We start from the raw sequence: 53450 nt of genomic DNA, 5'->3' as shown, positions 1-53450 counted from the left end.
CCTGCGTTTTGTGCAACCCGGCGGTGAAGTTCAAATTGCTGGCGGCCGAGGCGGACAAGCTGGGCTGCCGCTTCATCGCCACCGGCCACTACGCCCGGGTGGAGGATCGGGGCGACGGCGTCTACACCGTCTGCAAAGCGGTGAGCGCCGCCCGGGACCAGAGCTACATGCTCTACCGCCTGGGGCAGGACATCCTCGGCCGCCTGTGCCTGCCGCTGGGCGAGTTTGAAAAGGACGACGTGCGCCGGATGGCCCGGGAGGCCTCTCTCCCCTGCGCCGACGCGCCGGACAGCATGGAGATCTGCTTTGTCCCCGACGGGGACTACGCGGCTTTCATCGAGGGCCGGGGCCTTGCGGGCAGGGAGGGGCATTTCATCGCCCCGGACGGCGCGGACCTGGGCCCCCACAAGGGGGTGCTGCGCTACACCCTGGGCCAGCGCAAGGGGCTGGGCCTTGCTTTGGGCAAGCCCGCTTTCGTGAAAGCCATCCGGGAAAACGGCGACGTGGCGCTGGGCTGGGCCGGGGAGGAGTTCTTCGGCGGCATGCGTCTTTCGGACGTGTGCACCCCCGACGGCGCGCCCCTGCCCGCCGGGCGCTACGAGGTGAAGGTGCGCAGCGCCGCCGCGCCGGCGGGCTGCACCTTCGACGGCGAGACGCTGGTGCGGTTCGACGAGCCCGCCCGCGCCCCCGCGCCCGGTCAGAGCGCCGTGTTCTACGACGGCGACGCGGTGGTGGGCGGCGGCTTCATCGCCGAGGCGCTGGATTGACCCGCAGCACAAAAAAGGCCGGCGGCTTTTCCCCGTTCAGGGAGAAGCCGCCGGTATTTTTTTGCGTTCTCAGGCGTTGGGCAGCGCCCCGGAAGCCGGGGCAAGGCGCTTTTGGATGTCCTCCAGAAGTGCGGGGCAGACGAACTCGGAGATATCGCCGCCGAAGCTGGCCACCTGCCGCACCACCGAACTGGACAGGTACATATACTGGATGTCGGTGGTGAGGAAGAGCGTTTCCAGGCTGGGATAGAGCTTTTTGTTGGTGAGAGCCATCTGGAACTCGTACTCGAAGTCGGTCACCGCCCGCAGGCCCTTCACCAGGGTGCAGGCCCCCTGCTGCCGGGCGTAATCCGCCAGCAGGCCGGCGTAGTAGTCCACCCGCACATTGGGGATGTCGGAGGTGACTCGGCGGGCCATCTCCACCCGCTCGGCGGCGGTGAAGGCGGTGCTGGACTTGGTGTAGTTCACCATGATGAGGACGATCACCTCGTCAAAGAGGGCCGCCGCACGGCGGATGATGTCCAGGTGGCCCTTGGTGATGGGGTCGAAGCTGCCGGGGCAGATGGCGATGCGTTTTTCCATGTGGTTCAGTCCTTTCCCGGGCAAAGGCCCGGCGGGATGGGGCGCTTTTTCAGCGCCCGGCGGCCATGCGGGCGGCCTGCACCGTGTTGCACAGCAGCATGGCCCGGGTCATCAGGCCCACGCCGCCGGGCACCGGCGTGATGAAGGCGGCCTTTTCGGCGGCGGCTTCAAAGTCCACATCGCCGCAGAGCTTGCCGTCCGCGCCGCGGTTGATGCCCACGTCGATCACCGCCGCGCCGGGCTTGACCATGCCGCCGGTGATGAACTTCGCCTTGCCGATGGCGGCCACAAGGATGTCCGCCTCGGCGCAGATCTTCGCAAGGTCTTTGGTGCGGGAGTGGCAGACGGTGACGGTGGCGTTCTCCCGCAAAAGCAGCAGCGCGGCGGGTTTGCCCACGATGTTGCTGCGGCCCACCACCACCGCGCGCCTGCCCTCGATGGGGGCTCCGGCGGCCTTGAGCATCTCGATGCAGCCGGCGGGGGTGCAGGGCAGAAAGCACTGCTGGCCGATGGCCAGCCGCCCCACGTTCACCGGGGTGAAGCCGTCCACGTCCTTTTCGGGGGGGATGGCGGCGATGACCGCCTGCTCGTCGATGTGGGCAGGCAGCGGCAGCTGCACCAGCACCCCGTGCACCGAAGGGTCGCTTGCCAGAAGGCTCAGCTGCTCCAGCACCTCGGCCTGGCTGGCGCTTTCGCCCATGCGCACAAGGCGGCTCTCGATGCCGCACTCATGGCAGTCGTTCTGCTTGCCCCGCACATACACCTCGCTGGCCGGGTCGCTGCCCACCAGCATCACCGCGAGGCAGGGGTTTATCCCCTGCTCTTTGAGCCGGGCCACCTCTTCGGCCGCCCGCCGTTTGATCTGGGCTGCCAGAGCTTTTCCGCTGATGATCTGCGCCGCCATGGCGTTTTCCCCCTTTCGTTCGGGTCGTTATTCTTCCGCTGTCTCCTGCTGCCCGGCCTCCGGGGCGCTTTCTTCCGCCGGGGCATTCTCCTCCGCCAGAGCGGCGGCCCGGGCGGCCCAGTTGGTCTGGGCGATCTGGGCGGTCTGGGCCGCGAAGGCCGCGTGGGAAGCGCCCACCGGCAGCTTGCCGGCAATGGAGGCGATCTGCGCGTCGGTCAGGCCGGCGGCGCGGGCCTGTTTGAGGGCGCCGCCGCTCACCGCCAGCTGCACCTGGAAGGGCACGCCCTTGTGCTTTCTGCCCAGCACGGCCAGCAGCACAAGGCCCGCCACCACGCACACAAGGGCAACCACCTGGCTCACCCGCAGCCCCAAGCCGGGGATGAGCAGGGAGTCGGTGCGCAGGCCCTCGATCCAGAAGCGGCCCGCGCCGTACCACACGGCGTAGAGCAGGGCGATCTGGCCGTTGTAGCGGCGCTTTTTCAGGAAGGCCCACAGGGCGAAAAAGCCCACGAAGCACCAGATGCTCTCATACAGGAAGGTGGGGTGCACCGGCATGGAGGGGTCCACCATGACCCCCTGGGCGGCCAGGTCGTCCTGCCACCAGGTCAGATACTCGTGGGTGGCGCGGCTGTACATGCCGAAAAGGGAGTTGGTGTTGGTGCCGAAGGCCTCCTGATTGAAGAAGTTGCCCCAGCGGCCCATGCCCTGGCCGACGAGAAAGCCCATGGCCACCAGATCGAAGGTGGGCAGGATGGGCACGCCCCGCCACCTGCAGGCGAGGCCGCCGAACACCGCCGCGCCGATCACCGCGCCGTAGATGGCGATACCGCCGTCCCGCAGGTTGATCATGTCCCAGATGGAGTCGTATTGGAAGGGGGCGAAGGCCACGTAGTAGGCCCGGGCGCAGACGATGGCACACACCGTGCCCACCAGCACCACGTCCACCAGACGGTCGGCGTCCACGCCGAAGTCCGCCGCATAGTGGAAGGCAAACGCCAGCGCCAGCAGCAGGCCTGCGGCGATGATGAGGCCGTACCAATAGATGTTCAGGCCGCCCAGGGTAAAGGCCACCCGGTCAATTTCAAGCTCCAGCCCCAGGCGGGGGAACTGGATCAGATTCGTCGTCATAAGCTGTTTCTCCTTTTCTGCCCTCAGGCGGGGTCCACCACCACGGTGGCGCTGCGCGCGGGGTCCAGCATGGTCTGCAGGGCGTCGTCCAGGTCCTGTTTGGTCACGCTGGCAAGGGCTTCCAGTTCCTCGCCCGGCCGGCAGCCCCGCAGAAAGCTGCCCGCCAGAAGCGAGGCCGCGCTCTCGGTGCTCTCCAGGTCCTGCACCATCTCGCCGTAGAGCTGGTTCTTGCACAGGGTGAACAGTTCCCCGTCCACCCCTTCGGCGCGCAGCCGCTCGATCTCGGCCAGCAGCATGTCCCGCACCTTTTCCGGCTGGTCGGTCTCGCCGGTGAACATGAAGCAGCACAGGCCGTCCAGCGCCAGGAACTCGCCGTCAAAGCCGGGGTTCACCAGATTCTGGTCGTAGAGGGTGCGGTACAGGGGGGTCATGCCGCCGCAGATGACCTCCGTGAGCATGTCGCAGACGACCTCGAACTTCACCCCGCGCACCGGGGCCTCCTTGAAGCCCACGCCGAGGCACGGCTTTGCCACCTGCATGGAAAAGCGGGCTTCGGGCCGGGCGATGGCCGGGGGCTCTGCGGCTTCGATGCGCCGCACGCTTTGTGGCCGGGCGGGCAGCTTCGCCCGCCCGCAGGCGGCCAGCACCTGCTCCATGGTCACGTTGCCCGCCACCGCCAGCACCATATTGCCGGGGTTATAGAAGGCGCGGCAGCTGTCGTAGAGCATGTCCGGTGTGATGGAGGCGATGCTCTTCACCGTGCCGGCGATATCGTGGCGGATGGGGTGGTTGTGATACAAACAGCCGAAGATGGCGGTCATCACCCGCCAGTCGGGGCTGTCGTTGTACATCTTTATCTCCTGGCCGATGATGCCCTGCTCCTTGGCGATGGTGGCCTCGGTGAAGTAGGGCTCGTTCACCATGCTCAAGAGGATGTCCAGGTTTTCGTCCACCTTGTCGGTGGCGGAAAAGAGGTAGCAGGTCTTGTCGAAGCTGGTGTAGGCGTTGGCGGAGGCGCCGGTCTTGGCAAAGCGGGCGAAGGCGTCGCCTTCCTCGCTCTCGAACATCTTGTGCTCCAGGAAATGGGCGGTTCCGGCGGGCAGATGGACGATTTTGCCGTCCACCTCAAAGTCCAGGTCGATGGACCCGAAACGGGTGCCGTAGATGGCGTAGGTGCTGCTGTAGCCCGGCATGGGGCGCACCAGCACGGTGAGGCCGCTTTCCAGCACGGCGCTCTGGCAGCCGACGGCGCGGCGCACGGCGTCAAAGTTCTCAGCCATGGGTCTCCTCCTTTTGGGTCACAAGATAGCTCACCGACAGGGTGAACCGGCGCAGGATGTCCCGCACCTGGGCGGCCCCGATGGCCTCAAGGCGGGCGGCGGCCTCTTCAGGGGTGCTGACACGGCCGCCCCGCATGATCTCGCTGAAATACCAGCTTTCCAGGCTGGCCAGGCTGTCGCCCACGCCGGCCAGGCTGCCGGCAAGGGCCAGGCGGGCGTTTTGCAGCTCTTCGGGGGCGATGGGGCCCTCCCGCAGTTTTTCCAGCTCCGCCAGGATGGCCGCCTCGGCCTTTCCGGCGTTGGCGGGCTCCACGCCGCTGTCCACCATCATGCAGCCGGAGGCGGCGGTGATGCGGCTGGCGCAGTAGTAGCAGAGGCTCTGCTTTTCCCGCACGTTCAAAAACAGGCGGCTGGAGGGCAGCCCTCCGAACACGCACATGGCCATGCGGTAGGCATCCAGTTCTTCCGGGTCCGCCGGGCGGCCCATGGTGAACAGCATGCACAGCTTTGCCTGCACCAGGTCCAGCTTTTCCTCAAAATGCTGCGCCGGAACGGCGGGCATAGCCAGAAAGGAAGGCAGCGGGGCCGGCTCGCGGCGCAGCCCTTCCAGCGCCGAAGCCAGCCTTGCCCGCACGGCGGCCTCGTCCATGCCCAGCACCATCACGTCGATGGAAGCGCGCTCGAGGATGTCCTTGTAGGCAGCGGTGAGGCTGGCGGGGGTGACGGCGGGCAGGTCCTCCAGGTAACCGTCCCGGGCGACGCCCGCCGCAGAATCCCCGAAGAAACGGCGCTGGGCCTGCCGCACGCAGTAAAGGCGCTTGTCGTTGATCTCGCTCTCCAGCTGACGGGCGAGGGTGGCTTTTTCGATGTTCACCGCCTCGGCGGAAAACTCGCCGTTCTCAAAATAGGGCTCAAAGGCCACGCCGAAGGCCAGAGCGGCATATTCGGCGGAGAGGCGCTCCCCTTCCAGGGCGAACTCGTCCTTGATGCCGGTGACGCTGACGCTCAGCACCCGGCAGGCGCCCTGCATGAAGGTGGCCACGGTGAGGTCCGCGCCGTAGAGCTTGGCCAGCTTGCGGGAGAGGGCGGTCATGTCCGGGCAGGCGGAATAGCCCCGCTCCAGCACCAGCGGCAGCAGGGCGTGGTCGGTGGCCGCGGGCCGGGCGGCGGCGAAGCGGAAGTGGATGGAAAGGCGGCAGCGGTTGAATTTATCCGCCGGCAGGGTGTGCAGCCGCACGCCGGGGGCGATGGATTCGGTGTGTAAGCTCATAGGTCTCCTTTTTGTCAGGCGGAAAGCCCGTCCAGATATTCTTCCAGGCATTTGCCGCTCTCGGTGATGGCTTTCGCGTTCTCCACACCCACATAGCGGTAGTGCCAGGGCTCGTAGATGATGCCGGTGATGGCCTGCTTGTCCTCGGGATAGCGCAGGATGAAGCCGTAGCCCGGCGCGTGCTCGAACAGCCACTGGGCCGCGTCGGTGTTCGCAAAGGCGGAATCCAGGGTCTGGTGGTCGGGGGTGACGATGTCCGCCGCGAGGCCGGAGTTGTGCTCGGAATAGCCGGGCACGGCCACCACAGTCTTGGCCTTGTCGTAGGCCTCCTGGTCGGAAAGCCCGTCATCCAGCCACTTCTGCTTTTCCTGGTCGAAGAGGTTCTGCTGGTATTCCACCGTGCGGTAGCCCGAGCAGAGCAGCAGTTCCACCCCGTCCACGGCGGCGGCCTGCTTCATCTGCATGTAGGCGTCGGCGGCCTCGTCCGCCAGCTCCTTCTGGGTGGAGGCCTCGGCCACCTTGGTGGTGATCTGCCAGTCCTCCGGCAGGGCCACGTTGTTGTTCACCAGGGTCAGCCGCCAGTCGCCGTCGGATGCGGGGATGACGGTCTCGCCGGAAGAGGCGGGCTCGCTGGACGTGGTGGAAGAGGAGCCGGGCGCGCTGGAAGGCTCGCTGGCGGGCACGCTGGCGCTCTGGCCAAAGGCGCCGCTGTTCTCCTTCCCGCCGGCGAGAACGCCCGCCAGCTTGAACGCGCCGAAGCCCGCCGCGGCGATGAGCGCAAGGCAGACGGCGCAGAAAATCAGGCGGTTGCGCATCACCTGACGCTTGCGGCGGGCGCGGGCGGCGGCGCGGCGGCGGCGCTCGCTTTCACTCATATCACGGGGGGGATAGCTGGGCATGGGGGGGTACACTCCTTCGGTTTTTCAGCCGCCGGAAGGCGGCGCTCTTCTCGAATGATCCAGTTACTTATTATACACCCGGCACACGCGGCTGTAAATCGAAGAATTGCAAACAAAATGTAACAGGCCGCCGCCCTCTGTGGCGGCGGCCTGCGCGGTCAGCCTTTTTGCAGTTTGTCCCAATAGGGGGTGAAATCAAAGGTGGCAAAATAGTCCGCCGGGGTCTCGGCACGGCGGATGAGCTGGTGGGAGCCGTCCTCCTTCAGCAGCACCTCGGCGCTGCGCAGCTTGCCGTTGTAGTTGTAGCCCATGGAAAAGCCGTGGGCGCCGGTGTCGTGGATGACCACGATGTCGCCGATCTCGATCTTGGGCAGGGGCCGGTCCACGGCGAACTTGTCGTTGTTTTCGCACAATCCGCCGGTAACATCGTAGATGCGGTCGCAGGGCTCGTCCTCCTTGCCCAGCACGGTGATGTGGTGGTAGGCGCCGTACATGGCCGGGCGCATCAGGTTGGCGGCGCAGGCGTCCAGGCCCACGTAGTCCTTCTGGATGTGCTTTTCGTGGAGCACGGTGGCCACCAGATGGCCGTAGGGCGCCAGCATGAAGCGGCCCAGCTCGGTGAAGATGGCAACGTCCCCCATGCCCGCGGGCACGAGGATCTCTTCAAACTTTTTGCGCACGCCCTCGCCGATGGCATTGATGTCGCTTTTGGGCTGGTAGGGGGCGTAGTCCACGCCCACGCCGCCGGAGAGGTTCACGAAGGCTATTTTGGCGCCGGTGGCCTCGCGCAGGCGCACCGCCAGCTCGAACAGGATGCCCGCCAGGGTGGGATAGTACTCGTTGTAGGTGGTGTTGCTGGCCAAAAAGGCGTGGATGCCGAACTGCTTTGCGCCCCTGGCCATCAGCTTTTTGAAGGCGCTGACCATCTGCACCTCGGTCATGCCGTACTTGGCTTCGCCGGGGTTGTCCATGATGTCGTTGCCCAGGCTGAACATGCCGCCGGGATTGTAGCGGCAGCAGACGGTCTCGGGCACGCCCGCCACCCGGTCCAGAAATTCCACGTGGGTGTAGTCGTCCAGGTTGATGTAGGCGCCCATCTCAGCGGCCTTTTTCATATCCTTTACGGGGGTCACGTTGGAGGAGAACATCACGTCGTGGCCGGTGATGCCGCAGGCCTCGCTGAGGACCAGCTCGGTGTAGGAGGAGCAGTCCATGCCGCAGCCTTCCTCTTTTAAGATCTGCATCAGGTAGGGGTTCGGGGTGGCCTTGACGGCGAAATACTCCTTGAAGCCCTTGTTCCAGCTGAAGGCTTTGTAAAGGCGGCGGGCGTTCTCCCGGATGCCCTTCTCGTCGTAGATATGGAACGGCGTGGGCACATCGGCAATGATCTGCCGGGCCTGTTCCAGTGTGATGAACGGTACTTTCTGCATGCTGCTTTTCTCCCCTCTCTGCGGCGCGCGGGCGCGCTGCCCGGCCCGAAGTTTCATTATTATAGCACGATAAAGCGCCCTTGGCAACTGCAAACAAAAAACGCCGCCCCGGCCCTTGGCGGGCCGGAGGCGGCAAAAGAGAAAAGAAAAGGCTCAGATGCGAAGCTCGCCCTTGACGATGTATTCGATCCACTCCGCCAGGTTGGTGGCATGGTCGCTCATGCGCTCCAGGTATTTGGCGATCATCAGATAGTCCACATACTGGGAGATGGCGCCGGGGTTGGCGGCCATCATCTGGCACAGCTCCTCGCACACTTCCTCGAAGTAGTCGTCCTGGGCGTCGTCCTGGGCGGCCACAAGGCGGGCCTTCTCCACGTCCAGGTCCACATAGGCCTGCACGGTGTCCTGCACCATCTTCTGCATCAGGGCGAACATCTCAGAGAAATAGGGGATGTGGTCCACCCTGTCCTTGCCGGAAAGTTTGATGACATACTCGCTGATGTCGGCGCAGTGGTCGGCGATGCGTTCCAGATCGGCGATCATACGCATGATGGAGGCAATGCGCCGCCAGTCGCCCGCCACGGGGCTCTGGGTGACCACCAGGGCCAGGCACTCCTGCTCGATGTCCCGCTCCATCTGGTCGAACGCGTCGTCTCCTTCCATCACTGCGCGGGCCAGGCCGGCGTCCAGCTGCTCCAGGGCGCGCTGGGTGCGGCCGATGGCCTGCACGATGCCGCCGCCCATCTCCATCACATGCACGCGCAGCTGGCCCAGGGCCTCGGTGTAATTGTTTCGGGTCTGCATAATTGCCTCCTTGTCAGCCGAACCGGCCGGTGATGTAATCCTCGGTGCGCTTGTCCTGGGGGTTCTGGAAGATCTGGATGGTGGGGCCGTACTCCACCAGTTCGCCCAGCAGGAAGAAGGCGGTCTTGTCCGAGATACGGCTGGCCTGCTGCATATTGTGGGTCACGATGACCACGGTGTAGTTCTTTTTCAGGTCGGCCATCAGGTCCTCGATGCGCAGGGTGCTGCCGGGGTCCAGGGCGCTGGTGGGTTCGTCCATCAGCAGCACGTCCGGCTCCACCGCCAGCGCCCTGGCGATGCAAAGGCGCTGCTGCTGGCCGCCGGAGAGGCCCATGGCACTCTTTTTCAGGCGGTCCTTCACTTCGTCCCACAGCGCCGCGCCCCGCAGGCTCTTTTCCACCAGCTCGTCCAACTCCGCGTGGGAGTGGTTGCCGTGAAGCCGGGGGCCGTAGGCCACGTTGTCGTAGATGCTCATGGGGAAGGGGTTGGGCTTCTGGAACACCATGCCCACCCGGCGGCGCAGCTCGTTCACGTCCACATCCTTTTCGTAGATGTCCTGGCCGTTCAGCAGCACCTGGCCGGTGATGCGCACCGAGGGGATGAGGTCGTTCATGCGGTCCAGCGTTTTGAGGAAGGTGGACTTGCCGCAGCCCGAGGGCCCGATCAGGGCGGTGATCTCGTTCTTCTGGATGTCCATGTTGATGCCCTTCAGCGCCTCGGTCTCGCCGTAGTACAGGTGAAGGTCTTTCGATTGCAAAATGGGGGTCTCGCTCATTGTGCGCCCTCCTTCTTTTTCATTCGGTTGCGTACCAGCCGGGTGGCGGCGTTCAGCCCCAGCACCAGCACCATCAGGATGGCGGCGATGGCATAGCCCACGTCGAACTCGCCGCGCTCGCTCACATACATATACAGCGCCACGGACAAAGTGCCGCCGCTGCGGGAGAAGGCCGCGAACACATTTTTGGCAATGACGGTGCCCACGCCGGCGGTGAACAGCAGGGCGGCGCTTTCGCCCACGATGCGGCCCACGGCCAGGATGCAGCCGGTGATGATGCCCTCCAGCGAGGAAGGCAGCACGATGGTGCGGATCATATACCACTTGGTGGCCCCCAGGCCCAGCGCGCCCTCACGGTAGCTGGCGGGCACGGTCTTGAGGCTCTCCTGGGTGGTGCGGATGATGGTGGGCAAAATCATGATGACCAGGGTGCAGCCGCCGGAGAGAAGGCTGGTCTTGAAGCCCAGCATCTGGGCGAAGAACAGCATGCCCACCAGGCCGTAGAGGATGGAGGGGATGCCCGCCAGCGCCTCGGTGGCGAACTCCACCAGGCTGATGAGGCGGCGGCTGGTGGCGTACTCGGTGAGGTACACCGCCGCACCCACGCCCAGCGGCAGGGCCAGCAGCAGGCTGAAGGCCACGATGTAGAGGGTGTTCAGGATGTTGGGCAGGATGCCGATGGTGTCCTTCAGCGCGCTGGGCGCGGTGGAGAGCAGCTGCCAGGTGATGTGGGGCACGCCCTTGACGAAGATGTAGCCGATGAGGCCGATGAGCAGCGCGCAGGTAAGCGCCGCCGCCGTATAGACGAGGCCCAGCAGCACAGCGCTTTTGGCCTTGCGCACGGCAAGTTTCGAAGGGGCGGCAGCTTTTTCGGCGCGCGCGCCGGATGCGTTCAGTGTTGCCTGCATGGTGCTCATTCCTTCTCCCCCCGTTTCAGCATGCGGCCCAAGAGGCCGTTGACCAGCATGATAAAGATGAACAGCACCAGAGCGATGCTGAACAGCGCCTGCCTCTGCAGGCCGCTGGCGTAGCTCATCTCCTTGGCCACCGCGGTGGTCAGGAAGGTGACGCTCTTGAACAGGCCCGGCATGTTGGGCACGTTGCCGGCCACCATCATAACGGCCATGGCCTCGCCGATGGCGCGGCCCACGCCCAACACGACGCCCGCGCCGATGCCGCTTTTCGCGGCGGGCAGGCTGACCTTGAAGACGGTCTCCATCCAGGTGGCGCCGAGGGCGAGGCTGGCGTGCTCATACTCGGGCGGCACGGCGTTCAGCGCCGTCTCGCTCACCGACACGATGCCGGGCAAAATCATAATGGCCAGCACCAGCATGGCGGCCAGAAGGCAGGTGCCGTTGTCCAGATGGAACACCTGCATCATCAGCGGCACCAGCACCATCATGCCCACCAGGCCGTAGACCACGCTGGGGATGCCCGCCAGCAGGTCCACCGCCGGGCGCACGATGGACGCCACCCGGGGGCTGGCCACCTTGGAGAGGAACACTGCGGTGAGCACCCCCACCGGCACGCCGATGACGATGGCGCCCAGGGTGCCCCAGATGCTGGTGAGGATGAAGGGCAGGATGCCGAAGCTGGGCTCGGCCGCGGTGGACTTCCACACGGTGCCCAGCAAAAACTCGCCCAGGCCGATCTCCTTGATGGCGGGCAGGCCGGCGGTGATGATGTAGAGGCTGATGAGGGCCACAAAGGCGATGGCCAGCATGCCGCAGATGAAGAACACGGCGTGCATGACCGCCTCGGTGATGTGTTTGGTTTTCATGGGCGTTCTCCTTTCACAGCCCGGCAAAAGCCGCACGGCGCGGGCCGTGCGGCTCTTTTCGGGGGACCGTGGGTGTGTTACGCCAGGGGCACCGCGCCGGCGTCGATGATCAGCTGGTGGGCGTCCTCGCTCAGGGCGAAGTCGATGAAGCCTTTAGCGGCGTCGCTCAGCTCAGCGCCCTCCTTGGTGACAAAGACGAAGGGACGCTGCACCTTGTAGCTGCCGTCCTGCACGGTGGCCTCAGTAGCCTCCACGCCGTCGACGGTCACAGCCTTGACCTTCTCATCCACAGCGGACAGGGAGGCGTAGCCGAAGGCGTTGGGGTTGGCGGCCACGGCGGCGATCACGGCGCCGGTGCTGGTCAGCTCCTGATCGTAGACGCAGACATCCTCCACGCCGACAATGCTCTCGAAGCCGTCGCGGGTGCCGCTGCCGGCCTCACGGCCGATCAGGACCACGGGGGCGTCGGGGCCGCCCACCTCGCTCCAGTTGGTGATGGTGCCGTCGGCCAGGCCCTTGATCTGCTCCAGGGACAGGTCGGTGACGGTGTTCTCGTTGTTCACGATGATGGCGATGCCATCCAGGGCGAAGGTGGTGCCCACCAGGCCGGTCTCGTCCTCTTTCAGAGCGCGGCTGGAAAGGCCGATGTCCAGGGTGCCCTCAGAGGCACCGGTGATGCCGGCGCCGCTGCCGGTGGGATCGTAAGTAACGTCAACGCCGGGGTTCGCGTTCATGAAGGACTCCTGCATGGCCAGGATGACCTTCTCCACGCTGGTGGAGCCGCCGGTGGTCACCGCGCCTTCCAGCTCAGCGGTCTGGGAGGCAGGGGTGCTGGTGGTGGTGGTGTCAGAACTGTCGGTGTTGGCGGCGGGGGCGCTGGAAGAAGGGGCGCTGCCACAGGCTGCCAGGCTCACGGCCATGCACAGAGCGGCCGCAAAAGCAACAAACTTTTTCATTTTCTTTTCTCTCCTTACGATTCATGTGTTGCTCAGGATTTGGTTCCCTCCTGTGGGGAACGGTTACAGTATACCGCCCGGTTTCGAAAATCCGCTATCGCATTCCGGTAAAAAGCGGGTAAAATCGCAGGAGCTTCTGTTTTGCGGATTTTACATTCCGTGTGATGCATATTCCGCCCTTTTTCGCGCAACTTATAGAAAAGGAAGGAGATGACCCATTTGAGCACACTCAAGGATTTCGTGCACCACGAACTGAACGCGATGCCCGGCCCGGCGCCAAAGGCCCCCGCCCCGCCTGCCGCGCCCGAACGCAGCCGGGCCCCGGCCGCCGCCTCCGGCGCGGCAAGTCCCGGCGCCAAAGCGGCCAAAGCCGTGGCCGAGGGCGCGCTGAAAGGCGCGCTTTACTACACCCAGGTGGAGGCCCACGCCTGCCGGGAAGGCTGGGTGGAGAGCGACGAGACGGTAAAAAGCAAGCTGTGCAGCAAGGAGGAATTCCCCCAGGGGTAAAAGGCAGCTTTTGCCAAATCGCACTTGCATTCTCGCTTTTGATACATTAGAATAGAGGCGAACGTCCGCCCGGAAGGCGGCACGGAAAACCATCAAAAGCGAGGAGCAGGTTATGGCAGAATTCAAATACGAGATCACCCAGCGCATCGCCGTGCTTTCCCAGAGCGCCAACGGCTGGGAGCGGCAGCTGAACATGGTGAGCTGGAACGACCGCGAGCCCAAGTACGACATCCGCGACTGGTCGCCCGACGGCAGCAAGATGGGCAAGGGCATCAGCCTGAGCCGCGACGAGATCGCCATCCTGAAGGGCATCCTGGAAGAGATGGATCTGTGATGGGATACCGGGAAGAATTTTGCGACATCTGGCGGCGGGAGGTCTCCCGCCCCGGCGCGGACAGGCTGCTGGAGTGGCTTTCCTCCACCGACTTTTTCAAAGCGCCCGCCTCCACCCGTTTCCACGGCGCCTGCGAGGAGGGGCTGGTGATGCACAGCCTGAACGTGTATCACGCCCTGATGGACCGCTTTTTTGAAGAGGGCGACAACCCCGAAAGCATGGCCGTCTGCGGCCTTTTGCACGATCTGTGCAAGGCCAATTATTACAAGGCCGGCAGCCGCAACGTGAAAAACGAGGCCACCGGCCAGTGGGAAAAGGTGCCCATCTTCATGGTGGAGGACCAGTTCCCCTACGGCCACGGCGAGAAGAGCGTTTATCTCATCGAGCGCTTCATCCGTTTAAAGCCCGCCGAGGCGGTGGCCATCCGCTGGCACATGGGCGGCTTTGACGACGCCGCCCGGGGCGGCTGCCGCGCCATCAGCGAGGCCTACGACGCCTATCCGCTGGCGGTCAAGCTGCACCTGGCGGACCTCACCGCCACCTATCTGATGGAAAAAGGCACCGGCGCGCATCGGTAAAGCCCTGTCAAGCAGAAACCTCCCCGTTCGGCCTGCGGGCCGGGCGGGGAGGTCTTTTATTTTGCTTTGCGCCTGCGCAGGGCCCACGCGGCCAGCCAGGCCAGCATCCCCGCCGCCAGCACGCCGCCGGCGGCCAGCCACACCTGGGGGATGGTGCCCACCGCCGCCCCCGCCGAGAGCAAAGGCGAAGCGGCGAGCCCGCCCAGCTGCATGCTCAGTGAACTGGCGGAGAGCAGAGTGGCCCGCTGGCTGGGAGGAGCCGCCTCGTTCATCAGGCTGGAAGTCAGGTAGTCGCCCCAGCCGACCATGACATAAAAGAGGAAATAGGCCGCCACGAACGTCACCGGCGCCCCCGAAGCGCCCAGGGCCATCAGCCCCGCCCCAACCAGGGCGGCGGCCCCCAGCAGCTTTGCCAGGGTGGGGCGGCGGGTAAGGCGCGGCCCCAGCACCGACCCCGCTGCCGCGGCGTAGAACGCCCCTCCGCCCAGGGCCCCCAGGGCCCATCCGGCGGCGGAACTGTTCAGCAGCTGCTCGAACCGGGGCTGATAGAACACCTCCACCGAAAAAAGCGCCGGCGCCAGGGCGGCGGAACAGAGCACCAGCGCCCGCACCAGGCCCCTGCCCCGCAGGGTGGCGGCCAGCTGGGCCACCGGGTTTGCCTCTCCCTCCTCACCTTCCACCGTGTGCTCCACAAGGCCCGCGCCCAGCGCCAGCGATGCCGCCACCAGCATCCCTTTCAATGCCAGGGGCGCCCACAGCCGCCCGGTGACGGCATAGGCCCCGCCTCCCGCAAGGCACCCCGCTGCCAGCCCCACGCTGTTGAGGGCGCTGATGCGGGCGGTGCACCGAGGCAGCGCCTCCGGCCCGTTTTTGAGCAGGAATTCCTCCACCACCAGCGCGTCCAGGCTGCCGGAGGAAAAGGCCCGGGCGAGGCCCTGGAACGCCATGGCTGCCAGCACCGCCGCCGTCCCCCGCCCCAGGATAAGCAGCCCCAGGCCGGGCAGCAGCAGCGCCAGCGAGATGAGAAAGCAGTTTTTGCGGCCCCAGCGGTCCGCCGCCATGCCGCTGGGCACCTCAAAGATCACCGCCACCGCCGAATAGAGCCCCACCGCCAGCGGCACCACCGCAAGACCGATGCCCTTGTCCAGCAAAAGCAGGGTGAGCAGCGGCGAGAGCAGGCCGCTGGAAAGGCCGTTGAGAAAGAGCAGCAGCCCGTGGCGTTTATCGAACATCGGGGGGCACCTCCGCGGCGTTGTAGGCCATCAGCACATACTCGTAGGCCGCGGCGCCGGGGCGGGGCGTCTCCCTCTCGCTGAGGAACTCCATCATCCTGCGCTGCAGTTCAATGGCTTCCTCCCTCGTGAGATAGACCACGCCGCTGTGCATGTCCCCCAGGCCCATCACGTCCTCTTCGGTCAGGCCCTTCTCCCCCGCCAGCCGTTTCAGGCCCTGCACCCCGGCCAGCACCTGCTCCACCGTGCGCTGCAAAAACATCTCCTGGGCCGCATCGTCCCCGCCGGGGGCCAGCAGCCCCAGCCGCACCGACACGTTCAGCGCTTTGTAATAGCGGGCGGTGATGCCCCGTATCTGCTCGGTATGGTCCAGGGCCACCACCCCCAGCCCCGCCAGTTTTTTGATGTGGAAGGTCACCGACGAGGCGGAAATGCCCATTTTATCCGCCAGCTCCTTCGGCGTCATGGGCCGGCCCGCCAGCTGCAACAGGCGCAGGATATCCTGCCTTGCCGGGTTCATAAAAGCGTTCTGCTTTTCACGGGTGTTCAGATCAATGACTTCCATGGCCGCCCCTCCATCACGTTACATGTTGTGTAACGATTATATCATTACGTGATGTGTAATGTCAAGGGGCAACTTTGTTCATCGCGCAAAAAAAACGCCGGCAGGCCCCTTTTCGGAGCCTGCCGGTTTTGGTTGGGTTGGCGGGATTCGAACCCACGGATGCGGGAGTCAAAGTCCCGTGCCTTACCGCTTGGCGACAACCCAGCTTGTTTATTGAAAAAAGCGAACTCTTTCGAGTTCGCTTTCCCTGTAATGTGGGGTGGCTAGTGGGACTCGAACCCACGGCCTCCAGAGCCACAATCTGGCGCGCTAGCCAACTGCGCCATAGCCACCACATATTGGTGCGCCCGGAGGGACTCGAACCCCCGGCCCACTGCTTAGAAGGCAGTTGCTCTATCCACCTGAGCTACGGGCGCCTGAAAGTTCAGGTCTCAGCGAAGCGCTGCTTGAATATCATACTATGCAAAGGGGCAAAAGTCAAGGCTTTGCAAAAAGTTTTTCCTTCCGGCCTATGGCCTTGCCACAAGGAATATGCTATACTGGTAGCAAACCAACGGCTGCGGCGCGGTTTGCCGCCCGGCCCGGAAAGGAAGTTTTGAATCAATGTCGAACATCTGGCATGACATGAACCCCGCCCGCATCACCGCCGAAGACTTTGTCGCCGTGATCGAGATCGAGAAAGGCTCGAAAAAGAAATACGAGCTGGACAAGGAGACCGGCCTCATCATCCTGGACCGCATCCTCTACACCTCCACCCACTACCCCGCCAACTACGGCCTCATCCCCCGCACCCTGTCGGATGACGGCGACCCGCTGGACGTGCTGGTGCTGTGCAGCGAGGTCATCCAGCCCATGAGCCTGGTGCGCTGCTACCCCATCGGCGTGTTCTCCATGCTGGACGGCGGCAAGCTGGACGAAAAGATCATCGCCATCCCCTTCAGCGACCCCACCTACAACTCCTACCGTGACATCAGCGAACTGCCCAGCCATCTGTTCAGCGAGATGCGCCACTTCTTCCAGGTGTACAAGAACCTGGAGGGCAAGGAGACGGTGGTCAACGAGGAGCAGGGCCACGAAGCCGCGATGGAGATCATCGACAAATGCCGCGAGGCCTACATCGAACACTATTGCAAATAATTTTTCGCGCACAAAAGCCCCGGGCCGCATGGCCCGGGGCTTCTTTCATTGGACGCAGATCTGCTGTTTTCTGGTCAGCCGCGCAAGGAACGCCAGAAAGACGCCGGTGAGGATGACGCCCTTGAAGATGCTGGAGATGGAGATGCTCCACCACACGCCGGAAAGGCCCAGGGCCGTGGCGCTGAGGGCGATGGCCGCGGGGATGCGCAGGCCGGTGAACACGATGCTCACCACGCTGGAGGGCAGAGTGTTGCCAAAGCCCGCGTAGGCGCCGCCTACCAGGATCTCCCAGCACATGAACAGTTCGGAATAGCCCAGGATGACCAGGTAGTCCACGCCCATGGGCAGCACGTCCGCCTCCGGGATGAAGAAACGGAAGATGGGCGCGGCGCAGAAAATGAGCAGCGCGCTGCACAGGATGCCCCAGACGGTCATGAGCAGAAACGCCGCGCCGAAGCCCCGCCGCGCCCGGCGCAGGTTGCCCGCGCCGCAGTTTTGGGCGATGAAGCTGTTCACCGCGGCGGCAAAGCCGTCGGCGGTCATCCAGCTGATGGACTCGATCTGGCTGCCCACCTTCTGCACCGCCACCGCCGCGTCGCCCCAGCCGGCCACCAGCCGGGCGATGACCATGCCGATGAGCGGAAAGATGATGTTCATCACGGTGGCCGGGCCGCTGACCTTGGCGATGGCCGCCAGTTCATCTCGGGCGGCAGGCCGCTTGAGGTGGACGTGGGCGAACAGGGTCTGGTCCTGCGCCGCATAGCGGGCCAGCAGGGCGAACACGATGCCCTGGGCGGCGACGGTGGCCACTGCCGCGCCTGCAACGCCCCACTTGGGGAAGGGGCCTGCGCCGAAGATGAGCACCGGGTCCAGCACGATGTTGGCGCCCAGGCCCACCGCCATGGCAAAGAAGGGGGTGCGGCTGTTGCCGGTGGCGTTGATGAGGGCCACCAGCACCTGGTTGACGAAGGAGAAGAACATGCCGAAACCCACGATGATGAGATAGGCCCGGGCCTGGGCCTCCACCTCGGCGCTGTTCAGCCGGAAGAAGCCGATCAGCGGCCCCGCCCCAACGAGCATCGCCGCCGTGTAGGCCAGCGACATCACGCCGCCCATCTGCAGCGCCGCCGCGGCATAGCGCCCGGCGGCCTCGATGTCGCCCGCGCCGATGCTCTGGGCCACCTTGACCTGGCCGCCCATGCGGGGCAGCACCGCCATGCCGTTGGAAAGCCACATGAACATGCCCGCCGCGCCCACGGCGGCCACGGCGCCCGCGCCCACCCGGCCGATCCAGATCATGTCGATCAGGTTATAGGCCATCTGCACCAGCTGGCTGCCCATGATGGGCAGCGCCAGCAAAGTCAGAGAGCGCAGGATGTTCCCTTTCAAAAGATCCACTTGTCTTGCCATGATTTCCCTCTTGTCTCCTCGGTAAAAAAGTCGCGTTTCAGCGCACGGTCACGCCCAGCAGGCGGGCAAGCTGGGCCGCCTGCCGCACGTTGACCGTAGCGCCTTTGAGTTCCGCGGCGGCGTCGCTCACCACCACGCCCTCCAGCTCGCTGTCGGTGAAGTCAAGCCCCGCCAGCGGCGTTTTGAAAAAGCTGGTGCGGAAAAATCTGCTGCGCGCCAGCGAAAGTTCCTTGTGCCGCCATTCACTGAGGCTGGCGGCGGAAAAATCGCACTCCTCCAGGCGCACGCGCTCCACGCTGGCGCCGGTGAAGTTCGCTTCGGTGAAGTTGCACCCCTCCAGCCGCACATGGGCCAGGCGGCAGTCCGGCAGGGATGCCGCCACCGCCTTGACCCCCTGCAGCTGACAGCGCAGGAAGTAAACTTCGCCGGCCCGCACCGCCGAAAGCTCGCAGTGTTTCAGCCGGCAGTCCACAAAGCTTGCCGCCCGCAGGTCGGCCCCGGTGAAGCGGCAGCCCTCGAACAGGCACTGTTCAAAGCGCATCTCCCGCAGCGTTTCGCCGCGGAGGTCCAGCCCGCAGAAATGCCAGCGGGCCAGCGGCTCCTGCTTTGCGGCGGCCATGGCGGCGAGTTCCTCGCCCCGTTCCGCCGTTTCCAGCCCTTCGGGCAGCGCCGGCGGCAGGATGGGCTTTTCCTTCATAGCACGTCCTCCCTTTTACACAGGCAAAGGGAACGGCCGGCTTTGCCGGCCGTTCCCTGCATGGTCTGCCTTTTGGGGAACGATCAGGTCCACAGCGGGGTGGGATACAGCCCGTCGGCCACCTTCTGGGCCAGGGCAGCCACAACGCCGGGCTTGTCTTCCTTGTAGGTCACGCCGTACCACTTGTCGGCGCTGTGCAGCACGGTCACCACTGCGGTGCCCTCGGCGAGCATCTGACCCACGACGGTGGGCAGCAGGAACTCGGTCTTGAGGGGGTTGGCGGTGCCGGCCAGCTCCTGCATGAAGGGCACGAAACGGGTCTTGAGCTCGCCCACAAAGCTGGGGTCGAAGCCCCACAGGTTCATGGAAACGGGGGTGTCCACGGGCACGTCGGTCCAGGTGGCGCCGTCGTCCTCGGTGAAGTGGATGCCGCCCTCGTAGGTGCCGATCTTGGTGCGCTCCACCACATTGACCAGATGGCCGTCCGCGCTGACCTGGCACAGGCCGCGGGCCACGGTGCCGTGCTCGGTGACGGTGCTGTCCAGCCGGTAGGCCACCATGCCGTACTTGCCCACGCCGCACCCGTCGCTGGCCAGGTAGTCGTAGATGGTCTTGAAGGCGGAGGGGCCGTAGTAGTCGTCGGCGTTGATCACCGCGAAGGGCGCGTCCAGCACGTCCCGGGCCGCCAGGATGGCATGGCCGGTGCCCAGAGGCTTCTCACGGCCTTCGGGCAGGGTGCAGCCGGCGGGGATGTCGTCCAGCTGCTGGTAGGCGTAGCGCACTTCCATGAATTTCTCGGCGCGCTGGCCCACGGTCTCCTTGAAGGCCTCTTCGATCTCGTGCTTGATGATGAACACCACGGTCTCGAAGCCGGCGCGCTTGGCGTCGTAGAGCGAGTAGTCCATGATGACCTCGCCGCTGGGGCCCACCGGGTCGATCTGCTTGAGGCCGCCGTAACGGCTGCCCATGCCGGCAGCCAGCACCACTAAGATAGGTTTCTTGCGCATGTTCGTTGTCTCCCTTCGTTGTTTGGCGTGTTGTGTATCGCTCAGCCCTTATAGCCGTTGGGGTTCATGCTCTGCCACTTCCAGCTGTCCGCGCACATCTCCTCGATGCCGTACTGCGCCTGCCAGCCCAGCTCGTTTTTGGCCTTGGCGGGGTCGGCGTAGACGGTGGCGATGTCGCCGGGGCGGCGGGGGTCGATGACATAGGGCAGGGTCTTGCCGCAGGCCTTCTCGTAGGCCTTGATGACGTCCAGCACGCTGTAGCCCTTGCCGGTGCCCAGGTTGCAGATGAACAGGCCGGGCTTCTGCTCCAGCTTCTTGATGGCGGCCACGTGGCCCTTGGCCAGGTCCACCACATGGATGTAGTCGCGCACGCCGGTGCCGTCCGGGGTGGGATAGTCGTTGCCGAACACATGCACCTTCTCCAGCGCGCCCACTGCCACCTTGGCGATGTAGGGCACGAGGTTATTGGGGATGCCGTTGGGGTCCTCGCCGATCAGGCCGCTCTTGTGGGCGCCGATGGGATTGAAGTAACGCAGCAGCGCCACGTTCATCTCGGGGTAGGCCTTGCAGCAGTCGGTGAGCATCATCTCGTTCATCAGCTTGCTGGTGCCGTAGGGGTTGGTGGTGCCGCCCACGCGGCAGTTCTCATCGATGGGCACCTTCTCCGGGTCGCCGTAGACGGTGGCGGAGGAGGAGAACACCAGATTGTTCACGCCGTGGCGGCGCATGGCGGCCAGCACGGTGAGGGTGGTGGCGAGGTTGTTGGTGTAGTACTCGATGGGCTTGCCCACGCTCTCGCCCACCGCCTTGTAGGCGGCGAACTGGATCACCGAGTCAATGTCCGGGTTCTGGGCGAACAGCTGCTCCACCTTTTCCGCGTCGGTGAGATCGACCTCCACAAAGCGGAAATCCTTGCCGGAGATCTCCTTCACCCGGCGCACCGCCTCCGGGCAGGAGTTGTAGTAGTTGTCGGCCACGACGATGTCATAGCCGGCCGCCAGAAGTTCCACGCAGGTATGGCTGCCGATGTAACCTGCGCCGCCGCACACTAAAATACTCATGCTGTTGCTCCTTTCCCTTCCGGGCATTTTATACTTTAACTATACCCCACGCCGGGGTGAAAAGCAAGAGAAACAGGGCGTCGGAGCGCCCCCCGGCCTGCGCCGCAAAAAGGATCCGGAAGGTCCGGCTCGGGCTGGAAGCCAGCGTCGTGAGCATGACGGTGGCGCCGGGCAGGGCCGCGGCGACGCCATGGCGGGGAAGATGGGCGGGCACGCGTTCACGCGGTAAACGAAGGGTCTCGGGGCTGCCCGCCCCCCTTGCCGAACTTATTGTATCACCCGCACACCGGGAAAGGAAGCCCCCGCCTCCGAAAATGCAAAAGAAAGGGCGCGGACTGCAAACCGGCCCTTTTCCCCCGCGTTTTTGCACAGGTGCGGGGCCGTTCTTGCCAAAGGGCGGCAAATATGGTAGGGTATATTACAAGAGAGCGGCCGCACCGGAACGGAGGGAAAGCAGATGCAGGTCCATGAATCCTCGGAAGATTATCTCGAGGCCATCCTGATGCTGAAGGAGCGCAAGGGCTATGTGCGCTCGGTGGATGTGGCCAATGAGCTCGCCTTCACCAAAGCCAGCGTGAGCGTGGCGATGAAAAAGCTGCGGGAGAACGGATATGTGCAGGTGGACGCCGACGGCGGGCTGGTGCTGACCGAGGCAGGGCTGGCCATTGCCCGCCGGGTGTATGACCGGCACCGGCTGCTCACCGAGTTCTTCGTGCGGCTGGGGGTGGACCCGGAAGTGGCCGCGCGGGACGCCTGCCGGGTGGAGCACGACCTGAGCGAACAGACGTTTTCCAAGCTTGTGGAACACGCGCAGAAAAAGTTTGAAAAAGACGGTTGACAACCGCCGCGCTCTGTGCTAAAATAGCTATCGTTCCGCACGGCGGGCCTCATCGGTCCAATGTGAGGGCTGCGTATTCGCGGCTTTGCGCCGCGTTTACATAGATGCGGATGTGGCGGAATTGGCAGACGCGCTAGATTCAGGTTCTAGTGGGGGCAACTCCATATGGGTTCAAGTCCCTTCATCCGCACCACGTCGCCGCAAGCTGTGCATCGCTTGCGGCGGCTTTTTTTGCCACCGGCGCGCTCGCGCCGCTGCGGCTCCTTCTGCCCACAAAGCTTTGCTGCGCAAACTTTCGTGGGGCCCCCGCCGCCCGAAGGGCGGCTTATGGACTGCGCTCCATTCAAAAAGCCCGGCCGGTTGGCCGGGCTTTTTTCTGTTCAAGGCTCATTCTTTTCTTGTCAGCCCGATAACCGACACGGTGGCCGCGCCGGAACGGTCCGCCACATTGCTGTTATATGTAAGGCTGAAGCTGGTGGCCTCGGGAACATGGATGATGATGGAGTTGGAGCCGCAGGCGCTGGAAAGCGCCGCGCCGGTTTTGAAATAGATGCCGTAGAGCAGGTTGGGGCTGCCGTTGTAGGCGGGCGTGACCTGCATATATCCCGCCTCCTCCAAAATTGCGGACACGCTGAAGGAGATGCAGTAATAGCCCAGCGCAAGTTCGATGCGGGTCTCGTCCGCCAGCACGATGGCGCCGGTGGGGTCCGCCGTGCCGGTCAGCAGCGGGATGGGCCGTCCGTTTTCGAACCGGCGCTCGAACATGAAAAAGGAGGCAAAACAGTCCTGGGCCGGTTCGCCCGGAGGGCCCTGGGGGCCAGGTTCGCCCGGAGGGCCCTGGGGGCCAGGTTCCCCCTGCGGGCCCTGGGGCCCGCTGCAAACGCAGCAGCCGCAGCCGTGCTGCCGCCGCATGAATTCGGGTCTGCGGTCCGAATCGAATTTATCCATATCGTCCTCACTCCGTTGCTCAAAAATTTCTGCCCCAGTATATGTGCCCGCCGGGGCCGCCGTTCCCCCGTCTGCCCCGGCCGGATGGAATTTTTCACAAAGGGAGGGCCCCGCTTTGGTGTTTTGCAGTGCAATTTGATAAAGCGATAAAATTTTTATTGGATTTTACCCAGAATAATATTGACATCCTTTTTCGAGAGTGGTATATTTGACGAAATTGAATATGAAGGCTGTGACGAAGAGTGGCCGGGGATGGCCCGCTGCAGAGAGCCGGTGGTTGGTGTGAACCGGCGCGGAACGCCCCAGGGCCTGTCCCTTCCGAGCCGGAGCCTGAACCCCCTTTGGGGCCAGTAGGGTCTCCCGCGCATGCTGCGTTAACGCATAGAGGTTGTTTGACTTCGAACAAAAGCAAAAGCTGTGACGAAGACGGACCTGCAACGAATTTCTCAGAGAGCCGGGGATGGTGCGATCCCGGCAAAGGACTGCAGTGTTCCCATCCCTTCCGAGCTGAAGGCCCCAAAGGCGAAAGCCGAGTAGGCGTCTTTCGAGAATGCTGCGTCAGTGCATAGAAGTTTGTGGACTTCGAAGAGGTGGCGGGCCAGTGCGTCCGCAATTTGAGTGGTACCGCGAGTGTAAAATTTTACACCCGTCTCAAAGCAGAATTCGCTTTGAGACGGGTGTTTTTCGTTTCAGGGCAGTGCGGAAAGGGGAAAAACATGTTATCTCTCGACAAGGTATTCGACGCGCAGCGGGTGCTGAAAAGCATCGTGCGGGAAACCGCGGTGGCAAGGGCCTTTGGCATTGCGCCGGAGTGCGAACTCTATCTCAAGCCGGAAAACCTTCAGATCACCGGCTCCTTCAAGGTGCGGGGCGCGGGCTACAAGATCGCGATGCTCACCGAAGAGGAAAAGGCCCGGGGCGTCATCGCCTGCTCGGCGGGCAACCACGCCCAGGGCGTGGCGTTGGCGGCATCCAAGAACGGCATCAGATCCCTCATCTGCCTGCCGGACACCGCCCCCATCTCCAAGGTGGAAGCCACCAAGGGCTTCGGCGCAGAGGTCTGCCTGGTGGAGGGCTGCTACGACGACGCCTACAAAAAGGCGCTGGAGCTGAAAGACGAGATGGGCTACACCTTCGTGCATCCCTTCGACGACGAAAACGTCATCGCCGGCCAGGGCACCATCGCCCTTGAGATCCTCTCCCAGCTGGACAACATCGACGCCATCATCGTGCCGGTGGGCGGCGGCGGCCTCATTTCCGGCATCGCCTACACTGCCAAACAAATTCGTCCGTCGGTAAAAGTATACGGCGTGCAGGCGGCGGGCGCGCCCAGCATGTTCAACTCCATCTCGGGCGGCGCCATCCAGTGCCTCGAGAGCGTGCAGACCATCGCCGACGGCATCGCGGTGAAGCAGCCGGGCGAAACCACCTTCGCCCTGGTGCGGGACTATGTGGACGACATCGCCCTTGTGACCGACGACGAGGTGGCCTCGGCCATTCTGGCCCTCATCGAAAAGCAGAAGATGATCGCCGAGGGCGCGGGCGCGGTGTCGGTGGCCGCCGCCATGTTCGGCAAGTTCCCTCTGAGGGGAAAGCGGGTGGTGAGCGTGGTCTCCGGCGGCAACATCGACGTGACCAGCCTCTCCCGTGTCATCGACCGGGGCCTTTTGAACAGCGGCCGGTCCTCCAGCCTGCTCATTGAGCTCATCGACAAGCCCGGCCAGCTGAAGGACATCTCCCGCATCATCGCCGACTGCGGCGGCAACGTCACCGGCGTGCATTATGAGAAGGGGGCCACCGAGAGCGTGCACGGCGTGTTCCTTCGCATCGACATGGAGACCCGCGACTTCGACCATGTGAAGCTCATCACCGACTCTCTGAAAGCCGAACACTTCAAACTCGTGTGACGGCCCCGGACACCAGAAAAAAGGAGGAAACCACCATGATGCTTTCCGGCGCAGACATCCTTGTGAGGACCCTCATCGAGCAGGGCGTGGACACCGTCTTCGGCTACCCCGGCGGCCAGATCCTGAACGTCTACGACAGCCTCTATAAATACCAAAGCGAGATCACCCACGTTCTCACCGCCCATGAGCAGGGCGCCGCCCACGCGGCGGACGGCTACGCCCGCACCACCGGCAGGGTGGGGGTGGTCATCTCCACCTCCGGCCCCGGCGCCACCAACCTGGTCACCGGCATCGCCACGGCCTACCTCGACTCCATCCCCATGGTGGCGCTGTGCGGCAACGTGCCCACCACCCAGATCGGCACCGACAGCTTCCAGGAGATCGACATCACCGGCGTGACGCTGCCCATCACCAAGCACAACTACTTCGTGGGCTCGGTGGACGAACTGGCACAGACCATCCGCGAGGCCTTCCGGCTGGCCCAGTCCGGGCGGCCGGGCCCGGTGCTCATCGACGTGCCCAAGGACGTGCAGACCGCCCTGTGCGAGTACGAGGCCCAGCCCCCGGTGACGGCGGACGCCCCCACGGCGGCCAAGGAGCTGCGGGTGGAGCAGGCGGCGGCCCTCATCAACGCCGCCCGCCGGCCATTCGTCTACTTCGGCGGCGGCCTGGTGGCCGCCGGAGCGCAGGCAGAGATGCTGGATCTGGCCGAAAAGCTGGACGCCCCCATCGGCTGCTCCCTCACCGGCATCTCCGGCATCCCCACCAGCCACCCCCGCTTCCTGGGCATGCAGGGCATGCACGGCCACTACGCCAGCAGCCTGGCGATGCACAACGCCGACCTCATCATCTCCCTGGGCGTGCGGTTCAACGACCGGGTCACCGGCGACCGCTCCCGCTTCGCCCCCGGCGCGCGCATCGTGCAGATCGACGTGGACGGCTCGGAACTCTCGAAAAACGTGCCCGCGGCGGTGGGCCTGCGGGGCGACGTGAAGCAGACCTTGCAGCGGCTGCTGCCGCTGGTGAACGAGGTCAAAAACCCCGAGTGGCAGGAAAAGCTGGCCCGGCTGCGGGCAGAGGAAGCGACGAGCGCCGACCGCCGCCCCGGCCTGACCCCCCGCAACGCCATCCTGACGCTGAACGCCTTTTTGGGCGAAGACACCCCGGTGGCCACCGACGTGGGCCAGCACCAGATGTGGGCGGCCCAAAACCTCCGCTTCAAAAAGCCCCGGCGCTTTGCCTCCAGCGGGGGCCTGGGCACCATGGGCTACGGCATGGGCGCGGCCATCGGCGCGGCCTATGGCGCCGGCGGGCGCAGCGTGCTGGTGACCGGCGACGGCTCCTTCGGCATGTGCCTGAACGAACTGGCCACCGCCGTGACCTACCGGGTGCCGGTGGTCATCCTGCTGATGAACAACGGCGTGCTGGGCATGGTGCGCCAGTGGCAGACGCTGTTCTACGGCAAGCGCTACTCCAACACCGTCCTGGGCCGCAAGACCGACTTTGTGGCGCTGGCCAAGGCCTTCGGAGCCGAGGGCGAGGCGGTGGACACGCTGGAGGGCCTGGAGGCCGCCTTCGGCCGCGCCTTTGCCGCCGAGAGCCCCTACCTCATCGACTGCGCCATCGAAAAGGACGAATTCGTGCTTCCCATGCTGCCCCCGGGCGGCAGCGTGGACGACATCATTGTAAAGGTGGGTGACGACAGATGAACCGATACACCATCGCGGTGCTGGTGCGCAACCAGTTCGGCGTTCTGAACCGGGTGACCAGCATGTTCCGCCGCCGTCAGTTCAACATCAGCGCGCTGACCGTGAGCGAGACCGAATCCAATGAACTCTCCCGCATCACCGTGGTGTTCAGCGGCGAGGAGGTGAAAAAGCAGCAGCTGGTCAACCAGCTCTACAAGCTGCCGGACGTGGAGTCCATCGAGGAGTTCACCGACGACGATTCCATCAGCTGCGAGCTGCTGCTCATCAAGATGGTCAACGAGCCGGACACCCGCGAGGAAATTCGCGCCGCCGCCTCCGCCTTCGGGGCAGACACGGTGGACTACGCCAAGGACTCGATGATCTTCCGTCTGGCGGACACCACCCGCCGCATCGACGACTTTTTGAACTTCATGCGGGACTACGCCATTTTGGAGATCTGCCGCACCGGCTGCGTCTCGCTGCACAAGGGCAGCACCACCATTCGTCAGGCCATCAATTTCTGATGCGTTTCATACAATATTAAAATGAAAGAAAAGGGGTAAGACATCATGGCAAGGATCTTCTATCAGCAGGACTGCGATCTTCAGAAACTGGCGGGCAAGACCGTGGCGGTCATCGGTTACGGCTCTCAGGGCCACGCCCACGCGCTGAACCTGAAAGAGAGCGGGGTCAACGTGGTCGTGGGCCTGTACGAGGGCTCCAGAAGCTGGGCAAAGGCCGAAGGCCAGGGCATGAAGGTGATGACCAGCGCCGAGGCCGCCAAGGCCGCCGACCTCATCATGATCCTGATCAACGACGAAAAGCAGGCCGCCCTCTACAAAGAGAGCATTGAGCCTTATCTGACCGAGGGCAAGACCCTGGCCTTCGCCCACGGCTTCAACATCCACTTCGGCTGCATCCAGCCTCCGAAGAACGTGAACGTCATCATGATCGCGCCCAAGGGCCCCGGCCACACCGTGCGCAGCGAGTACCTGGCGGGCAAGGGCGTGCCCTGCCTTGTGGCCGTGGAGCAGGACGCCACCGGCGACGCGCTGGACATCGCCCTGGCCTACGCCCTGGGCATCGGCGGCGCCCGGGCCGGCGTTCTGGAGACCACCTTCCGCACCGAGACCGAGACCGACCTGTTCGGCGAGCAGGCGGTGCTGTGCGGCGGCGTGTGCGCCCTGATGCAGGCGGGCTACGAGACGCTGGTGGAGGCCGGCTACGACGAGCGCAACGCCTACTTCGAGTGCATCCACGAGATGAAGCTCATCGTGGACCTCATCTACCAGAGCGGTTTTGCGGGCATGCGCTACTCCATCTCCAACACCGCCGAGTACGGCGACTACGTCAGCGGCCCGAAGATCATCACCGAGGACACCAAGAAGGCCATGCGAAAAATTTTGAAGGACATCCAGGACGGCACCTTTGCCAAGGACTTTTTGCTGGATATGTCTTCTGCGGGCGGCCAGGTGCACTTCAACGCCATGCGCAAGCTGGCGGCCGAGCACCCCAGCGAAGTCGTGGGCCGCGACATCCGCAAGCTCTACAGCTGGAGCGACGAGGACAAGCTCATCAACAACTGACCCCCGCGCCGTGCCCCCGCCCCGCGCCGGGCGGGGGCGCTTTTTTGAAAGGAGACCGAACCGATGAAAAGCGATTCTTTGAAATGCGGCGCCCAGAACGCGCCCCACCGCGCCCTTTACCACGCGCTGGGCCTCACCGAGGAGGAGATCGGCCGCCCGCTGGTGGGCATTGTGAGCAGCTACAACGAGATCGTGCCCGGCCACATGAATCTGGACAAGATCGTGGACGCGGTGAAGCTGGGCGTGGCCATGGCCGGCGGCACCCCCATCGTCTTTCCCGCCATCGCCGTGTGCGACGGCATCGCCATGGGCCACACCGGCATGAAATACTCCCTGGTCACCCGGGACCTCATCGCCGACTCCACCGAGGCCATGACCCTGGCCCACGGCTTTGACGCGCTGGTGATGGTGCCCAACTGCGACAAGAATGTGCCCGGCCTGCTGATGGCCGCGGCCCGCCTCGACCTGCCCACCGTGTTCGTCAGCGGCGGGCCCATGCTGGCAGGCCACGTGGACGGGGCGCGCACCAGCTTCTCCACCCTGTCGGAGGCGGTGGGCCAGTACAACGCCGGCGCCATCGACGAGGCAAAGCTCCATGAATACGAGTGCAAGACCTGCCCCACTTGCGGTTCCTGCTCCGGCATGTACACCGCCAACTCCATGAACTGCCTCACCGAGGCCATGGGCATGGGCCTTCGGGGCAACGGCACCATCCCCGCGGTCTATTCCGCCCGCATCGAGCTGGCCAAGCGCGCGGGCATGGCGGTGATGGACATGGTGCGCAAGGGCGTCACCGCCCGCCAGATCATGAGCAAAGAGGCGCTGATGAACGCCCTCACCGTGGACATGGCCCTGGGCTGCTCCACCAACAGCATGCTGCACCTGCCGGCCATCGCCCACGAGTGCGGCGTGGAGCTGAACCTGGACGTGGCCAACGCCATCAGCGAGAAAACGCCCAACCTGTGCCATCTGGCCCCCGCCGGCCGCACCTACATCGAGCAGCTGGACGAGGCGGGCGGCGTGTACGCGGTGATGAATGAATTGAACAAAAAGGGTCTTCTGAACACCGACTGTATGACCGTTTCCGGCCGCACCATCGGCGAGTGCATCGCTGAATGCCCCAACCTGGACCACGAGGTCATCCGTCCCATCGAAAGCCCCTACAGCGCCACCGGCGGCATCGCCGTGCTGCGAGGCAACCTTGCCCCCGAGGGCAGCGTGGTCAAGCGCAGCGCCGTTGCGCCCGAGATGCTGGTGCACGAGGGCCCCGCCCGGGTGTTCGACGGCGAGGAAGACGCCCAGAAGGCCATCAACGCCGGCCTCATCAGGCCCGGGGACGTGGTGGTCATCCGCTACGAGGGCCCGAAGGGCGGCCCCGGCATGCGGGAGATGCTCAACCCCACCTCCGCCATCATGGGCATGGGGCTGGGGGGCAGCGTGGCCCTCATCACCGACGGCCGCTTCAGCGGCGCCACCCGCGGCGCATGCGTGGGCCACATCACCCCGGAGGCGGCCTCCGGCGGCCTCATCGGCGTGGTGGAAGAAGGCGACCTCATCCGCATCGACATCCCCGGCCACTCCATCGAGCTGCTGGTGGACCAGGCGGTGCTGGACGAGCGCATGAAGCATTTCGTGCCCAAGAAAAAGGAGGTCACGGGTTACCTCAAGCGGTACGCCGCCCTGGTCTCCGGCGGCGCCTACGGGGCGATCCTGAACGGATGATGGAAGCGAAGGAACTGAAAAGCCTGGCCGCCGGGCTAAACGCGCTGGCGGTGTTCCGGCCGCTGCTGGCCGACCCGGTGCTGGCGGCGCTGAAGGAATGTCTGGACTCCCCTTCCGCCGGGCGCTACGCCGCCTTCGTGGCGGCGCTCTATGAGGCCAGCGGGGGCGAATTGGGCCGGCACATCCTGCGCCTTTGCGAGGACAGCGCCAACGTCTATGTACGCACGGTGGGCGCGGGTCAAACGCCGCCGGCCTGCATGGCGGCGGCGCTGGCCGCCGAGCTGGACTGCCTGCAGCGGGCGGCGGACCTTGGCCCCGACGCGCTGCTGGCGGCCCTGCCCGAAGCCGCCGCTCCCCTGCCCCGCTATGAGGCGGGCGGGGTGGACCTGCCGGGCAGCTACATGCACCGGGTCAAAAACATCCACCGCTACGGCTACGGCGTGTGGGCGGCCAACCGCATGTTCTATCTGGACGAGGCGGGCCGCATCGCCCCGGTGCGCCACCCGGACACGACAAAGCTGGAGGACCTGGTGGACTACGAGGCCCAGCGGGAGATCATCCTGCGCAACACCCGGGCCCTGCTGGCGGGCAAGCCGGCGGCGAACATCCTGCTCACCGGCGACGCGGGCACCGGCAAATCCTCGGCGGTGAAGGCCGTCGGCAACGCTTTGTTCGGCGAGGGGCTGCGCATCATCGAGGTGCGCAAGGACCAGCTGCGGGCCATCCCCCATGTGCTGGACGAGCTGGCGGCAAACCCGCTGAAGTTCGTTTTGTTCATCGACGATCTCTCCTTTTTGAAGGACGACGACAACTACAGCGCCCTCAAGGCGGTGCTGGAGGGCTCGGTGACGGCCAAGTCGAAGAACGTGGTCATTTATGCCACCAGCAACCGGCGGCACATCATCAAGGAGAAATTCAGTGACCGTGAGGGCGACGAGGTGCACCGCAACGACACCATGCAGGAGCTGGTGAGCCTATCGGAGCGGTTCGGCATTCACATCACCTTCTCCAAGCCAGACAAGGCCACCTTTTTGCACATCGTGCGGCATCTGGCGGCGGCAGGCGGGGTGCAGCTGCCCGCCGGCGAGCTGGAGCGCCGCGCCGAGCGCTATGCGCTGGAGCGGGGCGGGCGCAGCGCCCGCCTGGCCCGCCAGTTCGTGGACGGCCTGCTGGCCGGCATGTGAACCCACAAAAGAGGCCTGTTTTGTGCCGGCTCGCACAAAGCAGGCCTCTTCTTTTCGCCGGGCGGAATGAAATAAAACCCGCCGCCTCCGCCGTTTAAAGGGCAAAGAACCGCTCTGCCCTTTCGCCGGGCAGGCCAAAGGAGGCAAAACCATGAAGCGCATCTTCGCGGCGGCGCTGGCCTGCGCCGTTCTGCTGGCGGGCTGTTCCGCGCCCGCCCCCTCTTCCGGCGGGCCGGCCAGCGCGCCCGCTTCCGCCCCGTCGCCGGACCCCGGATCCACCCCTTCCTCCGCCCCCGCGGCGCAGGAAGTCAGCCTGGAGGACTGGCGGGCCGCCATGCCCGCCAACGCCCCTGACTGCACCATGGAGCCCGCGGAGCTTTCGCTGGGCGAACAGGTCCTCTGGCCCGAACAGGTGGAATTGCGCATCCGGGCCTGGGAGGGGACTCTGGAGGAGGCCGACGCCGCCTTCGGCCTGCCCGCCGGTTCTTTCTCCGAGCTGGACGACCCGGACTATCCACCGCCTGAAGGGGCCATGTCCATCCATGCCGAAGGGTACGTTCTGCCCAAAATCTCCGTGCAGCAGGTCACAGTGGAAGTTCCCTGGGTGGCGTCCCTTTACGACAGGTCCGCCTCCTACATTGTGCCCGCCGCCCTGGACGAGCAGGCCGCCGCCGCCCTGGCCTCCGCCCATTACTTTTTGGCTCATCACCACGGGGCGCACCACGGCATTGATCCCAGCGAATACGATGAGGCCACCTGGAGCTACACCTCCACAGAGGGCGCGCTGTATGTTCGCTACAGCGAGTTGGAGCAGTTCCTGAACTGCATTTTCACCCCCGAAGCATCCGGCGAGATGCTGGGCGGCCCCCTTGCTGCTGACGCGCGCCCCGAACCCTCCCTGTTCTATCAGGGTGAGAACGACACCATCCGTTTTATGATAAGCGACCGGGGCGGCTACATTGCCTACTGCGGCGCGGTGTTCACCGAGCCCGTTTTGCAGCCGGATGGCAGCCTGCTGTTCTGGCAGTTGTCGCTCTATCTGGACGAGGACGACGAAAATTTTGCCGGTTGGGGCCCGGGCAACGTATACACCCCCGTGGAGGCTGCCGCCACACCGGTGCGGCTGGAGCTCACCGCCGGCGGCTGGCGGGTGGCGGAGTTCTCGCTGCCCAATTGAACCCATGAAACCCAAGGGCCCGGCCGGCATGACCGGGCCCTTGGTGTTTTGCGCTTACCTTTGCGTTTTCCCTTGCCGCCGGCGGCCTGCCTGTTCTTTTTCTTCCATTGTTGCCGGCAGCTAAGCAAAAACGGGCAGCCGCCTCCCTCTTGCGGTGCCCAAAATTCCCGGGGCGGCTTTGCCGCCCCACGGAATTTTGACCGCTGCGCCACCCGCCCCTTCGCTGCATCCGCCACCGGCGGCGCTCGGCGCGGGCGCCCGGCACGCTCCGCGTGCCTCGGGTATCCTCTGCCCTTCGCACAAAAAAAACGCCGCTGGCGCGGCGTTCTTTTTTGGCAGGGGCAGAAGGATTCGAACCCTCGGCACGCGGTTTTGGAGACCGCTGCTCTACCAGCTGAGCTATACCCCTATGTTTTGAGCACTTCATTACTATACAAAAAAACTTGCAGAAAGTCAAGCCCCCGGCGGCGGATAAGCTCCTGTTTTTTTCTTCATCATTTTTTGAAAAAAAGTGTTGACATTCTTCCCTTCGTTGGATATAATAAAACACGTCGCCAATCGCGATGTGGCCCGGTAGTTCAGTCGGTTAGAACGCTAGCCTGTCACGCTAGAGGTCGTGAGTTCGAGCCTCATCCGGGTCGCCATTTGCTGTTATAGCTCAGTCGGCAGAGCACATCCTTGGTAAGGATGAGGTCGTGCGTTCGAATCGCATTAACAGCTCCAGAAAGCCGCTTGAACACGTTGTTCAAGCGGCTTTTTCTTTTTCTCTTGTGGTCTCAAAAGGCATGAAATCGCCTGGCGTTTGGCACGCGTTTGGCATGAAAAAACACATATAACGGGTTATTCCGTACTATAACGAAGTTATAGTACGGGGTAACCTGTTATTTTTTATTGTTTTTTATTGTTTTGCCCCGAAAAGTAAAAAGAATAGTATGTACAAAGAGCTTGGGATGTTTTTACCCCGAAAAGCGCTCTATCATCTTAGCAACCGGAAAGGAGGTGTAATTATGACGATGAAAGAATCGAAAACGTACCTGCATGGTAAGTATGCCCAGCATGGACTGAAACAAGGGCAGGTTGCGATGGATGTCCTGAACGTTGACCCGGCCACCCTGTCGAGGTATATGTGCGGTACCATACAATGGCCGCTCTGGGCTATCCAAGCAATGATGGACTACTTTTCTATACCATCTGAGGACGTGTATTCTGTGTTTATTTCGCCGTATGTTCGCAAATAAAACTACATCTCTGCCCGCCGTGTCGGCGGAAAGGGACTGGATTTAGCGTGACACTTTTCGACCAAACATCAGATGGCTTTTGGAGTTGCTCGGTGTCACGGTGCAGAAAGGAGAATCATCTAAAATCATGAGCCATAATATACAAGCCTATCGTTGTGGGCCTGATGTCATAAAGATTGTCACGCAGGCATCGCCAAACAACATTACTATGTTGCCAAATTCTATTAGCGAGCGAGAACGGGAAAACAAACGTACATCCTTGTCTCGGTCACGGCGCATTGTAGCTGACATCTTGCACTCCAACAATTTCGGTTTCTTCATCACGCTGACGTTGGGAAACCACACGGATGGCAGCCCCCCCACAAGGGAGGATGTGGTGCGGGCGTGCAAAGGCGGGCTGCGCAACATCAAGCGCCACAGCAACGAACCGATTGGATATATCATTGTGCCTGAGCTGTCAAACAACGACGAAATTTCGCCTGGCCGCTGGCATGGGCATATTATGATGACGGATATGCCTCTTGATATGCTGCAACCCTACAGCATGGCCGACAAGGGCTTGCCGTCAATTATATATCGGCGTATGGCAGCTGGCATCGGCTGCTTTGCGACTCCTGCATTTGGGCAGCGCGGATATTGTCTAGTTGAGAGGGTAGGCAACACTCAAAAAGATTATGACGCCCTTGCCACATATCTGACCAAGACGATGTATCTGGACACTTGTGCTCCGCTGCCAAAAGGCCATCGACGTATAATAAGCAGTCATGGTCTCGAGCGTCCTGAGCGTATTTTCGGCGGCATGATAAGCGATAGCGAATACAAGGCTATTTGCGAGGCTGCTGGCGAAACTCTGCATAATAGGGACACACTGATACGTTATGTCCCCCGCTCAAAGGTACCGTTTTTATAAAGCAAAAATGCCCGGCGGATCGCCGGGCATTTCTACGCCCAGTATCTTTACTTTTCGGGGAGAAACAAGTTTTTAGTAAAGCAATCCGACAAAAAAAGAAGAGACCTCTTTATGAGGTCTCTTCTTGTAGGCTCCTTAGAAAGTGGGCTCTGGAGGGATAACTTGGTCACCAGGGGTTGCGTTTCCGCCATCACCTTCCCAAGTTCCATCGGGATTCTGCTCAGGAGCGCCCTGGATAATATCATTGATATTACCACCGCCAGTCACCAGATTGCCATTATCAGCAGGAGGGGCAGGGTCCGGTTCCGGAGGAATAACTTGGTCACCAGGGGTTGCGTTTCCGCCATCACCCTCCCAAGTACCATCAGGATTCTTCTCAGGGGCTCCAGGAATAATGTCATTGATGTTGCCGCCACCGGTCACCAGATTACCGTCATTGTTACCGGTATCAGGAGCCGGAGTCGGATTGGGCGCAGGCGCAGGAGTGGGGTCAGGCGCAGGTGCAGGGGTGGGGGCAGGCGTCTTGTTACCGCTGCCATTTCCTGCCGGGGCCTGCGTCGCACCAGGGGTTTTGTTGTTACTCCCGCCTTGCTTGTTGGATGAAGCTGTTGATGCGCTTGTTTTGCTGTTTGCGGCCTCTTGCGCCGAAGAAGAGGCGGACGCAACCTCTTCCCCATCCGTCTTACTACCGGATGCCGCACTGCTTGCAGCGGAATTTGCATCAGAGGCGACCGAACTTACCGATGCGCTGCTGCCCGTGGAATTGCTTGACACGTCCTGATTATCGCAAGCCACAAGGCACAGCATCAAACACACAGTCGCAAGTAAAACTGCTTTTTTCATGTTTTCCTCCTTAAATAAAGTGGTATTGTCAGTATTATACTCCGTTCAATCGCAAAAGTCCATATAAAGTCTTTGTTGCCTATCGCCTTAAATTACACTACGAGAAGCGGAAAGACTATAAATGGACGGTGATGGGATGCAGACACAAAAGGCAGTGGCCATACGGATACAACAGCTTTGTGCCGAAAAGGGCTACAATATCAACTCTCTTGCCCGGGCGGCTGGTGTGCCGCCAACGACGGTAAAAAACATTATCTACGGCACAAGTAAAAACCCCGGCGTTGTAACAATCAAACTGCTGTGCGATGGCATGAAGATTTCGCTGTATGAATTTTTTGACTGCCCTGCTTTTCACGTACTGGAAGTAGAAGACGATATTGACTGATACGTTGCGATATCCGTCATCGACCTTCGGAAGCAAGTGTAATATAATATAAGCACAGAATCATCAAAACCTGCTCTACAACACGAACAGGATTTAGGGTGTTCCGAAAATTCCGTGGGACAAGTGCGCCAGTTTGGGGGAACTTGCCAACTGCGGATTTCAGGCGGTAGCTGTTTAGCTACCGCCTTTTTTCTTTGCATAATAGGGGGTTATAAGAAATGAGATAGAAAAGTGAAATTTGCGATAAGAACAAATAGCATATGGTGTTTTATAAGCCCGGCGGCCCTCGCTTCGCGAGGATCGCCGGGCAAACTTGTTGTGTTCTTGCGTCCCACGCATAGGGGTGACCATATCACGGGCAACACAGCACAAAAATCAAATCGATAATTATCAATGACCAAATGTATGCGCACCATGATAAGGCCACGGTGCAGTATATACGGCCCGATATGCGCGGGCACGCCCCCAGATTGAGCGTTATCGTCCGGCTTGCCTTTACCCATAGGGCCCGTGCCGGGGCATTGCGGCAGGTGGTGTCAGCCTTAGCCCACACATAGCAGAGGGGTGTACAGGATGTTGTCCAAAACTGTGACCAAGCGTTTGACCCATGAGGTCAAAACGGCTCTTGCCCAGCGTGATAAGCGCGGCCAGAGCAAACACGCTGCCAAGCAGGCGGCCCGCGCCGAGGCACAGCGGACGCAATCGCATTACACCCAAATCACGGGGCTGTACGCCACATCATCGTACGCCACCTATGTTAAGCAAGCATTGACGGCCCTGCGCTGGATTGCTGCCCGATACGGGTGCAAGCGACTGGACGAGTGCCGCCCGTATCTTCCGGCCTATTACGCTGAAATGCAGGCGCGGGGGCTTTCCGCATGGACGATACGCACGCGGGTCTATGCTCTGTGTTCGGTCTACGGCGCTGATTATGCGTCATTGTTCGCTGTTGAGCATCTGCCCGCCCGCCACCGCGCCGATATCAAGCGCGGGCGGCAAACGAGCGCGGCAGACACCCGGCATCATACGCCGGAGCAAGAAGCGGTGCGCACGATTGCCCGCGCCTGCGGGGCACGGCGGGGCGGTATTCTTGGGCTGACGGCGGATGATTTGATTGCACGGGATGGACATTTGTATGTGCATCTCCGCGAGAAAGGCGGCAAGGAGAGGGAGGCGATTGTCCTGCCTGCTTACGAAGCCGCTGTGCAAGAAATTTTTGCCGCCTACGCACGGAATCCCAAAGCCGCTAAGACCGGCAGCAAGCAACGTCTGTTTTCGCGCTCGGCTCTGCCCAAGGATATGCCGCTGCACTATCTACGCGCCCAATACGCGCAAGACCTGTACCGATACTATGAGGCACAGGAAGCGGCCTCCGGGCGGCTCTATCGCTGCCGGGCAGACCGCAAAGGCAAAACTTATGACAAGGGGATATTGATGGCCGTGTCCCATAATTTGGGCCATAGCCGCTGCGATGTGGTCGTCAGCCATTATCTATGATAAGGACTGACACCCCATGAATTTATACGATTTGCAACACAGCAAAGAAGCCTTTTTGACCGCGGGCGATATTGCGGATATTTTGAGGGTAGACCCCCAGAGCATCCGCAATCAAGCGCGGGAAGATGCATCTGCACTCGGGTTCCCGGTGACGCGTATCGGCTCACAACTCAAAATACCGCGTATCCCTTTTTTGCGCTATATTGGATTGGAGGATACGCACCATGATGTGTAAACGTTGTGGCGAGGAGATTGCCGACCACTTTCGCTTTTGCCCGAACTGCGGCAAAAAGCAGTGCAGGGAAGCAAAGCCGCCCAAAGCAAAGAAAAAGCATCGCAATGGCGACGGCAGCATACGCCTGTTGCCTTCGGGAAAATATCAATCACGTATTATGAGGGGTGGACACGCTCTCTCCCTTGGCACCTATGTGACCGAGAGCGCTGCTGCGGCAGCGATACGCAGCTACGATGACCGCAAGGCGCTGGCTGCTGACAAATACAATTACACCTTAGGGCAAGTGTATCAGGCTTATCTTGCCTCCACTCGTTACGCCCGGTTATCCGACAAAGGGAAAGAGGGCATTTCGATGGCCTGGTCACATCTTTGCGCCCTGCAGAGCCGGAAAATGCGCGATTTGACTAAAGCGGACTACGAAGCCCTTATTATGTCCGCCACAACGCACAAGCGCTACAAAGAGCGCACGGCTGATGAAGTGGCGGCGATGAAGCCCAGTGAACGGGCACGCTACAATGCCCTGTGCGCACAGAAAGCTGCACCCTTGTCCCGTGAGAGCCGTATGAAAATTCGCAATCTCGTCAAGCTGATTTGCGAAGAAGCTATCGGCTCCAACATTATCACCACAAACTACGGCGACCTTGTTTCTGTTGACGGCGAAGTATCCAAGGCTCACGGTGTTTTTTCGCACAACATGATTGACCGTTTGTTCGCTCACACTGACAATGACGCGGTAAAGCTGGTGCTGATTTATATCTATATGGGCTGGCGGGCCGAGGCGCTCCTGCAAATGAAAAAGGCCGATGTCCATCTCGACCCTGAGAACAATGAGCGCGGCGACTACCCCCACGGCTACTGCGTGGGCGGCATCAAGACCGCCGAGGGGCGCAACCGTGAAGTACCTATCCACGCAAAAATCCGTCCGTTTATCGAGTATTTTATGGCCACTCCGGGTGATTGGCTGATTGTGCTGGACGGCAAGCATCCCACCTATGACCGGTATCTGCGCAAGTATTTCCCGGAAGTGCTTGCCCTGTGTGGTATACCGACCACAGACGAGTACGGCGATAAAATCACTCCGCACAGCACCCGAAATACATTTGCCCTGATGCTGTATCAGTCTGGTGTTAAACCGGAAGTCATTGCTAAGCTGATTGGGCACACGGATTTTGACGTAACGAATAAGAAGTACATCCGCAACCGCCAGAGCCGGGAATTTACTGCCAATGAGTTCTCTAAGATGGTGGAGTAAATCGAAAAAAAGAACAGCCGTTTGGCACGTTTTTGGCACGAGGCACTCACAAATGGCTATATCAAGCCATTCAGTTCCCCCTTGGTAAGGATGAGGTCGTGCGTTCGAATCGCATTAACAGCCCCATTTAAAACCCCGCAAACCGGTTTAAGCAGACGGTTTGCGGGGTTTTTGTTTTGCTCTCGCGATTTTAAAACACACCTCAAACACGCTGGAAAGCAGTGATAAACCAACAAATAGACTAACAAATCAAGGAATAAGCGTGATTTTCCATGACAATACCCCCTGATGCAGCTTGTTTTCCTGCATCAGGGGGTATTTTGCCACCGTCCTTTTTTTGCTGGACCTGTTCAAATGGCCCGGGCGGCTTTGCCGTTGTGTTTTGAAACGGCCGTCAGGTGCGGTTCATCGCGATCTGCTCCAGCCAGCTGTTGGCTTCGGCCTTGGTGAACAGCTTGCTGCCCACGCCCTCCACCACATACTGGGCAGCCGCGGCGTTGGCGGCCTGCAGGGCGTCGGAGCTGCTGGCGCCGGCGTTCTTTGCGTTCTGCCAGGCGCTGCGCCACACCTGCTCCAGCAGTTCCTTCTGCTGCACGCTCTTGGGCTGCTGCGCGTTGGACGCGCTGATGGAGGTCTGGCTCGCCTTCTGGGCTGCGGAGGCCATCTCGCTCTGCAGCTTGGACATCTGCTCCAGATACTGGCTGCTGATCTGGAACTGCTGGTCGTAGTTCACGGTGGCGGCGTCCGCGATGGCGTTGGCCAGATTCTGCTCCAGCTGCATCTCGTAGGCGAGGCGGGCGGCCTGCGCGTCGGAGAGCTGGCTATTGTAGGCCTGCTGGGCCTGGGTCCTGCCGGCGTTCAGCTGGGCCAGCAAGTCGCCCAGGCTCTGGCCGCGGGCCACGTCGATCTCGTTGCGGCTGTTGCCGTAGTTGTTGTAGACGCCCGCCAGCGTGGTCTCGGCCGCGCCGCCGCCGATGCCCTGGGCCGAGAGCTGCTGGGGCAGGCTCTTGAGGGTCATCATCTGGTTGATGTAGGCCTGCTGAAGGGCGTTGTCCGCGTTGAAGTTCACCCCTGCGGCCCCGTTCTCATAGTCGCTTTGCAGCTGGCCCAGGGTGGAATTATAGTTGTTTTTCAGCGCTTGGATCTGGCCGTTGTAGGCGGCGTTCAGCGCCGCCATGCTGCGCTCGTAGGCCTGCTGAGCCGCAGCCCGCTTGGCCTGTTCCGCCGCGGCGGCCGCCGCCTGCTGCTGGGCATAGAGGCTTTGCAGCCAGCTCAGGTCATAGGATGCGCCGCCGGAGCCGCCCTTGGAGGCGCTGCTCTGGCTTTGGCCCTTGTTCTGGTTCTTCCAGCCGGTGCCGTTCACCGGGCCGCCGGTGCCTTCCACAAATGCCATTCTTCACTTCCTCCTTTTCATCACGCTTCGCCTGCGGCGTCTTCCACCGTGTCCTTGGCGCTGGCCAGGATGCGGATCAGAAACTGGGGCACCGGCGCGCCCATGGCGGCGGCGTTTTCCAGAATGCTGCCCAGCTCGGTGAGGATGTACCACACCAGCACCATCGGCAGAAGCAGCACCGTGTAATCGATGGGCAGACCCGGCATTTTGGACACCACCATACTCAGCACCGCGTCGGCCAGCGCCGCCACGATGACCACCACGATCATGCCCGCCTTGTGCCAGATGCCGCCGCGGGCCCTGGCGCTGGACCACCGGCCCGCCTGCATGGCCGCCGAAGAGCCGCTGAGCCAGTCCACCGCCATGCACGCCACCCAGGCCAGCACCAGCCAGCCCAGCCAGCCGAAGGCCGCGCCGAACGCGCCGAACACCCCCACGATGGCGGCCTTCACCGCCACAAAGATATTGTTGTTGTCCATGGATGCTCCTCCTTTCATCCCGCCAGCGCGCCGCCGGCGGCGCGCAGTTTTTCCGCCAGGGCGGCCAGCTGTTCCGTCTGCGCCGCCTGACTCTTTTCAATGCGCCCCAGTGCCGCCAGCACCTCCGACTGCTCTGCGCCACCCGTTCCCTCTTCCGGGCCGGAGGGCACGGCATAGTCCTCGCAGAAAAGGCCCAGGGCCAGCGCCCTGCCCGCCACCGCGTCCCGGCTGGCGGAGTCCATGGGGCCCACGATGAGATAGTCGTCCGCGTCCACCGCAGGCGCGTTCAGGCTCTCCGCCAAAGCGCGGAGAGCGGCCCGGTCCCCCACAGAAACGGGGCCGATCTTCAATGTATCCGACACAAACACAGGCGTTTCCTCCTCCTCTTCGCTGGGCTGGAAATAGATCCAGTCCCGGTCCACATTGGCGCTGCCCGCGCCGTATTTTGCGCCGTAGCCGATGCGCCCGAACTGCCAGCCGCAGAGCTTGCGGCCCAGACTGCGGGTGTACTCGCCCCAGGCAGTGTTCACATCCTCAAGGGCCCTGCAGCCGTCGAAGTCCGGGTCGTAAGGGTCGGCGTAATAATAGGCCAGCCACACCGGGCAGTTCAGCTGATCTGTCACAAGGCGGCTTTTGGCCCAGCTGGCAGAACAGTAAACGCAGGGGGCATAACCCGCCGCACGAATCCTTGCGGCGGCCTCGTTGAGCAGCGCGGTGTTCTGTGCCGGGGCCAGGGCCATGGTCTGCCCCGCCTCCAGTTCCTGATCCAGCGCCACCCAGCTGGTGATGCCCCGCCCTTGCAGCGTTTCCAGCAGCGCGTCGATCTGCCCGCTCAGAAGGGTGCGGGCGGTCTCAGCACTGCCCTTGTTTTTATTGTAGTAGTGGTGGGTCAGAAAGATGTACGCCCCCACCCGAAGGCCCTCTGCCCGGCAATCGGCGGCAAACCGCTCGAACCGCACGTCCCGCGCGCCGCCGTAGGCCGCCCGCAGGATGACCGTGGAAATCCCCGCCGCCCGCGCTGCCGACGGCGAAAAAGTGTTTTGGTGCTTTGAGATATCCAGTGCTTTCTCCATTTGCCCTCCTCAATCCAGCTTCCAGATGGCAAGCGTACCGCCCCTCTGCGAGGTGTACTGGCTCATCACGTAGCTTTCGCCGGCCTCGAACGTTCTGATCTGATTTGCGGGGATATTGGTGCTCACATTGTTGAATACCACCGCCATGCCTTTGAACGCCTTTACGATGCGAATGGTGATGTTGTTGTCCGCCGCAACGGAATAGGTCACATATTCCGTGATCGTGTTCTTGTACTGGGACGGCGTCCAACATTGACTGGCATAATACATCGTGATCGCGAACTGGGGCTCCTGTTCGATGGAATGCAGCTGGCCCGTTACCTCCTTCGCAGTTCCATCAAACAGTGTCACTCCTGCCCGGATGTTTTCGGGGATGAGCTTTGCCTTGTCGGCGGCAGTCAGCCCATCCCCGCCCTTAAAATTTAAGGTCTCGCCATCGAACACAAAGCTGACCCACCTGCCGTTCCAGGGGCTGCCCGCCATGGCCCGCGCCGCCTCTTCGGTGCCGAGGTAAGCTTCCGCCGGCTCCCCGTTCACCGTGAAGGTGTCGCCCGCCTCCACATCGGCGGTGAGAAGGGCACGCCCGTTGGCGCCTTTGCCGGTGAATTCGTGCACCGCGCCGCTTTTTGAATGGGTGTAGACCTTCACGCCGTCGTCCGCCGCCGCGGCGGTGAGGGCCGCGTCCGCGGTGAGAGCCCGGTCCACAGCCCCCGCCTCGCCTTTGGCAGCATAGACACTTTTTTCCATGTGGCCCGCGCCGGCCACCGCCTGGCCGATGGCGGCAAACACATCTTTTTTCTGCCCGGTGGGGTCATACACCGCCTGGGCCATGTCGCCGGCGCCGATCTCCACCACCCGCTGGGCGATGGCCGCGTCGGTCTCCTCTTTGGTGTAGGCCCCGGCCTGGGCGGCGGTGACCGCGTGGGGGTTGTCGATGCGGGCGGCGTGCGCGCCGCTTTTGTTCAGGGCCGCCTCCAACGTCCCCTGCACCGTGGCGGGCGTGTCCTCCGGCAGGCCCGCAGGCACGGCGGCCCCAAGGCCTGCCGCGGCGCTCTGGGCTTCCAGCTGTTCCGACAGCCGGTTGAAGGCCGGCACGATCACGTCCCTCGGCAGCTCATCCAGGATGCGCTGCATCTCGGCGGTGTCCACGCCGGGCGTATCCGGACGGCCAAGGTTGCCTTTTCCCAGCAGGTCGCCGTCGGTGATGCGCTCAAATGCCATTGCATTGCTCCTTTCCTGTCATCCTTTGTAGTTTCCGTTCTCGGTGAATTCCAGCGCCCAGGCCATCAGGCCGAAGGGCTCGTTGAGCTCGTCGTTCTCAAAGCGGAATCGCGCCTTGTCCACCCGCTTGATGCGCAGCTTGCCGTGCAGGGTCTTGGTGGTGCTGTCGTTGGAGTAGGTGAACTTGGAATAGCACCAGCGCCGGTAGCTGAGATACCGCGCCTTGCGCTCCTCTTTGCGCACCAGGCGCCAGCCGCCCCGTTTCTGCGCCCACACCGCCACGCTGGTGGCCGCCGCCGGGGTGAGCTGCACCGCAAAGCGGCAGAAGCTTTTGTTTTTGTAGAACAGCTTGCCGCCCAGGTCCGGCGTCTCCCACACGGCATGGATGGCCGTGCCGTCGTCGTTGTAGCTCTCGGGCAGGGTGGGGTCGGAATAGAACCGGAACACCCCGCCTTTTTCGTCACCGAAGAACAGCTGGTCTCCGTCGGTCCAGATGCTCGAAGCGGAAATGCCGGTGCGGTAAAAGCAGGCGTACTGGCGGGTGCTGTAGGGCTCGCCGCTGCGTACCCCCAGGTCCTGCATGCCGTCCAGGATGTAGGCTTTGCCGTTAAGGCACAGCCAGTAAAGATCCCGGTGCACCGCTGCCGAAGCCGCCGCAAGCCCTGTTTCTTTTGTGAGGGCGCCGTTTAGATAGTAGCTGCGGTTCTGGCTGTAGCGCTCGCCGCTGATGTCGCTGGGGGTGACGGCGTAGACGCCCAGCGCCGTGAGGAACACCGGCTCCGAGGCAAGATAGGCAAAGCTGCCCTTGGCCACCGCGCCGGGCCCCTGCAGCGTGTTCACGATGGGAAAGGCGGGCTCGTCGTCCACCAGGTCGCCCCGGCGCAGGATGACGTTGCGCTCGGTCTCGCCCGCGTCCTTGTGGGCGGCCAGATAGTTCTCGATGACCGAGTAGCCCATCACCGCCCCCGCGCCGCCGCCCAGCACCGAGTAACCGGTGTCCGGCCAGTAGGTGCCGTCGTTCTGGCCGCTGAACCAGTCGTAGTTGGGAAGATCCGGGTTGCCGGACAAAAACAGCCGGTCCGCCGCGCCGCCCACGCCGAACAGCGCGCCCACGTCGCACTTGTTGATGCGGTCGGCATAGCCCGTCACCGTGCGGGCGGCGGTGATCTCCACGTTGTCCTCGCCGGTGACCGGGCTTTTGCCGGGGGCCGTCTCAAAGGTCACCTGCCCCGTCTCCCGGTCCACCGTGAAGTCCTCGCCTTCGGTCAGCTCCTGCCACTCGCCGGTCTTTTCCAACAGGCGCACGGTCACCGGCGTCTCATCCAGGCCCGAAAAGCTCATGCAATAGACGGTATCCGCCTCGGTGCCGGCAAAGCGCTCGGTGAATTTGGGCTGCAAAAGATTCAGCGGCTCGTACTGCACGCCGCCCCCCGCCGGGGGCCGGGCGATGGTGAACAGCGGCACCTTGGCCATCGCGGCGGCGGGCTGCACCGTCTCGCCATCGTACACCAGCAATGCCTTGCCGTCGGCGATGAACAGCCGCCCGTCCAACAGCCAGCTGCGGCTGGCGGAATCCGCCATGCCCTCGTACACCTGCTCGGGCTCACCCTGCCAGTCGCGGGCGATGCGGAACAGCGCCTCGCCCGCGTGCACCAGCGCCTCATCCTTGAAAAAGTGGCAGCCGTGCACCGCGCCTGACAGAGTGGCGATGCGCTGATAGCCCATGCACTTGCGCACCTTGCCGGGCACATCCCGGATCATGTTGTCGCCGCAGGGGCTCTGCTCCTTGGCCACGTTGCCGGGGTCGTTGGTCATGTCCACGCCCAACAGCCGGTCCACGCACAAAACGCTGCGGGACGGCTGGGCGGGCACTGCAAACCGGGCCATCTCACCACCACCCCGTGGCGCAGGTGAATTCGCCCCCCACCTCGCCGCTGTCCGCCCGCTGGAGCAGGCTGAAGGCCACCTCGAATTCGTTGCGGTACATGGTGGCCAGGGTGACGTCGTCGTCCTTGTAGAGCTGGCTGGCCATGTAGAGGGGCAGCAGCACCGCCACCTCCGGGTCCAGGGGCAGCTCCTCATCGTCCGCCGTGGCGTGGGTCACCGGCTGGGGCCAGGCGTTGTAATAGAGGGCCAGCTTTCCGCCCGGCTGGTTTGTCAGCACCAGATACCGCCCGGCCACCAGCTTCGCCCCCCGCACCGGCACCGGCGCGCCCGTCTCGTCGAAGGCGTAGATCTCCAGCTGCTCGATGCGGTAAAGGTCGGGCGCGGCCGCCTTCAGGTCCACGGTGCGGGTCGCCCCCACCGCGCCCGGCTCAAGTTCCAGGCACCGGCGCAGATACTTGCCCGCGGTGCACAAAAGCTGCAGCCCCTCGTTGGCCGCTTGGGGCATGGCGTTGATGTATTCGCTGACGCTGTCGTCCGCCTCGTTGATGGAAAGGCCCTCGGCGCTGAACATCTTCTGCAGCGTGGCCAGCTTCACTTCCTTCCAGGTCACGGCGTGCTCCCTCCTTCCCCGGGCAGGGCGTTCTGCCCGCCCTGCTCCTGTTCCATCTGCTGGCCCACGCTGGCCTTCATGGCCTCGGCATGGGGATAGCCGGTCTCGGCCAGCAGGCTCCACAGCCGGTAGAGGCTGGCCGTCTTGCCCAGCGGCCCGAAGGCTCCCGCCTGATACTTCTGGTCGATCATGGACCAGAGTGTCTCCCGGTTGGAGGCCAGGTTGGAGGCCGGGTCCACATCAAAAAGAAACTCGTCGTTCCAGTAAAGCTGGCCCGCCGCGTCCCGCTTCAAAAACTCGTAGCGGTCAAAATGGGCGTATTCCACCGTGCCGTCCGGCCCGCGCAGGGTCATGGGATAGGGCTCGTCGGCGTAGGCCAGCATGAACTGGAACATCAGCTTGTAGAGCCGGGCGTAGGCCTGGTTTTTCATCTCCCGCTTGGACTGCAGCCGCCCCGCCGACTGGTTGGCGGAGAACTGCTTTGCCACGCCGCTGGTGGCCGAAGAGTCGTATTTGCCCTGGAAGGCGTCGGTGATGCCCAGGGTGCTCTTGGCCCAGCTGTAGTTCACCTCCAGCATCTGCTGGTCGCGGCTGGTGTCCGGCTGGATGTTCAGCACGCTGATGAGGGCCTTGTCCGCCGGGTTTTTCAGCCGGATGATCTTCAGCTCCCGGTCGGTGGTCTCGATGTTCACCCCCTGGGGCAGGGTGACGTAGCTGCCGCCCTTGAGCAGCTTTTCCTGAATTTTGGTGCCGTATTTGTTGATGGCCACCTGCTGGTCCTCCACCGCGTCCACGTCGCTGGCCCCCAGCAGCTGGCCGAACAGGCGCACGTTGCGCCGCAGCACCAGCGGATAGCGCCGGGGGCGGTAGGCGGGCACCACCGTGGGCCGCACCTCGCCCGGCATCAGGATGACCTCGCCGGTGGCTTCGTCCCGCTGCAAAGTGCCGTCCGGGTTCACCACCGGACGCGCCGGGCCCTCGCTCACCGCTGCCAGCACCTCGCCGCCGGGCAGGCTCACGTCATGGGGCAGGGCCTGCCTGAGCACCGGCTCGCAGCGGGCGCTTTTCGCCCCGCACGCCGGGCAGCGGGCGGCCTTTCCGCCCCGGGGCGGTTCCACCGGCGCGCCGCACCCGGCGCACACCCACAGGCGGCGGGCCTGGTAGTCCTCCATGTCCTCCAGGGTCACATCCCCCACCCAGCTGAAGCATCCCACGCCCCCCGCGCCGTTGCGGTAATAGGCGATGTTCTGGGTCACAAGGCCCTCCACGGCGCCGTCCTCCGCCGAAGTGCGTGCGGCTGCGTCGCTCTCCCCCTCCTCCGGCAGCTGAACGCCGTAGCGCTTTTCCAGCGCGCGGCGGCTCTGGCTCACCAGCACGAAGAGGTAGTCCATCTTTTCCAGGTCATACACTCCCGGCTGGGGAATGACCTGTTTCGGGTGGCGCAGTTCCACCGAGAGGTCGCCCATCTGGCAGTGGAAGCCCCCTTCCGGGTCCCATTCCACGTGCCAGAAGGCCCCGCCCTGGATGGGCACGGTGCGCTCCTGCTCGTCGTTCAGTTCCTTGAAGTTGTGCTGGCGGATCTGGGCCAGCAGCATGGCCTCGGCTTTTTTGGCCAGCTGCCGATCCTCCGGGTGCACCGCGGTGACCCGGGGCTGGGGAATGCTGGCGTCCACCTGGCTCTCGATGAGCTCATAGATGATGTTGCGCACGTTGCCCGCCGCCTTGGCCACGCCGCCTCCCGCCGCCGGGATCTGCCGGGTGCCTTTGTAGCAGTCTTCCCGGCGGTCCATCCGCGCGCGCTTTTCCGCGTACTGGCGGCGGGCGTCGTCCAGCCGGGCCTGCCAGAAGGCGCGGCGCCTTCTTTCCTGTCCTTTTTCCTTCATGTTTCACCTCCGTGCCAGGCGGCGGGGCGCTTTGCGCCCCGCCGCACCGTGGGAAAAGCGGTTTCAGGCGGAGAGTTCCGTGCCCTCCACACCCTCGCCGCAGATGGCGATGCAGCGCCAGTTGTTGAAGCCCGCGCCGAAGCGGGCGCGGCCCTTGATGACATTGGCGTCGGTGTTCATGTCGATGTCGCTGCGCACGCTCAGGGGCACGCGGTCCAGCCAGGGCAGGCACTCATAGTTGTCCTTGAACTGGCTGTCCATCAGCAGGAAGTAGGGCTTGCCGCCGATGGCGGTGGGCAGGTACGGCCAGACGATGACGTTCCACAGGCCACACTGGAAGTTGAGGGCGTTGCTGGAGGTGTTGGGGTCAAGATCGCTGCCCACTACCGCCAGCACCGCGCGCTTGAGGCTGCCCACGTTGGGGATGATGATGGTGTCGGGGGCCACGTTCAACAGGTTGCCGTCGTCGTCGGTGAAAGCCTGCATCTTCTCCTGCACCGCGTCCAGCATCTCGGTGGAAAAGGCGCCCTTGAAGCGGTTGGACTGGGTCATGCCCTTTTTGGTGATGCTGGGATGGGCGGTGTTGAACAGGGACACACCGTCGGCGCTGGTGGTGGAATAGGTCTTGCCGCCGAACTTCACGGAGTTCTCCAGACCGCCGGACACCAGGCTGGCGGCGAACTTCTCGCGGGTGCGGTTGTAGCTGGTGGTGAAGATGTTGGCGCGGCGGCGCACCTTGCCGATCTTCGCGTCCTCCACCATCTCCTGGGTGACCTCAAAGCTGGACTTCCAGGTGGTGGGCTCGATGACCTTGGAGTAGCCCTCCCGCATGCTGATCTTGGGGTAGGCGCCGTTCTCGCCCACGTCGGCGAAGTCGCCCAGGCTCGTCTCGCTGGTGTACTTCTCGGCGTAGTTCTTGGTGGTGTCCATGCTGAACACCTTGTCCACGGCGCTGAACTGCTGGAAGGCCTCCACGCCGCTCTCGATCATGGCCTTGATGGGGGCCTGGCTCTTGCCGAACACCGAGTCGGCAACGCCGGACCCCTGGCTGAAGATGATGCTCATACTCTCCCTCTCCTTTCCTTACACAGAGGCTGCCGCGGGCTCGAAGTAACCCCGCACCAGGGCGCTGCCGTCGGCCCAGGTCACGGTGAAGGGGCCGTTCGCGGTGGTGGTCACGCCGTCGGCGGTCTCGTTCAGCTGCAGGGTGGTGCCCACCTTGTCGGCGGCCACCGCACCGGAGGCTTCGGTCTCAAAGATGGTGGTGGGCAGCGCGCGGATGACCGGGTAATCGCCGTCCTCCCGCTTGACGCCCGCCACGATGTAGGCGGGCTTTTCCGCCGCGCCGCACTTGGCCAGCTGGCCGGAAGCCACCTTGGCGGCGCTGCCAAGGGTCAGCCCCTCCGCGCCGGGCAGATACTCAAAGGGCTCCACGTCGCCGATGGCCCGCTTGTAGATACGAAACATGCTCTCACACTCCTTGCTTGTAGCTGCGGTGGAAGGCCGCGATCTGGGCGCGGGTCCACCGCGGGTTGTACTGGCGGTAGTTGCGGATGATCTCGTCGGTGAGGCCGTCCTCCGCCGCCTGGCCGCCGCCCACCGGGGCCAGATGCTCCTTGGCCCGCACGTCGTTGATGGCCGCCTGCCGGGCCGCGGCCGCCTGCTGGCGGCCCAGCCGGTCAAAGCAGGCCAGCTTGTAGGCGTCGCTGATGGCCATGCCGCTCTTCACCAGCTGGTCAAAGCGGCCGAACTCCGGCTGGGCGCGCAGGTCCGCCAGGCCCTTCACCGCCGGGTCCACCGCCTGGATGATGCGCAGCTGCTCGTCCAGCAGCCGCCGGCCCCGGGCCAGCTCCTGCTCCAGGGCAAACTGGGCCAGCGGCGTGCCCGGCAGCGTCTGCGCCGCCAAAGGGCCTTCGTCTTCCCCGCTCTTTGCCGGGGGCAGTTCTGCCGGGGCGGCGTCGGTCGCGGCGCTTTCCTCCTGTGCGTCGGGCGTTTCCTGTTCCGGCAGGGCGCGCTCTTCGCTCTCCATGGGCTTTCCTCCTTTCCCTCTTCGCCTGCATCACTGCTTGCCCTTGGCCTGCGCGCCGGCGCGCAGGTCGCCGCCCTTGGCCTTCACCGGCTTTTTGCCGGGGCAGACCTTGGGGGCCTTCACCATCTGACCGCCCTTGTTGTTGATCTCCAGCTTCATTGTTTCACCTCCTTTCGCTTGGCTTCACCTGCCTGTTTTTCCGCCATCACCCGCCCGGCGGCGGGGCAGCGGCGGTTGCGGCAGGCCAGCCGCAGCACCGCGCCCTGAGGGCCTGCGGTGCGGCTCTGCACCGTCATTTCGATGCCGCACTGGGGGCAGCGCATCCACATCACCTCCTTTCCTGTTTTCAGCCCCACGGGTCGCCGTAGCGCCGCAGAAGGTATGCCCTGCCCTCCTCGTCGGCGTTCTCGTAGTCCTCATAGAGGTCCGGCTCCCACACCGCCCGCGCCGCCTTTGCACCTGGGGCGGCGGGGTTTTTCCACCACACGCAGAAATAGCGCAGGCTGTCCACGTCATGGGTCAGGTCATGGGGCGTCTTTGCATAAACGTCGGGGTTGTGCTCGTCCTTCTGGATGCGCGCAAGGCAGCGCCACAGGTTCGGCACATCCCCCAGGGTCATGGCGGGCGCGCCTTCCGGCCCCGGGGCCAGCCACTCCTTCATGGCGGCGCACCCGGCGGCGAAATCCCGGCTGCTGCGGGTGAGCACAAGGCCCGCCTCGCTGAACAGCTGGGCGCGGCTGCGCCCGCTCTCCTGGCTGCGGTTCCACAGGTCCGGCGGGGCCAGCACCAGTTCGATGTCCTCCCCCTCACAGCGCTCCAGCACCGCCCGCGCCGCCTGGCCGATGGTCAGGTCCGGCGCGTCGAACTCCCGGTAGACCACCGCCCTGCCCGCCTCGTCCACCGCAATCCAGTGGGCGCTGAGCATGTCCAGGCCGTAGTCGATGGCCACATAGCGGCGGGCGTTCTGCGCCGGGGGGCCCGCCTTGTGGGAAGCCTCGCTCACCTCCGGGAAGAAGGCCCCGCCCGGCACGGTGAGGGCCTCCTCCACGCTGGCGGGGTACTCCTGCAGGGTGCGGTCCCGCCCCAGCGCCGCCAGGGTGCGTTTGTACCAGGCTTTGTTTCGCCTCGGGTCCGCCGACCAGGGCAGGAACAGCTTGTAAAAGCCGTTGCCCCGCCCGGTGAAAATTTCTTCGAACAGCGTGCCCCGCTTGATGGTGGAAAGGCCGATCACCCGGCCGCCCTCCGGGCGGTTCACCACCGGGAAGGCCGAGGCCCATATTTCCCGGGCGAACTGCTGGAAGGCCCACTCGTCGATGATGATGAGATCGGCGGTGAAGCTGCGCCCCACGCTGGGCCCGGAGGGGAACGCCTGGAACACTCCGGGCGGCGCACCGGGAAAGCGCAGGGTGACGCGCAGGGCGGTAACCTCGAACGCCGCCCCCTGCCAGCCGGGGGGCGCGCCGGCCACAGGCTGGGCGAACTCCGGCATGTACCGCAGCATCACCCCCAGCCGCCGCACCAGTTCCTTTGCCTCCTCCTCCGAGCGGGAGAGGCCCACCACCGTGCGCCCCGGCCACAGCACCAGAAGCCGCGCCGCCTCCGCCAGCGCCAGCCAGGTGAAACCCAGCTGCCGCGCCTTCAGCACCGCGCACAGGCGGTGGTCCGCGAAAGCCTTCAGCGCCTTTTTCTGCCCCGGCCAGAGGAGGAAGGGGGCGATGAGGTCGGGGGCGTCCTTGTCCTCGATGTGGCAGTAGTTCTCCACAAAATACACCGGGTCTTTGCGGCAGTAATCCCGCTCCGCCCGGCGCAGCGCCGCCAGCCGGGCGGCGCTGTCAGCCTTCCCGCGCGGCATCGGCCTGCTCCAGACGGCGCATCAGCTTTTGCAGCAGCGCCCGGTCCCCGTCGGAAAGGCCCGCCGTCCCCGGGCCCTCCGCCTCCGGCTTGTCCCCCGCGCAGTCCCGCACGAAGGTGGCGGCCCGGGTGTCGCCGTTCATGGCCTTCTGCAGCTGCACCAGCATCATCAGCTGGTAAAGGTCCGGCTGGCCGCCCTGCTCCTGCCCCAGCTCCTGGGCCACCGATTGCAGCACCCCGAAGTCCGCCGCGCCGGCGGGCAGCCTGCGGGCCAGCAGCTCCCGGCAGATGGACCGGGCGGTGTGCTCCTCCGCTTTTCTTGCCCGGCGCTTCACCGTGCGTTTCTTTTCTTCCATTCCCCTTCCTCCTTCTGCCGGAAACAGCTGGGCAGCACGCATGTTTCCCCTGCCTTTCGCCAGCGGCATCCCCGGCAGGGGTCCGCCTGCGTCTTTTTCTTTTGCGCTGCGCGGCCGAACAGGGCGCGCACCGCCCGCATCAATCGTTTAAAAACCACACCTCCGGCGCCTCCCACACCTCGTATGCCAGCACTTCCCGCCCTTTTCGCGGCGCAAAGCAGCCTTCGCACCCCACAAAAGCGCCCCGCCGCCAGCCCTTTGCCGCCCAGACCACCCGGTCATAGGGCCCCAGCGCCCGCCCGCAGGCCGGGCACACGCCCCAGGGCGGATCATTCATCCTTTTTATAGGACTGTTGTTCTGGTATCCTTGATATGGCAGAGCCTTCCGACCTCCCTTCTTTGATAATTGACTTTGGTTAGCATTTGCGGTAGAATGTAATCGTTCCATCGTCTACATCCGCCGATTTGCTAACTTTGGTTAGGCTTTGCCCTTATATTATCTCACCTAAGTTAGATTGTCAAGTACTTTTTCTAACCAATTTTAGATTTTGGCGGTTTGCACAAAAGAAGGGTGTGATTTTTGTGTTTTATGACATCTACAAAGCCTTGTGTGAACAGCGGGGCGTCAGCCTGAGCCGCGCCGCCGCCGAGATCGGCCTGAGCAACGCCACGGTCACCAAGTGGAAGAAGACCGGCGCGGCCCCCGGCGGGGACACGCTGACCAAGGTGGCCGCCTATTTCGGCGTGAGCGTGGACAAGCTGCTGGGCGTGGAGCCTCCCAGCGCCGAAGGGCTGGGGCTGGACGATTTCACCTACGCGCTGTACAGCGAGACCCAGACCCTCACTGAAGAGAACAAGCAAAAACTGTTGGAGATGGCCCGCTTTTTCCGCCAGCAGCAGGAAAAGGAAGGCCGCTGACCTTACCGCCACGGAGCGTGAAGCAGACAATGGAACTTTCCGCACTCTACCGCGACGCCCAGGATCTGGACGCGCGCATCTACCCCTACAACATTGGCTTTGCCGGCGCGGCCACCATCGAAACAGCCGGCCGCTACGGCATCTTTGTGGACTTTGACCGCCTGGGCAGCCTGCAGGAGTTCAAGGCGGCCCTGGCCCACGAACTGGGCCACTGCGCCACCGGCTGCACCCATCGGGTGAGCAGCCCCTACGACCTGGTGTGCCGCCACGAATACAAGGCGAACCGCTGGGCCATCCAGCGGTACCTGCCCTTTGAGGAGCTGCAGCGCGCCATGAGCGCAGGCTACACCGAGCCCTGGCAGCTGGCGGAGTATTTCCAGCTGCCGGAGGCGGCGGTGCGCCGGGCGCTGAACTATTATCTGCGGGTGCGGGGGCTGCGCTTTGCCCCCGGCGCCCAAACGGAGGAAGACCAATGAACCAAACCAAAAACGGGGTGGCGGCTTTTCTGCGCCGCCACCCCGAGACCTGGATCGCCGTGGGCTATTTTGCCTTTTATCTGCTCAGCTTTTTCGCGCTGGAACGCATCACCGAGCCCCGCTTCATCATCCACAGCCGGCTGGACGACCTCATCCCCTTCTGCGAATGGGGCATCATCCCCTATTGCAGCTGGTACCTGCTGCTGGTGGGCGGGCCGGTGTTCTTTCTTTTGAAGGACAAGGGCGATTACCTGCGGCTGTGCTTCATCATGTTCGTGGGCATGACCATCTGCCTGGCCCTTTATGTGGCGCTGCCCACCGGCCTCGATCTGCGGCAGCCCATCCCCCGGGACAACCTGCTCTGCAAGGCGGTGGAGCTGCTGCGCACCGTCGACACCCCCACCAACGTCTGCCCCTCCATCCACATTTCCAGCACGGTGGCGGTGGGCATCGTGACCGTGCGCAGCCGGCTGTTCGCCCGCCGCCGGTGGGTGAAGGCGCTGATGGTGGCGGAATGCCTGGCGATGTGCTGGGCCACCCTGGTGCTGCAGCAGCACTCGGTGTGGGACGTGGCGGCCGGCGCGGCGCTGAGCTTCGCCCTGATGCCCATCGCCTGGAAGCTGTGGCCCCAGAAGGAATGAACAAAAAACGCCCGCGCGTTTCGAAAAGGAAACGCGCGGGCGTCTTTTGAAAAGAAAGGCCCCGGGCAAAAGCCCGGGGCCCCGTTCGCCTGGATCAGGCGTTGGTGTTGTTCTTCAGCA

57 protein-coding genes and 7 tRNA genes (1 of these 64 running past the window's edge) are annotated in these 53450 nt (G+C 63.5%); 25 read left to right on the top strand and 39 right to left on the bottom strand.

Annotated elements, in window-relative coordinates:
- A protein-coding gene (gene mnmA / locus ACH2AT_RS01850) for a tRNA 2-thiouridine(34) synthase MnmA (protein WP_394963071.1) crosses the window boundary here: on the top strand, positions 1–767 show its 3' portion. It extends 304 nt beyond the left edge of the window; 767 of the gene's 1071 nt are visible here — the last part of the coding sequence; its start codon lies beyond the left edge, outside the window; the stop codon is at positions 765–767.
- A gap of 69 nt (positions 768–836) precedes the next feature.
- On the opposite strand, the gene coaD is transcribed toward mnmA, so the two are convergent.
- The 12 genes from coaD to ACH2AT_RS01790 all read right to left on the bottom strand — a co-directional run bounded on the left by coaD (position 837) and on the right by ACH2AT_RS01790 (position 12575).
- Positions 837–1349 (bottom strand): pantetheine-phosphate adenylyltransferase, encoded by a 513-nt coding sequence (coaD, locus tag ACH2AT_RS01845; protein ID WP_394963069.1) that lies wholly within the window; start codon positions 1347–1349, stop codon positions 837–839.
- A gap of 49 nt (positions 1350–1398) precedes the next feature.
- Positions 1399–2253, bottom strand: coding sequence for a bifunctional 5,10-methylenetetrahydrofolate dehydrogenase/5,10-methenyltetrahydrofolate cyclohydrolase (locus ACH2AT_RS01840; protein WP_394963067.1), 855 nt, complete (start codon positions 2251–2253; stop codon positions 1399–1401).
- 27 nt (positions 2254–2280) lie between these two features.
- Positions 2281–3381, bottom strand: coding sequence for a prolipoprotein diacylglyceryl transferase (lgt, locus tag ACH2AT_RS01835; protein ID WP_394963066.1), 1101 nt, complete (start codon positions 3379–3381; stop codon positions 2281–2283).
- A gap of 23 nt (positions 3382–3404) precedes the next feature.
- A complete protein-coding gene (gene yfmH / locus ACH2AT_RS01830) occupies positions 3405–4661 on the bottom strand; it encodes an EF-P 5-aminopentanol modification-associated protein YfmH (protein WP_394963065.1) in 1257 nt (418 codons plus the stop codon).
- Positions 4654–5931, bottom strand: coding sequence for a M16 family metallopeptidase (locus ACH2AT_RS01825; protein WP_394963064.1), 1278 nt, complete (start codon positions 5929–5931; stop codon positions 4654–4656). Before ACH2AT_RS01825 ends, yfmH begins: the two co-directional genes overlap by 8 nt.
- A 14-nt stretch (positions 5932–5945) precedes the next feature.
- Positions 5946–6830, bottom strand: coding sequence for a M15 family metallopeptidase (locus tag ACH2AT_RS01820; RefSeq protein ID WP_394963063.1), 885 nt, complete (start codon positions 6828–6830; stop codon positions 5946–5948).
- Positions 6831–6988: 158 nt separating this feature from the next.
- On the bottom strand, positions 6989–8260 hold the full coding sequence (locus ACH2AT_RS01815; protein WP_394963062.1) for a diaminopimelate decarboxylase: 1272 nt from the start codon (positions 8258–8260) through the stop codon (positions 6989–6991).
- Between the two features lie 153 nt (positions 8261–8413).
- Positions 8414–9064, bottom strand: coding sequence for a phosphate signaling complex protein PhoU (gene phoU / locus ACH2AT_RS01810; RefSeq protein WP_394963060.1), 651 nt, complete (start codon positions 9062–9064; stop codon positions 8414–8416).
- Positions 9065–9077: 13 nt separating this feature from the next.
- A complete protein-coding gene (pstB, locus tag ACH2AT_RS01805) occupies positions 9078–9839 on the bottom strand; it encodes a phosphate ABC transporter ATP-binding protein PstB (RefSeq protein ID WP_330058649.1) in 762 nt (253 codons plus the stop codon).
- A complete protein-coding gene (gene pstA / locus ACH2AT_RS01800; RefSeq protein ID WP_394963057.1) occupies positions 9836–10756 on the bottom strand; it encodes a phosphate ABC transporter permease PstA in 921 nt (306 codons plus the stop codon). The genes pstB and pstA overlap by 4 nt, the downstream gene beginning before the upstream one ends.
- Positions 10753–11619, bottom strand: coding sequence for a phosphate ABC transporter permease subunit PstC (pstC, locus tag ACH2AT_RS01795; RefSeq protein WP_394963055.1), 867 nt, complete (start codon positions 11617–11619; stop codon positions 10753–10755). The genes pstA and pstC overlap by 4 nt, the downstream gene beginning before the upstream one ends.
- 77 nt (positions 11620–11696) lie before the next feature.
- Positions 11697–12575, bottom strand: a complete 879-nt coding sequence (locus ACH2AT_RS01790; protein ID WP_394963053.1) for a phosphate ABC transporter substrate-binding protein — start codon at positions 12573–12575, stop codon at positions 11697–11699.
- A 219-nt stretch (positions 12576–12794) separates the two neighbouring features.
- Here ACH2AT_RS01790 and ACH2AT_RS01785 point away from each other — a divergent pair, with 219 nt between their 5' ends.
- The 3 genes from ACH2AT_RS01785 to ACH2AT_RS01775 all read left to right on the top strand — a co-directional run bounded on the left by ACH2AT_RS01785 (position 12795) and on the right by ACH2AT_RS01775 (position 13994).
- Positions 12795–13082 (top strand): hypothetical protein, encoded by a 288-nt coding sequence (locus ACH2AT_RS01785; protein WP_394963051.1) that lies wholly within the window; start codon positions 12795–12797, stop codon positions 13080–13082.
- A 112-nt stretch (positions 13083–13194) separates the two neighbouring features.
- Entirely contained in the window at positions 13195–13416 is a 222-nt protein-coding gene (locus ACH2AT_RS01780) for a PC4/YdbC family ssDNA-binding protein (RefSeq protein ID WP_330058645.1), read from the top strand.
- Positions 13416–13994, top strand: coding sequence for a hydrolase (locus ACH2AT_RS01775; RefSeq protein WP_394963048.1), 579 nt, complete (start codon positions 13416–13418; stop codon positions 13992–13994). Before ACH2AT_RS01780 ends, ACH2AT_RS01775 begins: the two co-directional genes overlap by 1 nt.
- 56 nt (positions 13995–14050) lie before the next feature.
- Here the strand turns inward: ACH2AT_RS01775 and ACH2AT_RS01770 are convergent, their stop codons facing one another.
- The 5 genes from ACH2AT_RS01770 to ACH2AT_RS01750 form a co-directional block, all read right to left on the bottom strand.
- Positions 14051–15226, bottom strand: a complete 1176-nt coding sequence (locus ACH2AT_RS01770; protein ID WP_394963046.1) for an MFS transporter — start codon at positions 15224–15226, stop codon at positions 14051–14053.
- Positions 15216–15791, bottom strand: coding sequence for a helix-turn-helix domain-containing protein (locus tag ACH2AT_RS01765; protein ID WP_394963044.1), 576 nt, complete (start codon positions 15789–15791; stop codon positions 15216–15218). Before ACH2AT_RS01765 ends, ACH2AT_RS01770 begins: the two co-directional genes overlap by 11 nt.
- A gap of 129 nt (positions 15792–15920) precedes the next feature.
- Positions 15921–15995 (bottom strand) — tRNA-Gln (locus tag ACH2AT_RS01760).
- A gap of 51 nt (positions 15996–16046) precedes the next feature.
- Positions 16047–16123: transfer RNA gene (locus ACH2AT_RS01755), tRNA-His, on the bottom strand.
- A 7-nt stretch (positions 16124–16130) separates the two neighbouring features.
- Positions 16131–16207 (bottom strand) — tRNA-Arg (locus tag ACH2AT_RS01750).
- A 187-nt stretch (positions 16208–16394) separates the two neighbouring features.
- Here ACH2AT_RS01750 and ACH2AT_RS01745 point away from each other — a divergent pair.
- Entirely contained in the window at positions 16395–16928 is a 534-nt protein-coding gene (locus tag ACH2AT_RS01745) for an inorganic diphosphatase (RefSeq protein WP_394963042.1), read from the top strand.
- Positions 16929–16973: 45 nt separating this feature from the next.
- On the opposite strand, the gene ACH2AT_RS01740 is transcribed toward ACH2AT_RS01745, so the two are convergent.
- From ACH2AT_RS01740 to galE, 4 genes are all read right to left on the bottom strand, one after another.
- Positions 16974–18338, bottom strand: coding sequence for an MATE family efflux transporter (locus tag ACH2AT_RS01740; RefSeq protein ID WP_394963040.1), 1365 nt, complete (start codon positions 18336–18338; stop codon positions 16974–16976).
- 37 nt (positions 18339–18375) lie between these two features.
- Positions 18376–19035: a pentapeptide repeat-containing protein gene (locus ACH2AT_RS01735; RefSeq protein WP_394963038.1), complete on the bottom strand. Its 660-nt coding sequence runs from the start codon at positions 19033–19035 to the stop codon at positions 18376–18378.
- An 83-nt stretch (positions 19036–19118) separates the two neighbouring features.
- Positions 19119–20042, bottom strand: coding sequence for an NDP-sugar synthase (locus ACH2AT_RS01730; RefSeq protein ID WP_394963036.1), 924 nt, complete (start codon positions 20040–20042; stop codon positions 19119–19121).
- A 41-nt stretch (positions 20043–20083) separates the two neighbouring features.
- The gene (gene galE / locus ACH2AT_RS01725) at positions 20084–21103 is read right to left on the bottom strand and encodes a UDP-glucose 4-epimerase GalE (protein ID WP_394963034.1); all 1020 of its coding nucleotides are present in this window, start codon (positions 21101–21103) and stop codon (positions 20084–20086) included.
- A 457-nt stretch (positions 21104–21560) separates the two neighbouring features.
- Here galE and ACH2AT_RS01720 point away from each other — a divergent pair, with 457 nt between their 5' ends.
- Both ACH2AT_RS01720 and ACH2AT_RS01715 read left to right on the top strand, forming a co-directional pair.
- The gene (locus ACH2AT_RS01720; protein WP_330055800.1) at positions 21561–21941 is read left to right on the top strand and encodes a metal-dependent transcriptional regulator; all 381 of its coding nucleotides are present in this window, start codon (positions 21561–21563) and stop codon (positions 21939–21941) included.
- A gap of 106 nt (positions 21942–22047) precedes the next feature.
- Positions 22048–22134, top strand: a tRNA-Leu gene (locus ACH2AT_RS01715).
- Between the two features lie 194 nt (positions 22135–22328).
- On the opposite strand, the gene ACH2AT_RS01710 is transcribed toward ACH2AT_RS01715, so the two are convergent.
- The gene (locus ACH2AT_RS01710) at positions 22329–22889 is read right to left on the bottom strand and encodes a hypothetical protein (RefSeq protein WP_394963032.1); all 561 of its coding nucleotides are present in this window, start codon (positions 22887–22889) and stop codon (positions 22329–22331) included.
- 716 nt (positions 22890–23605) lie between these two features.
- Between ACH2AT_RS01710 and ilvA the strand changes: the two genes are divergently transcribed.
- From ilvA to ACH2AT_RS01675, 7 genes are all read left to right on the top strand, one after another.
- Positions 23606–24796, top strand: a complete 1191-nt coding sequence (gene ilvA / locus ACH2AT_RS01705; RefSeq protein WP_394963031.1) for a threonine ammonia-lyase — start codon at positions 23606–23608, stop codon at positions 24794–24796.
- A 35-nt stretch (positions 24797–24831) separates the two neighbouring features.
- Positions 24832–26505, top strand: coding sequence for a biosynthetic-type acetolactate synthase large subunit (gene ilvB, locus ACH2AT_RS01700; RefSeq protein ID WP_394963029.1), 1674 nt, complete (start codon positions 24832–24834; stop codon positions 26503–26505).
- Complete coding sequence (ilvN, locus tag ACH2AT_RS01695; RefSeq protein ID WP_394963027.1) at positions 26502–27008, top strand: acetolactate synthase small subunit; 507 nt, start codon at positions 26502–26504, stop codon at positions 27006–27008. The genes ilvB and ilvN overlap by 4 nt, the downstream gene beginning before the upstream one ends.
- A gap of 42 nt (positions 27009–27050) precedes the next feature.
- Entirely contained in the window at positions 27051–28070 is a 1020-nt protein-coding gene (gene ilvC / locus ACH2AT_RS01690; RefSeq protein ID WP_394963092.1) for a ketol-acid reductoisomerase, read from the top strand.
- 63 nt (positions 28071–28133) lie between these two features.
- Positions 28134–29792 (top strand): dihydroxy-acid dehydratase, encoded by a 1659-nt coding sequence (gene ilvD / locus ACH2AT_RS01685; RefSeq protein ID WP_394963025.1) that lies wholly within the window; start codon positions 28134–28136, stop codon positions 29790–29792.
- Positions 29789–30976 carry an ATP-binding protein gene (locus tag ACH2AT_RS01680; RefSeq protein WP_394963023.1) on the top strand — a complete coding sequence of 396 codons (1188 nt, stop codon included), beginning with the start codon at positions 29789–29791 and terminating at the stop codon, positions 30974–30976. Before ilvD ends, ACH2AT_RS01680 begins: the two co-directional genes overlap by 4 nt.
- Positions 30977–31127: 151 nt before the next feature.
- Positions 31128–32153 carry a hypothetical protein gene (locus ACH2AT_RS01675; protein ID WP_394963021.1) on the top strand — a complete coding sequence of 342 codons (1026 nt, stop codon included), beginning with the start codon at positions 31128–31130 and terminating at the stop codon, positions 32151–32153.
- Positions 32154–32486: 333 nt separating this feature from the next.
- On the opposite strand, the gene ACH2AT_RS01670 is transcribed toward ACH2AT_RS01675, so the two are convergent.
- Positions 32487–32562, bottom strand: a tRNA-Trp gene (locus ACH2AT_RS01670).
- Positions 32563–32720: 158 nt separating this feature from the next.
- Between ACH2AT_RS01670 and ACH2AT_RS01665 the strand changes: the two genes are divergently transcribed.
- The 4 genes from ACH2AT_RS01665 (at position 32721) to ACH2AT_RS01650 (ending at position 34301) form a co-directional block, all read left to right on the top strand.
- Positions 32721–32797 (top strand) — tRNA-Asp (locus ACH2AT_RS01665).
- A gap of 3 nt (positions 32798–32800) precedes the next feature.
- A tRNA-Thr gene (locus tag ACH2AT_RS01660) sits at positions 32801–32876 on the top strand.
- A 284-nt stretch (positions 32877–33160) separates the two neighbouring features.
- Positions 33161–33391, top strand: coding sequence for a hypothetical protein (locus ACH2AT_RS01655; RefSeq protein ID WP_394963019.1), 231 nt, complete (start codon positions 33161–33163; stop codon positions 33389–33391).
- Between the two features lie 127 nt (positions 33392–33518).
- The gene (locus ACH2AT_RS01650) at positions 33519–34301 is read left to right on the top strand and encodes a hypothetical protein (protein ID WP_394963017.1); all 783 of its coding nucleotides are present in this window, start codon (positions 33519–33521) and stop codon (positions 34299–34301) included.
- A 135-nt stretch (positions 34302–34436) separates the two neighbouring features.
- Here the strand turns inward: ACH2AT_RS01650 and ACH2AT_RS01645 are convergent, their stop codons facing one another.
- Positions 34437–35144, bottom strand: coding sequence for a hypothetical protein (locus ACH2AT_RS01645; protein WP_394963015.1), 708 nt, complete (start codon positions 35142–35144; stop codon positions 34437–34439).
- A 121-nt stretch (positions 35145–35265) separates the two neighbouring features.
- On the opposite strand from ACH2AT_RS01645, the gene ACH2AT_RS01640 reads away from it, so the two are divergent.
- The 4 genes from ACH2AT_RS01640 to ACH2AT_RS01625 all read left to right on the top strand — a co-directional run bounded on the left by ACH2AT_RS01640 (position 35266) and on the right by ACH2AT_RS01625 (position 38513).
- Positions 35266–35529, top strand: a complete 264-nt coding sequence (locus tag ACH2AT_RS01640; protein ID WP_394963013.1) for a helix-turn-helix domain-containing protein — start codon at positions 35266–35268, stop codon at positions 35527–35529.
- Between the two features lie 588 nt (positions 35530–36117).
- A complete protein-coding gene (locus ACH2AT_RS01635; protein ID WP_394963011.1) occupies positions 36118–37026 on the top strand; it encodes a hypothetical protein in 909 nt (302 codons plus the stop codon).
- 16 nt (positions 37027–37042) lie between these two features.
- Positions 37043–37261, top strand: coding sequence for a hypothetical protein (locus tag ACH2AT_RS01630; RefSeq protein ID WP_394963009.1), 219 nt, complete (start codon positions 37043–37045; stop codon positions 37259–37261).
- Positions 37251–38513, top strand: a complete 1263-nt coding sequence (locus ACH2AT_RS01625; protein WP_394963007.1) for a tyrosine-type recombinase/integrase — start codon at positions 37251–37253, stop codon at positions 38511–38513. Before ACH2AT_RS01630 ends, ACH2AT_RS01625 begins: the two co-directional genes overlap by 11 nt.
- Positions 38514–38907: 394 nt before the next feature.
- Here ACH2AT_RS01625 and ACH2AT_RS01620 read toward each other — a convergent pair whose 3' ends face one another.
- The 15 genes from ACH2AT_RS01620 to ACH2AT_RS01550 all read right to left on the bottom strand — a co-directional run bounded on the left by ACH2AT_RS01620 (position 38908) and on the right by ACH2AT_RS01550 (position 51632).
- The gene (locus ACH2AT_RS01620; protein ID WP_394963005.1) at positions 38908–39906 is read right to left on the bottom strand and encodes a hypothetical protein; all 999 of its coding nucleotides are present in this window, start codon (positions 39904–39906) and stop codon (positions 38908–38910) included.
- Positions 39907–39926: 20 nt separating this feature from the next.
- Positions 39927–40385 carry a holin family protein gene (locus ACH2AT_RS01615; RefSeq protein WP_394963003.1) on the bottom strand — a complete coding sequence of 153 codons (459 nt, stop codon included), beginning with the start codon at positions 40383–40385 and terminating at the stop codon, positions 39927–39929.
- A 14-nt stretch (positions 40386–40399) separates the two neighbouring features.
- On the bottom strand, positions 40400–41458 hold the full coding sequence (locus tag ACH2AT_RS01610) for a GH25 family lysozyme (protein ID WP_394963001.1): 1059 nt from the start codon (positions 41456–41458) through the stop codon (positions 40400–40402).
- A 9-nt stretch (positions 41459–41467) separates the two neighbouring features.
- Positions 41468–42679, bottom strand: coding sequence for a hypothetical protein (locus ACH2AT_RS01605; protein ID WP_394962999.1), 1212 nt, complete (start codon positions 42677–42679; stop codon positions 41468–41470).
- A gap of 18 nt (positions 42680–42697) precedes the next feature.
- A complete protein-coding gene (locus ACH2AT_RS01600; protein WP_394962996.1) occupies positions 42698–44566 on the bottom strand; it encodes a hypothetical protein in 1869 nt (622 codons plus the stop codon).
- A 1-nt stretch (position 44567) separates the two neighbouring features.
- The gene (locus ACH2AT_RS01595; protein WP_394962994.1) at positions 44568–45176 is read right to left on the bottom strand and encodes a hypothetical protein; all 609 of its coding nucleotides are present in this window, start codon (positions 45174–45176) and stop codon (positions 44568–44570) included.
- On the bottom strand, positions 45173–47059 hold the full coding sequence (locus ACH2AT_RS01590) for a hypothetical protein (protein WP_394962992.1): 1887 nt from the start codon (positions 47057–47059) through the stop codon (positions 45173–45175). Before ACH2AT_RS01590 ends, ACH2AT_RS01595 begins: the two co-directional genes overlap by 4 nt.
- Before the next feature lie 63 nt (positions 47060–47122).
- The gene (locus ACH2AT_RS01585) at positions 47123–48124 is read right to left on the bottom strand and encodes a Mu-like prophage major head subunit gpT family protein (protein WP_394962990.1); all 1002 of its coding nucleotides are present in this window, start codon (positions 48122–48124) and stop codon (positions 47123–47125) included.
- An 18-nt stretch (positions 48125–48142) separates the two neighbouring features.
- Complete coding sequence (locus ACH2AT_RS01580) at positions 48143–48526, bottom strand: hypothetical protein (RefSeq protein ID WP_394962988.1); 384 nt, start codon at positions 48524–48526, stop codon at positions 48143–48145.
- A gap of 4 nt (positions 48527–48530) precedes the next feature.
- On the bottom strand, positions 48531–49088 hold the full coding sequence (locus ACH2AT_RS01575; RefSeq protein ID WP_394962986.1) for a hypothetical protein: 558 nt from the start codon (positions 49086–49088) through the stop codon (positions 48531–48533).
- Positions 49089–49118: 30 nt separating this feature from the next.
- Positions 49119–49247: a hypothetical protein gene (locus ACH2AT_RS01570; protein ID WP_394962984.1), complete on the bottom strand. Its 129-nt coding sequence runs from the start codon at positions 49245–49247 to the stop codon at positions 49119–49121.
- Positions 49244–49411: a hypothetical protein gene (locus ACH2AT_RS01565; protein WP_394962982.1), complete on the bottom strand. Its 168-nt coding sequence runs from the start codon at positions 49409–49411 to the stop codon at positions 49244–49246. The genes ACH2AT_RS01570 and ACH2AT_RS01565 overlap by 4 nt, the downstream gene beginning before the upstream one ends.
- A 23-nt stretch (positions 49412–49434) precedes the next feature.
- On the bottom strand, positions 49435–50940 hold the full coding sequence (locus ACH2AT_RS01560; RefSeq protein ID WP_394962980.1) for a hypothetical protein: 1506 nt from the start codon (positions 50938–50940) through the stop codon (positions 49435–49437).
- Entirely contained in the window at positions 50921–51295 is a 375-nt protein-coding gene (locus ACH2AT_RS01555) for a hypothetical protein (protein WP_394962978.1), read from the bottom strand. Before ACH2AT_RS01555 ends, ACH2AT_RS01560 begins: the two co-directional genes overlap by 20 nt.
- 139 nt (positions 51296–51434) lie before the next feature.
- The gene (locus ACH2AT_RS01550; protein ID WP_394962976.1) at positions 51435–51632 is read right to left on the bottom strand and encodes a hypothetical protein; all 198 of its coding nucleotides are present in this window, start codon (positions 51630–51632) and stop codon (positions 51435–51437) included.
- A 245-nt stretch (positions 51633–51877) separates the two neighbouring features.
- Here ACH2AT_RS01550 and ACH2AT_RS01545 point away from each other — a divergent pair, with 245 nt between their 5' ends.
- The 3 genes from ACH2AT_RS01545 to ACH2AT_RS01535 are packed head-to-tail and all read left to right on the top strand — an operon-like array spanning position 51878 to position 53330.
- Positions 51878–52213: a helix-turn-helix domain-containing protein gene (locus ACH2AT_RS01545; RefSeq protein WP_394962975.1), complete on the top strand. Its 336-nt coding sequence runs from the start codon at positions 51878–51880 to the stop codon at positions 52211–52213.
- A gap of 29 nt (positions 52214–52242) precedes the next feature.
- Entirely contained in the window at positions 52243–52689 is a 447-nt protein-coding gene (locus ACH2AT_RS01540; RefSeq protein WP_394962973.1) for an ImmA/IrrE family metallo-endopeptidase, read from the top strand.
- Positions 52686–53330: a phosphatase PAP2 family protein gene (locus tag ACH2AT_RS01535; RefSeq protein ID WP_394962971.1), complete on the top strand. Its 645-nt coding sequence runs from the start codon at positions 52686–52688 to the stop codon at positions 53328–53330. Before ACH2AT_RS01540 ends, ACH2AT_RS01535 begins: the two co-directional genes overlap by 4 nt.
- Positions 53331–53450: the final 120 nt, after the last annotated feature.

This window comes from Candidatus Allofournierella excrementigallinarum, assembly GCF_944388085.1.
GTDB lineage: Bacteria > Bacillota > Clostridia > Oscillospirales > Ruminococcaceae > Allofournierella_A > Allofournierella_A excrementigallinarum.
This window is presented reverse-complemented; position numbering and strand designations above follow the sequence as displayed.

Excerpts from the sequence above, each read along its gene's own strand:
- coaD (WP_394963069.1), bottom strand. The coding sequence starts at position 1,349 with ATGGAAAAACGCATCGCCATCTGCCCCGGCAGCTTCGACCCCATCACC.
- ACH2AT_RS01840 (WP_394963067.1), bottom strand. The coding sequence starts at position 2,253 with ATGGCGGCGCAGATCATCAGCGGAAAAGCTCTGGCAGCCCAGATCAAA.
- lgt (WP_394963066.1), bottom strand. The coding sequence starts at position 3,381 with ATGACGACGAATCTGATCCAGTTCCCCCGCCTGGGGCTGGAGCTTGAA.
- yfmH (WP_394963065.1), bottom strand. The coding sequence starts at position 4,661 with ATGGCTGAGAACTTTGACGCCGTGCGCCGCGCCGTCGGCTGCCAGAGC.
- ACH2AT_RS01825 (WP_394963064.1), bottom strand. The coding sequence starts at position 5,931 with ATGAGCTTACACACCGAATCCATCGCCCCCGGCGTGCGGCTGCACACC.
- ACH2AT_RS01820 (WP_394963063.1), bottom strand. The coding sequence starts at position 6,830 with ATGCCCAGCTATCCCCCCCGTGATATGAGTGAAAGCGAGCGCCGCCGC.
- ACH2AT_RS01815 (WP_394963062.1), bottom strand. The coding sequence starts at position 8,260 with ATGCAGAAAGTACCGTTCATCACACTGGAACAGGCCCGGCAGATCATT.
- phoU (WP_394963060.1), bottom strand. The coding sequence starts at position 9,064 with ATGCAGACCCGAAACAATTACACCGAGGCCCTGGGCCAGCTGCGCGTG.
- pstB (WP_330058649.1), bottom strand. The coding sequence starts at position 9,839 with ATGAGCGAGACCCCCATTTTGCAATCGAAAGACCTTCACCTGTACTAC.
- pstA (WP_394963057.1), bottom strand. The coding sequence starts at position 10,756 with ATGAGCACCATGCAGGCAACACTGAACGCATCCGGCGCGCGCGCCGAA.
- pstC (WP_394963055.1), bottom strand. The coding sequence starts at position 11,619 with ATGAAAACCAAACACATCACCGAGGCGGTCATGCACGCCGTGTTCTTC.
- ACH2AT_RS01790 (WP_394963053.1), bottom strand. The coding sequence starts at position 12,575 with ATGAAAAAGTTTGTTGCTTTTGCGGCCGCTCTGTGCATGGCCGTGAGC.
- ACH2AT_RS01780 (WP_330058645.1), top strand. The coding sequence starts at position 13,195 with ATGGCAGAATTCAAATACGAGATCACCCAGCGCATCGCCGTGCTTTCC.
- ACH2AT_RS01775 (WP_394963048.1), top strand. The coding sequence starts at position 13,416 with ATGGGATACCGGGAAGAATTTTGCGACATCTGGCGGCGGGAGGTCTCC.
- ACH2AT_RS01770 (WP_394963046.1), bottom strand. The coding sequence starts at position 15,226 with ATGTTCGATAAACGCCACGGGCTGCTGCTCTTTCTCAACGGCCTTTCC.
- ACH2AT_RS01765 (WP_394963044.1), bottom strand. The coding sequence starts at position 15,791 with ATGGAAGTCATTGATCTGAACACCCGTGAAAAGCAGAACGCTTTTATG.
- ACH2AT_RS01745 (WP_394963042.1), top strand. The coding sequence starts at position 16,395 with ATGTCGAACATCTGGCATGACATGAACCCCGCCCGCATCACCGCCGAA.
- ACH2AT_RS01740 (WP_394963040.1), bottom strand. The coding sequence starts at position 18,338 with ATGGCAAGACAAGTGGATCTTTTGAAAGGGAACATCCTGCGCTCTCTG.
- ACH2AT_RS01735 (WP_394963038.1), bottom strand. The coding sequence starts at position 19,035 with ATGAAGGAAAAGCCCATCCTGCCGCCGGCGCTGCCCGAAGGGCTGGAA.
- ACH2AT_RS01730 (WP_394963036.1), bottom strand. The coding sequence starts at position 20,042 with ATGCGCAAGAAACCTATCTTAGTGGTGCTGGCTGCCGGCATGGGCAGC.
- galE (WP_394963034.1), bottom strand. The coding sequence starts at position 21,103 with ATGAGTATTTTAGTGTGCGGCGGCGCAGGTTACATCGGCAGCCATACC.
- ACH2AT_RS01720 (WP_330055800.1), top strand. The coding sequence starts at position 21,561 with ATGCAGGTCCATGAATCCTCGGAAGATTATCTCGAGGCCATCCTGATG.
- ACH2AT_RS01710 (WP_394963032.1), bottom strand. The coding sequence starts at position 22,889 with ATGGATAAATTCGATTCGGACCGCAGACCCGAATTCATGCGGCGGCAG.
- ilvA (WP_394963031.1), top strand. The coding sequence starts at position 23,606 with ATGTTATCTCTCGACAAGGTATTCGACGCGCAGCGGGTGCTGAAAAGC.
- ilvB (WP_394963029.1), top strand. The coding sequence starts at position 24,832 with ATGATGCTTTCCGGCGCAGACATCCTTGTGAGGACCCTCATCGAGCAG.
- ilvN (WP_394963027.1), top strand. The coding sequence starts at position 26,502 with ATGAACCGATACACCATCGCGGTGCTGGTGCGCAACCAGTTCGGCGTT.
- ilvD (WP_394963025.1), top strand. The coding sequence starts at position 28,134 with ATGAAAAGCGATTCTTTGAAATGCGGCGCCCAGAACGCGCCCCACCGC.
- ACH2AT_RS01680 (WP_394963023.1), top strand. The coding sequence starts at position 29,789 with ATGATGGAAGCGAAGGAACTGAAAAGCCTGGCCGCCGGGCTAAACGCG.
- ACH2AT_RS01675 (WP_394963021.1), top strand. The coding sequence starts at position 31,128 with ATGAAGCGCATCTTCGCGGCGGCGCTGGCCTGCGCCGTTCTGCTGGCG.
- ACH2AT_RS01655 (WP_394963019.1), top strand. The coding sequence starts at position 33,161 with ATGACGATGAAAGAATCGAAAACGTACCTGCATGGTAAGTATGCCCAG.
- ACH2AT_RS01650 (WP_394963017.1), top strand. The coding sequence starts at position 33,519 with ATGAGCCATAATATACAAGCCTATCGTTGTGGGCCTGATGTCATAAAG.
- ACH2AT_RS01645 (WP_394963015.1), bottom strand. The coding sequence starts at position 35,144 with ATGAAAAAAGCAGTTTTACTTGCGACTGTGTGTTTGATGCTGTGCCTT.
- ACH2AT_RS01640 (WP_394963013.1), top strand. The coding sequence starts at position 35,266 with ATGGACGGTGATGGGATGCAGACACAAAAGGCAGTGGCCATACGGATA.
- ACH2AT_RS01630 (WP_394963009.1), top strand. The coding sequence starts at position 37,043 with ATGAATTTATACGATTTGCAACACAGCAAAGAAGCCTTTTTGACCGCG.
- ACH2AT_RS01625 (WP_394963007.1), top strand. The coding sequence starts at position 37,251 with ATGATGTGTAAACGTTGTGGCGAGGAGATTGCCGACCACTTTCGCTTT.
- ACH2AT_RS01620 (WP_394963005.1), bottom strand. The coding sequence starts at position 39,906 with ATGGCATTTGTGGAAGGCACCGGCGGCCCGGTGAACGGCACCGGCTGG.
- ACH2AT_RS01615 (WP_394963003.1), bottom strand. The coding sequence starts at position 40,385 with ATGGACAACAACAATATCTTTGTGGCGGTGAAGGCCGCCATCGTGGGG.
- ACH2AT_RS01610 (WP_394963001.1), bottom strand. The coding sequence starts at position 41,458 with ATGGAGAAAGCACTGGATATCTCAAAGCACCAAAACACTTTTTCGCCG.
- ACH2AT_RS01605 (WP_394962999.1), bottom strand. The coding sequence starts at position 42,679 with ATGGCATTTGAGCGCATCACCGACGGCGACCTGCTGGGAAAAGGCAAC.
- ACH2AT_RS01600 (WP_394962996.1), bottom strand. The coding sequence starts at position 44,566 with ATGGCCCGGTTTGCAGTGCCCGCCCAGCCGTCCCGCAGCGTTTTGTGC.
- ACH2AT_RS01590 (WP_394962992.1), bottom strand. The coding sequence starts at position 47,059 with ATGAAGGAAAAAGGACAGGAAAGAAGGCGCCGCGCCTTCTGGCAGGCC.
- ACH2AT_RS01585 (WP_394962990.1), bottom strand. The coding sequence starts at position 48,124 with ATGAGCATCATCTTCAGCCAGGGGTCCGGCGTTGCCGACTCGGTGTTC.
- ACH2AT_RS01580 (WP_394962988.1), bottom strand. The coding sequence starts at position 48,526 with ATGTTTCGTATCTACAAGCGGGCCATCGGCGACGTGGAGCCCTTTGAG.
- ACH2AT_RS01575 (WP_394962986.1), bottom strand. The coding sequence starts at position 49,088 with ATGGAGAGCGAAGAGCGCGCCCTGCCGGAACAGGAAACGCCCGACGCA.
- ACH2AT_RS01570 (WP_394962984.1), bottom strand. The coding sequence starts at position 49,247 with ATGAAGCTGGAGATCAACAACAAGGGCGGTCAGATGGTGAAGGCCCCC.
- ACH2AT_RS01565 (WP_394962982.1), bottom strand. The coding sequence starts at position 49,411 with ATGCGCTGCCCCCAGTGCGGCATCGAAATGACGGTGCAGAGCCGCACC.
- ACH2AT_RS01560 (WP_394962980.1), bottom strand. The coding sequence starts at position 50,940 with ATGCCGCGCGGGAAGGCTGACAGCGCCGCCCGGCTGGCGGCGCTGCGC.
- ACH2AT_RS01555 (WP_394962978.1), bottom strand. The coding sequence starts at position 51,295 with ATGGAAGAAAAGAAACGCACGGTGAAGCGCCGGGCAAGAAAAGCGGAG.
- ACH2AT_RS01550 (WP_394962976.1), bottom strand. The coding sequence starts at position 51,632 with ATGAATGATCCGCCCTGGGGCGTGTGCCCGGCCTGCGGGCGGGCGCTG.
- ACH2AT_RS01540 (WP_394962973.1), top strand. The coding sequence starts at position 52,243 with ATGGAACTTTCCGCACTCTACCGCGACGCCCAGGATCTGGACGCGCGC.
- ACH2AT_RS01535 (WP_394962971.1), top strand. The coding sequence starts at position 52,686 with ATGAACCAAACCAAAAACGGGGTGGCGGCTTTTCTGCGCCGCCACCCC.